Raw genomic sequence first — 54706 nt, forward strand, 5'->3', positions numbered from 1 at the left:
CCCGCGGAGCGGGTCCCTACGGGCCTTCGGCCCTTCGGTTCGCCACCGCGCTTCGCGCGGTGGGCCCGGCCGTCGGCCGGGCTGGACCCGCTCCGCGTGTCCGGCACCCCCGCTTCGCGGTGGTGCGGCCGGCGCTTCGCGCTCGGCCTGGGCCGCTCCGCTTCGCTCCGGCGGCCCGGGGTGGCTGAGGCTAGGTCAACTCGTTGAGCTGGATTTTTGGCTGACGGAGGGGCGGCCTTCGGCCGGGCTGACTAGGGGAGGGGGTCCGGCTCGGTGCTCGGGTGCGGGCCCGTGGGCAGCGGGGTCGAGGGGCGGGTGGGGTGGCCGAGCAGAGGCCGGCCTTTGCGGGTCGGCGGTCGGCGCGGTGGACCAGGTGGCCGCGCCCCCGCGCGCATGCATCACTTCTGGATGCCAGGGGATCCCGCCTGATGTGGCCTGCCTCCTGAGGGAACGGGCCGCTCCGGGCGGCTCGGAAACCGGGCGCTAAAGGGACTGGCTTTCCCGCCAGAATTCTGGCCGCCCGGTGCATCAGAATCCGGTGCGGGGCGATCCCGCCGAATGCGCTGTGTGGATTCTGGGGAATCGGTTCTCTTTCGGGTTCCTTTTGGGGTGCTCTTTCAGGTCCCTTTTCTGGTTCTCTTTCGGGTTCTCTTGGACGGGTGCGGCCGGGGCGGCGGGCGGGGCGCTGGCCTGGTGGTCAAGGGGTGGGCGGGCGGGGCGCGGGCGCGCCGACTTCTTCCCTGGGAGCCCTTGCGCGGCCGGGTCCGGGAAGTGGGCTGTCTCGGAGGTGCTGTCGCGCCCGGGCGGGGGGTGGGGGGGTGGAGGGGTGTTCGTGCAGGTCACAGGGCGCGACAGCACGCCCTGTCGCGGCCTTCTCGGCGGGGGCGTGACAGGGGGTTGTGACAGCTCTGTTCAGGCGGTCGAGGTGGTGGCCGCGAGCCGTTTGCGGTCGCGGTACGCCTCCAGGGAGATGGTGCCGGGCGGGGCCGGGTCGTCCGGGCGCGGCGCGCGGTGGCGGCCGGGCCGGGCGGAGCCGCCGGTGTGCCGCGGCGGGCGGATGGGCTCCGGCGTCCGGCAGGTCGGGAGCCACTCGGGATCGCAGGTGCCGCAGGTGCACTCGGGCTCCGGGACCGGCGGCGGCGTTGGCCGTCGGTGCCGGCCGGTGCCGGGCGGAGTCAGGGCGGTCATGCCCGGACCAACGAGGCGGGCCCAGCCCGGTCACCAGCCCCGGCCGCCCTGGCCGCCCCGGCCGGAGAGAGGGGAACAGCACAGCGCAGCGCCCCCGAACCCCACGGTGCCGCCGCCCACCACCCTCCCCCTCCTCCTTCGTCGGCCGGGTCGGGGGCTCCCAGGGGTAAGTCGGCACTGGGCCGGGCGAACTTGCCGGGTCTGACCTGCGGAAACAGGCCGGGCACGGCGGCATGGGGTGCTTGGAAACGAAACCAGAGACGAAACCGCGTGCGAAACCAGAGACGCCACCAGAGACGAAACCAGAGACGAAACCGACCCGGCAGGGCCTCCGGCCGCGCCGCCCGCCCCTGCTCGATCGCGGCCGCCACCAGGCGGGCGCGAAGAAGAAGGCCGAGCGCCGGTGAGCGGACCCGCCCCGGAACCGAACGCGCCCCACCCCGGCCACCACCACCCATCACCACCAGGACCAGGCGCACAGAAGTAAGTCGGCCCGGTGAGAACGCCCGAATCCCGGGCCTGGCCTGCGGGAACGACCCGGCGGCGGGTCGAGGTGCCGAACCCTAAACGAGCAGCCAAACGAGCAGCTGTACGAGCACCTAAGCGAGCAGGTAGACCAGCAGCTAAACGAGACCCGGGCGCGGGTGCTCGGCGGCCTGGTCGACGTCGTGCTCCGGCCCGGCCCGGCCCGGGCGCCGGGGAGGGCCAGCGCAGCGCCGCTGATCCCGTCCGGCACCACCGCCCACCCACCACCACAGCAGGAAGAGGGGCCAGGGACAGGGATGTCGGAATTTCCGGACGCCTCGGCGGGGCTCTGAGCTGCGCGTTCGCCCGGCTTCCGCCAGAGCGGGGGGACCCACGTCAGGACCCACGCCAGGACCCACGCCAGGACCCACGTCAGGACCCACGCCAGGACCCACGCCAGGACCTACGCCAGGACCCGCGTCCGGTGGCCGCCGAGCCCGGGCCGGGGGCCGATGTGCCTGTGCACGCTAGTTGGCCAAACGGTGCAACCTACTTGGCCAGCGCGTCTCCGCCTCGGATGGCCCCGGTCTGCCACCTGCTGCTCCGAAGGTGATCAACCCGCTTCGTTCGTAGCGTGGAACTCATGGAGCCGAACAGCTGGTTGCAACAACTCTTCGCCTCGAAGCAGGCCCGTGAGGAAGGGGTGGTCCGACGGAACCGAGGAACGATCGACAGCCACGGAGGCGGACTGGACGCCTTGATCGACTACGCCCGTGAGCAACGCTGGCATGTGATCGAGACCGGGGACCAGGTCGTGGTGCTGTGCCACGAAGGTGACCTGCGCATTCACTGCTGACCGCTTCGTGCTGACCGGCGGCAGCTGGCCAACTGGGCTGAACAGATTGGCCACCTAGCCTGCAAAGTTGGCCATCTAGCGTGCACAGGCACATTGCTCCGGGGGTTGCTCCGGGGGTTGTCCATCGAGTTGCGCGGGAGGTTGCCCGTCGGGTTGCTTCGGAGGTTGCTCCGGGATGGTGGGCGGCGGGCGGTGTCTGCGCTGGTGGGAGGGCGGGACAAGCGGGGCCGGCGGATGCCGACTACTTCCGTACGCGGTGGTTCGCGGTCGGCAGCAGCACCCGGGTGTCCGTACCGCCAGAGGGGTGAGGGAGGGGGTGCTGCGCGGGCCGGGGCGGGGCCTGGAGGGCCGCTGCGCGGGCCCGTGGCGGGGCCGGGCCGCCCAGGGGGCGGGCAGGGGCCGGGGGCGTCCTGACGGGCCGTTGGCCCGGCTCCCGGCCGCCGGGCCTAGGTGGTGGCGGTCGGCGGGGCTGGACATCGAGGAGCTGGTCGGCCCCGCAGGGCGGGACTGCCGCGGAGCGGGGCCGGTCCGGCGGTTGGACACAGACTTCCCAATGGTGCTTGTCAAGGAGCAGAGCTTCCTGTCTCACCGAAGTCCGACTGTTCGGAACTCGTCTCACTCGGGTGCTTGAATTCGCTACATGACGGACTGGTCCCAACTCAGCCATGCGTACGGCACCGCCCAGGACATCCCCGCCCTCCTGGACGCCATGAGCCCGGACCCGGACGACTCCTGCTGGGGCGAGCTGTGGTCGGCGCTGTGCCACCAGGGTGCGGTCTTCTCGGCCAGCTATGCGGCGCTCCCGGCCCTGGCCGACACGGCCCGGCTCTGGTCGCCGGTGGAACGGCGGCAGCCGCTCTACCTGGCCGGTGCCATCGTCGCCGGCACCGACCGGCCCGACAACGGGGAAGACCCCTACGTGTCCCGCGCCGCGGAGATCGCCGTGATGCGGGAGCTCACCGAAGAAGCCCTGCGGGTCCCCGGGCTGGCCGAGGATCCCCGCAACTACATCTCGCTCCTGGGGACGCTGCTCAGCTTCGAGGGGGTCGAGGTCTGGGGTGAGCAGATCGACGGCCTCAACGGCGAGGAGTACGAACTGCCCTGCCCCGCATGCGAGGCCGAGAACTCGATCGTCTTCGGCGAGCACGGCTACTTCTCGACCACCGACTACCTGTACATGCGCCGTACCCCCGCCAAGCAGTTCCCCCTCCAGCCACGTGACCCTTCGGCGCTGCAGGGCCTGGCCGGCCGACTGCACGAACGCATCCTCGCCGACGGCCACCCCGACCTCGCGCACAAGCTGACCTACGTCTTCGGCACGGCCCAATGCGCGGACTGCCGCACTCCCTTCGACATCGCGGAAGCCGTCGTCGCCCGCTGGGGCAACTGACCGACCGGGACAACGACGACCCCGACCGGAGAGCGCCGTGAAACCACGACTGCCCATGACCTCGGCCGCGAAAAAACAGGCCGCGCGGTCAAGCTTCGACGAGATGACTCATGAAGCGGCTGGTGGTGCGGGCTGGTAGCACCGGCCGTCGCGCAGCAGTGCCCACAGCACGTTGACGCGCCGTCGTGCCAGCGCCAGCACGGCCTGGTTGTGTCGTTTGCCCTCGGCTCTCTTGCGGTCGTAGTAGCGCCGGGAGTCGGGGCAGCAGGTCAGGCTGCTCATGGCCGACATGTAGAAGACCCGTTGGAGTCCGCGGTGGTAGCGGGTGGGGCGGTGCCGATTGCCGCTGATCCTGCCGGAGTCGCGTGGTACCGGGGCCAGGCCGGCATAGGTGGCCAGGCGATCTGGGCTGGTGAACAGTGCCATGTCGCTGCCGGTTGCGGCGAGGAACTCCGCCCCGAGCAGCGGCCCGATCCCGGGGACGCTGGTGACGATCTCGGCGTGCGGTTGGTTCTGGAAGGCGTCCTGGATCGCCTTGTCCGCCTCGGCGATCTTCTCGTTCAGGTCCATGACCTCGCGGGCCAGGGTCTGCACCATGCGGCCGATGGCCTTCTCCCCGGCGACCGAGGTCTGCTGGCGCTCGGCGGCCTCGACGGCCAGGCGCGCGAGGTTCGCGCAGCCGCGGACCTTCCGGTTGCGCAGCCAGGTCTCCAGCCTGCCGACGCCCATGCGGCGGATCGCCGCCGGACTCTGGTAGCCCTTCAGCAGGACGAGCGGGCCGGTGTTGGACAGGTCCAACTCCCGTTCCAGCGCAGGGAACAGGCCGGTCAGCAGGCCGCGGAGCCGGTTCACGGCGCGGGTGCGGTCGCGGACCAGGTCGGTGCGGCGAGCGGTGGCGAGCCGGAGCTCGGTCAGTTCCTCGTCGGCGACGTTGACCGGCATCAGGTCGCGGCGCATGCGGGCCTGATCGGCGATGACCACGGCGTCGCGGGCGTCGGTCTTGCCTTCACCCCGGTAGCCGGCGCTGGCCCGGTTGACGGTCCGGCCGGGGATGTAGAGGACGCGCTGCCCGTGGCTGACCAGGATCGCGATCACCAGCGCGGCGCCGCCGTCGGTGAGGTCGATGGCCCACGTCACCTCCTCGCCCAGGGCGAGGACGTCGGCGACGAGCTGCAACAGCTCGGGTTCGTCGTTGGCGACGCGCCGCGAGAGCAGTTTGCCGCCCTCTGCGTTCAGCGCCACGCAGTGGTGGTGCCCCTTGCCCGCGTCGATCCCCGCCCATATCGCGCTCATCGTGCTCCAGGTGCCGTCGATGTGGTCCATGCTCGGACGACCGCGCCGACGTTGTCCTACTCAGCGATCTGCTCGCAACTCCCAATGAGCGGCCGGGTCGTCGTCGGGACACCGGGCGGCCAAGTCTGTCGAGCCACGGTCGGCAACATCTCAGAAGCCACACCCGGTGTCCCTGGGCGACCGGACCGGACGAATGGCCCGCTCATCCCGCTCAGAAGGTAGGACATCTCAGCACGCGAAGACGTCAAGTTGGCTGAGGTTGGGCGGGGGTCGGGAGCCGCGGTCACGTAGGCATCCCGTTCGGGGTGTTGTGGGTACGGCAGGACCCCGGCGAGGTGTCTCGCCGGGGTCCGTCTTCGTGGTGCGGCGCTCTGGTTCACGGCTCGCGTCGTGGCGGTCGTCTGCTCAGGCCGTGTACGGGCCTTGGCCGGCCGCTGGGCTCATGCCGTAGTGGCGGTCAGGGGGAGGTGACGGTGCGCGGCTGGTAGCCGCTCTGCTGGCCGGTGATGCGGACGGTGTAGGTGTGTCCGGCGGGGTTGGCCGGGACGGTGAAGGTGTTGGCGCGGGCGTCGGTGATGGCGGTGCCGTTGTCGAGCCACTGGTAGCGGTAGCAGGAGCCGCTGGTCCAGCCGGTGGGGTTGGCGGTGAGGGTGGCGCCGGCGGTGGGGGTGCCGGTGACGGTGGCGGTGCCCGTCTGGGTGGGCAGGGTGGTGTTGGTGCCCGACGGGTTGGTGAGGGTGACGGTGACCTGCGCGGTGCCGCCCAGGGCGCCGGTGGCGTCCACGTGGAAGGACAGGCCGCCTTGGGTGTAGGTGTTGCCGGTGGTGGCGGCGAACTGGCGCGGGGAGGTGGCCTGGGTGATCGGCTGCAGGACGGACTGGGTGCCGCCGCCGGACACGGCCTTGGCCTTCTCGACGGTGATGCCCGAGATGTAGCCGGAGGCGGAGGCGGGCCAGGGGCCGTAGTAGGCGGCGGCGTCCCGGCCGGACTTGTTGCGCCAGTCGATGAAGTAGGTGTCGCCGTTGGTCGGGTCGGTGACCTTCAGGCCGCGGGTGCCGCTCTTGGTGCCGCGTCCGAACAGGTCGTAGGTGGCGGTGACGTCGTGCTGGCCTGTGCCGAGTGCGAGCGCGGGGACCTCGCAGGTCTGGGCGATTCCGGACTTGCTGCGGTCGTAGGAGCTCAGCGCCGGGGGCAGGAACGCGGGGTTCGTCCCGCTGTTGGCGACAGCCAGGCCCATGACCGCGTACTTGTTCTGGTACTCGGTCTCGGGGCAGGTGGTCACCCCGCCGGTGGTGGTGCAGACCAGGGCGTTGGCGTGGTTCAAGTTGAAGTTGTGGCCGAGTTCGTGCGCGAGGCTGTGGTCGATGGTCATCGCGCTGTCGTAGACCCACACGTCGCCGCCGGCGCTGAGTCCGATCGCGGCCGTGCTGCCGGTGGCGACGCTGAGGCCGCCGCATCCGTTGGGGCCGAGCACGATCAGGTGGTTGCCGGAGGTGCCGGTGAAGGACACCCCGGGGAACAGGGCGTGCCCGGCGGTCCACGCGTCGCCCTTGACGCTCGAACTCCCGCAGTCGCCGTTGATGGTCTGCAGGGTGCCGGTGCGGGTGAAGGAGGAGATCGCCTGGTCGCTCTGGTCGACCCAGTAGTCCAGTGCCCCGTCCACGTGTGCCAGGAGCTGGGCGTCGGTCTCCGGGAACGTCTTGGGCGTGGCGTTGGTGTCGATCAGCTTCACCACGTAGGCGTGGTGGACGGGCGTCGTGATCGTCACGGCCGCGTTCGCGGGCCCGGCGGCGGCGGTCAGCGAGCCGCCGAGCGCGAGCGCGCACGCCGCTGCGGCGGCCGCCAGCCGGCGGCCGGAGGGACGCCGGGGCGCGGTGGGAGGGGTGGTGGCGGAGTACATGTGTGTCTCCTTGCCGCACGACGCTTCTGCGGGCGTCCTGCGAACGATGTGAAGGGCACGTGCCGGTGCGGCCACACAACGCTGGGGGCCGCACCGGAATCTTCCCTTCCGTGCACTCTCCGTGTCTGCTTGATCACTAATAATGGCCGAAGTGAACCTGTCATGCCTGAAAGCACGCTCTTGCGGCACACGCCGAAGGCATATTCCACGCCTTCAAATCCCGCCACGGAGCACTGGCTGGCCCACGACCACGACAACACGATCACCGGCAGGCGTCGCGGCGGCCCCGCAAGCGCCGATCGGCGCTGGCCTGTATCAAGACCTCACGGATCGGTAGACACAAAGGCGTCCAGCTCAGCACCGGCCAGGACACCGCGACACCCACTCCGGTCGTGATGGCACCGCTCTGTCGCAAGACCTCACGGGCCAGGGGAGAGACCAGGCGTCCACCACGGCAAGCACCCCCAGAACAGCCCTCCTACTGAGCGTTCCGGAGCTACCTACACATCGGATTAGGTGGGGACAGGTAGCCGGCCCGGCTGCGGCGCTGTGGTCGGGGCGTGGGTCAGCGGGCGTTTTGGCGGAGGTGGGCGGCGATGGCGCGGGCGGCGAGGTGCGGGCTGGTGTGCCACAGCGGGGCGTCGCTGTCGGGGACGGAGAGGTAGTCGTTGGGGTTGAGCACCGCGATCCAGCGTTTGGAGCCGTTGACGCCGTACTCGACCCAGCCGACGCCCTGGCCGTCCTTGGCGACGAGGTACAGGGTGTCGGCGTCTTCCCAGCCGTACAGGCGCCAGCCGGGGCCGACGGCTTCCAGTTCCTCGTAGAGGTCGGGGTCGGGCAGGGGCGGGGTGCGGTGCCTGGGCGGCACCAGGACCAGCGGTGCGGCCGGCGCCGCAGGGGCGGGCAGCACGGGCGCGGATGATGCGTCGCGGGAGGCATCACCCCGTCCTGGCGATGCGTCGCGGGAGGCATTGAATCCCGGGCGCGATGCGACGCGGGAGGCATCGCGTTCCCCCTTCGATGCGTCGCGGGAGGCATCAAGGAGTCGGGGCGGGATGGCCGCCGCGGCGGCCTGGGCGAGCGAGCGGGCCGCTTCGGCCGGCGCCCGCTCCACCCCCTGGGCAGGCGCCTGGACAGCCTGGCCTGATGCCTCCCGGGAGGCATCGAGTTCCTGCTCGAAGGCGGCCTGCGCCTGCCGCACGGCGGTGCGCGCGCGGGCCAGCAGCTCCTCCACCGCGCGCTCCAGGGCGGTCAGGGGCAGGCGCAGCAGCATCCGGCCGGTCTGCGCGCCGACGTCCGGGTCGACTCCGTTGTCCAGGGTCTGGGCGAGGCCGTGGGCGGCGCGTTCGACGAGTGCGCCGAGGTCGGCGATCTGCTGCGCCGCCTCGGTGCCCAGTGGCTCGCGCGAGGCACCAAGGTTGGTGGCGGTCAGCGCGGCGGCCTGCTTGTCCTTGGTGCGGGCCCGGTACGCCTTGGAGGAGCAGGAGCGGCCGCAGTAGGCGGGGCGCTGTCCGGGGCCGTCCCCGCGGATCGGCGTGCCGCACACCTTGCAGCGCGGCACGTCCTGCTCCCGGGCGGCCTCTTCCATGCCTCGCGCGTCGATTCCCATGATCGGCATCGTAGACGCGGGGCGGGACGGCGCCGCCCGGCGGGCCCCGGGCACCGCCCGCCGCACCGCGTCCCGCTGCTGCGCTTCCCGCTGCGCGTGCGCCGCCGGCTGCCGCGCTTCGCGCCGCACCGGTTGCACGGCGCGCTGCACCAGGGCGGCCAGGGCGGCGTCGTCGTCCACCAGGGCGGCGCCGTCGGTGGTGGCGAGCAGGCTCCCGCACCAGCGCCCGCTCCCGCGCGGTGGCACCGCTCCAAGGGGCGGCGACGCCGACGAGGGCGGCCCGCGCGCATTCGATGAGCCCGCCCCCAGGAGCGCGCCGCCGGCCGGCCGGGCCTGCGCCGCGCGCAGCGCGCCCAGGACGAGCACGCGGCTGCCGCAGTCGCGGGCGCAGCGCAGCCTGTCGGCGGGCAGGCCGGGGACGTCGGCGGCCAGGTGCTCGCAGACGCCGGCGGCCAGGTGCTCGCGGACGCCGGCTTCGGTGGGGCCGCCCAGTCAGGTGATCAGCCAGGTGGCGCCACGCTCCTTGTGGGCGCGCAGCACGCTGCTGTGCTCCTGGCTCAGAGCCGCGGCCGTCGCCGCCACCGATCTTCCGGTCTGGTGGCCGGCGCCCTGCCTGCTGCTGCTCACGTCCGCTCCGTCTCGCTGTGCCACCCGGCTACCGGGCTCCCCTCCACCGCGGCTGCGCCCTGTCCGGGAGTACCCCCGCGCCGCCTCCCGGCCACGGCCACCGCCGCGTCCCGCCTAGCCGGTCCGGCAGGCAGGGGTTCCAGGCGGGCGAACGCGACGACGTCCTCGGGGCACGGCCCGGACCACACCGCGCGGGCTCGGAAGTCCGCCAGGCGGCCGTCCGCCCCGCGCGGGGCCCAGGGCCATGTCCCGCTCGTCCACCGCCTCCGCGACATCCCGCAGGGCCAGGACCCGATCAACTCCCGCGTCCTCCACTTCTCGCTCCTGCCACCGCGAAACCCCATCCGAACAAACATGGGCGACTCCAGGGAAAACTCTTCCGGCGCCCCCTACCGTGGCACCGGATAAATGCGGTCCACCAAAATTTCGGCGCTTCTGATTCAAATAGAAATGCGGGAGAACGCCGCACGAAATGCGCTGCATCTCCGCGCGGCATATCGGGGCGCTCCCGGGCGCGGCCGCACGAAGGTGGCGCGGACCCGGGGCGGGGCAGACCCGGCGGTTGCTGGTGGCGTGCACAAGGCGGGCCTCCCGCGCGGCGCGGTCGGCGGGCGGGCACTTCTTCGGGATCCACCGACCGCGCCGTACCCGGCCGGCGGCCACTCCCGGGCCGCCGGGCGGCAGACGACGACTCACACGCCCGGACGGCGCGCCCACCACGCCCACCGCGAGGGGATCGGTGTCCCCTCTCAGGCTTTGGTCCCCCTCAGCCCGGCGGGAGGCCCCGCCCGCCCGACACCGGCCGCCTTCGCCAAGGGGATTTCAGGCGATCAGCTTGTGCAGAGCGACGGTGGCCGCGCCGAAGGCCGTCAGACCGGCCAGCACCGCGGCGGCGACGGGGCCGCCGCCGAAGAACGTCAGCGCGCCGACGACGATGCCGACGACTACGGCGGCGACGAACACGAGCGCGGCGTGCGCGCTCACCAGCGGCCCGGAGCCGGTGGGCGGGGTGGGCATGCTCTTCCTCCAGGAAGGTCCGGGACCGCGGCAGGCGGGCCCTGTCCGGTGCCCGTGGCCGGCGGCCGCCGACCGGGCATGGAAGGAGCGTGGGTCACGTTCCGGTAGTCCCGAAGCCAAAAGAGCGTCACCGCAGGTAGGTTCCGGACTACGGCGGGTTGTCCCGGGACGGTCCGGGACGACGACACCGCCGAGGAACGGAAGTGGGCGGGTATGACCGGGCGGGGCAGGGGAGGACGGCCCTGGGGGCCGCTGCGTACCGAGAGCCGCGAGGCCGAGGCACTCGCGGTGTTCCTGCGGGAGCGGATCGACATAAGCGGGCTGACGGTCAGGGCCCTCGCGGAGCTGATCCCCTACTCCAAGACCCAGATCGGCGAGAATCTCGCCGGCCGAATCCCCGAGCAGCGGTTCGTGGCCGCGCTGGTGAAGGCGACCGTGCCCGAACCACGCCAGCGCGCGGTGCGCCTGGCCGAGGCCGAACGCCTCCTGCACGCCGCCCTCAACCCCAAGCCCCCGCAGCACGGGCCCGAGGAGGGCCTCTCCGCCAAGCTCGCGGCCGAGCTCGAACAGGCACGCCGCCAACAGGTGGAGACCTACGACCGCCTCACCCGCGCCCTCGAACAGCGCGCCGACCTCCAGCAGGCCGCCCAGAACTCCACCCAGCTCGTCATGGTCCTGCTCGGCATGATCAACACCCTCACCGAGCGGGTCCGCGAACTCACCGCCGAACAGGACACCCTCCAACAGCACACCGCCGACCCGCGGGTCCTCGACGACACCCGCCGCCGCCTCGCCCGCGCCCTCGACCAGGAACAGCGCGCCCGAGACGAACTCACCCGCGCCCGCGCCAAACAGCGCCAGGCCGAAGACCTCGCCGCCCGCGTCCAACAACGCGTCGACGACCTCACCGACGAACTCGACCGCCTACGCGCCGCACAAGCCGAGTACGGGACACACGACGCCGCAGGCGCACCGCACGGGCCCGCCGACGGCACTACCGGCGGCCAGCCGGCGGCCGACCCGGTCGCCGACGACATCGACCACGCCCTGGCCCGCGCCAGCGCCGTCAACGACGCCGACGACCACACCCTGCAGCGCATCACCGACGAACTCCACCACACCGGCGAAAACCCGCGCACCGACCCCGCTGAAGACGCCGCACGGAGCCTGCCCGCCGTTGTCCCGGACAACCCGGACAACCCCCCGACCGGCACCGCGGTGTCCGAGCGGGCCGACAGCGCTGGAATGCCCACCACGGCGGCCGACACCCGCCCCGCGCGGGAAGTCAAGAACCTCACCGACCGCCACCGTCATGCCATCGACCTCTCGGAAGCCGGCCGACACGCCGAAGCCACCCACCTCCTCGCCGAACTCGTCGACGACAGCATCAGCGCTCTGGGCACCACCCACCCCGACACCCTCACCGCCCGCCACAACCACGCCTACAGCCTCGGCGCAACCGGCCAGTACACCGAAGCCGTACGCCTGCTCTCCGACCTGGTGAAGGACCGCACCCGCATCCTGGGCCCCGACCACCCCAACACCCTCACCACCGGCGGCCTGCACGCGCACTACCTGGGCCAAACCGGCCGGCACACCGAAGCCGTACGCCTCCTCGCCGACCTGGCCGGCCACCTCACCCGCGTCCTGGGCCCCGACCACCCCCACACCCTCACCACCCGCCACAACCACACCCACCACCTCAGCGAAGCCGGCCAGTACAACGAAGCCGCACGCCTGCTCACCGACCTGGTGAAGGACCGCACCCGCGTCCTGGGCCCCGACCACCCCCACACCCTCACCACCCGCCACAACCACGCCTACAACCTCGGCACGGCCGGCCAGCACACCGAAGCCGCACGCCTGCTCACCGACCTGGTGAAGGACCGCACCCGCATCCTGGGCCCCGACCACCCCCACACCCTCACCACCCGCCACGAACACGCCTACAACCTCGGCGAAGCCGGCCAGCGCACCGAAGCAGCCCGGCTGTTCGCCGACCTGATGAAGGACCGCACCCGCATCCAGGGCCCCGACCACCCCAACACTCTCGCCACCCGCCACCGGCAGCTCACCAACCTCGGCGCGGCCGGACAGCACACCGAAGCCGCACGGCTGTTCGCCGACCTGGTGAAGGACCGCACCCGCGTCCTAGGCCCGGACCACCCCGGCGCCCTCGACACCCGCCACGAACACGCCTACAACCTCGGCGAAGCCGGCCAGCACACCGAAGCAGCACGCCTGCTCACCGACCTACTCTCCGACCGCACCCGCATCCTGGGCCCCGACCACCACGACACCCTCAACACCCACCGCCTGCACGCCGCCTACACGAGGCGGTAGACCAGCCGCCCCGCACCTCGGACACTCGAAACGGCCCGGACAACCCGGCCCCCTCACAGCCCGCACCACTGCGCCCGATCCGGCAGCAGCAACCCGGCCAACGGACGCCCCCGGGCCGCGCCCCCGGCCCGCTCCCCCTCCCGGAGACGGACTGGGCCGCGTACAAGCCCCCCGGCGACACCGTGCCGGCGGTGAGGACCGCCGGCACCGACAGATCACCAGGTGCCGCCGCCCACCACGCCCCAGTCCCGGACGACCGGGCGCCGGCTACGCGGGTCCGCCGAAGCTCAGCCGCCCCCAGGACCGGCGCAGCCAGGGCACCTCGGATAGCACCCTCGTCCAGGCAGTGCCTGCTCAGCGGGCGAGAGTGACGGTCAGCGGCTCGTTCGGGCAGCCCGCGGCGAGCCGGTGCAGCGTGTCCGCCTCGACCTGGTCCACCGCCAGGCCCCAGCGGGTCTTCACCGCTGTCCAGTCGGCCAGGTAGGTGCAGCGGTAGTCCTCCGCCGGCGGCAGCCACTCCGCGACGTCCTTGTCCGCCTTCGACCGGTTCGACTTCGCGGACACCGCGATCAGCGCCCTGGGCTCGTCCAGGTCGTTGGCGTAGGCCTGCCGCTGCTCCGCCGACCATTCCGAGGCGCCGGAGTCCCAGGCCTCGGCGAGGGGCACCACGTGGTCCACATCCAGCGCCTTGGCGTCCTGCAGCACCACGTCGTCGTAGCGGCTCACCCATACCCCGCCCGACAGGGAGCACTTCGCGCCCACGAACGGCGCGCTCGCCGCCTCCGCGACCAGCACCTCCGCCCGGGTCGAGCAGCCGTTCTTGTCCGCGTCGATCCAGTGCCGGAACGCCGTACGGACGTAGCCGGTGCGGTCCTCCCCCACCACCGGCAGCGCATCGATCGCCTCCCACAGCGTCGTGGAGACCCGCTCCCCCGCCCCACGCTGGTACCCGGCCACCGCCGGAACGGCAGCGGCGGTGCCGGGGGCGGAGGCGGCATCGGCCGGAACGGTGAGCAGCGCGGCCGCGCCGGCGGCGGACAGGACGGCGGCGAGGACGGGACGGATGCGCACGGGCGGGCTCCACACGGGGTTGGGACGGGTGGCGATACCCGGCTCAACCCCCGCGGCGGGCACGGGTTGCGGCCGCCTGCCCGACCTCACCCCAACGGGGTGTGGCGCGCTCGCGGGTGGACGGGGGACCTGCCTGGGGCGCAGGCGCAGGCGCGCAGGTGGACGTGGACGGTGGCGGGAACGGCAGCGGCGCGTGGGGGAACTGCGGTTTTTGACCACGCTGCCAGACGGTGGCGGCACCGGCCCTCGTAGGTGGTGCGCAGCGGCAGGACGGGCAGGTCGTTCTGGTCGTGGCGCGGAAGCAGCCACGTTGGTCGGCGGGCTCGTCGTGGTGCGGATGGTTCACTGGGTGCCCTGCCGGGTGAGCGGCTCGGCGTCGGCGGCCAGGTCCACGGCGGCGGGTCCCTGGTCGGCCTGGCGGTCGGCAGAGAGCCGGGGCAATTCCAGTGGCGACCTCTGCCGGGCCATCGGTCCGCGCAGCGCCGTCGATTGCGTTGCGCACCACGCCGCCCACACGTATGCCTTCAGCTGCTCGCCCGCGGCAGGGGGATCACGTGGTCTGGTCGGCCCCAACTCCCTTTTCTTGCATGGTTTCTGGGTCGATGTCTGGACGGGCGGTACGCTGCCGTGAGCAGGCCGGGCTGTCGCCGACGCGGGGGGGCACACATGTCGTACCTCATTCTCCTGGTCCTCATCGTCGGCCCACTCGTCCTGGCCTTGGTGGCGTTCGCCGACCGGCGGAGAAGGTCGTTCAACGACTCCTACGCCGGGGAGATCACCGGCCGGTGGACCACGACCGGATACAGCACCACCGGCCCGGTCGAGAGCTTCTGGTTGCGGATCCGCACCGACGACGGAGACGAGCTCACCGTCGACGTGGACGGCGTGTCGTACGAGAAACTCAAAATCGGCGACCGGGTCATGAGAACCCCCGCCACCCGTCGGCCCGTACGACTGAAGCGGGCACCCTGAACACCCGCACTCGGCCGGACCCGGTGCGTAGCGGCCCGGTCGCCAGCCGGCCCCCAGGCGCCAACCACCACCCTGCGCGCCGCCGCCCCCACACGACCCCACCCGCCACAGCCGGAGCACAGGCACAGACAGGGGTTTCGGATCCATCCGCTCACCGCATCGACGACGCGATCGCAACCGTCCTGCCCCAACAGCCCTGGGCCGCCCACACGCGCTGAAGCACCACGTCCCACCGCTCGCCCGGCGCAGCCGCGGTGGAGGCAGGTCAGCCCCCGCCCGAGAAGGTGGCGGAGCTGGCGGAGGCCGAACCGCCGCCGCCGCTCCAGCCGCTTCCAGGCCCCGGGCTGGGCCGGACGGCGCGTTCGGTGACCAGCTCGACCAGTACCCCGGCGGGGCCGAGCAGCGCGGTGAGGTCCTCGCACAGCCGCTGCGGCGAGGTGAGGGCGGGCGGGGTCCACTGCAGTTCGTCGCCGGCGAGGTTGAACCAGACGGTGAGCTGTTCGGTCTGCGGCTCCTGGTCCCCCGGATAGGGCTCGGTGATTCGGTGCTTCAGCCGGATCCTGCGCAGCTGGGCGATCGGCCGCCAGGGGCCGGGACGGGCGGCGCTGACCGTCCGGAACCGGGTGGGGGCCTGGGCCGGGGCGAATTGCAGCCGGCGGACGGCGGTGAGTGCCATCCACACGTACAGGGGTGCTGCCAGCACGCCCTCGACGGCGGTGATGGCGAGGGCCATCTGGCCGAGGGTCGCGGCGTCGGGGCCGATCGCCGACGCGACGGCGATGACCGCCAACACGGTGAGGGGGCTGAGCACCAGCGGCGCCAGCAGCAACATCGCGGCCCCGGCCAGGACGGTGCGCACCATCCACGCGCGGGAGTCGCCGCCCTCGTGGAGGACGATGTCGGTGGTGGAGTCAGGTCCGGGGCGAAGCCACGCACGATCAGCCATACCGCCACGGTAGAGCCGGACACAACCGACCGGAAGGCGGCGGCCGGCCGACAAATCCAGCTGTCGGCAAGTGATGTGACGGGGCATCAGCTCACGACGGCCCCCCGCCGGCAGCGCGTCGATCGCCTGCAACAGCGTGGTGGCGACCCGCTCCCCCGCCCCGCGCTGGTACCCGACCACCGCCGGAACGACAGCGGCGGAGCCGGGAGCGGATGCGCACGGGCGGGCTCCACACGGAGGTTGGGACGGGTGGCGATACCCGGCTCAACCCCCGCGGCGGGCACGGGTTGCGGCCGCCTGCCCGACCTCACCCCAACGGGGTGTGGCGCGCTCGCGGGTGGACGGGGGGCCTGCCCGGGGCGCAGGCGCGCAGGTGGACGTGGACGGTGGCGGCTTCGGCGCCGGTGAGGTCCGCGATGACGTCGACGGGCAGAGCGAGGACGGTGTGGAGCAGGAGGGCGTCCTGCTGGCCCGGGTCGAGGTGGTCGGTGGGTCGCAGGTGGGCGGGATCGGCCAGGGCGCGGACCTGGTCGCGGACCGCCTGCCAGGCGCAGGCGGCGGGGCTGGAGGTGGAGAGGATCTGCGGCCAGGTCTCGGCGAGGGTGTCGAAGGCCGCGTCGACGGCGTGGCGGGCGGTGTCGGCGCGCAGCAGCAGTTCGGCGTAGTTGAGGTAGTGGCGGCGGTAGAGGTCGTAGAGGGCGGTCAGGGCGATACGGCGGTGGGCGGGCATGGCGGCGCCTCGGATCGGGCAGACCGAGCCGCACGCACAAGCACTGCTGAACGCCGCCGAGGTGGTGGAGGAGGCCACGGGGCCGGCGATGGTGCCGGGCGGGGACGGGGAGGTGCTGGATGACCTGTACCGCTCCTGGCTGCTGCCGCAGATGCTGGTCGGCCCGGCCTACGACTACGACTACGACGCCGGCCAGGACCGACACACGCTCCCGGAGCTTACCGACGCGGAACGGGTGGCGGTGGTGGCGGTGTGCGCGCTGGCCGCCGCGATGCCGGGCACGGTCGTGCGCTGCCCACCGGGGCTGGAGGCCCTCAGCGGCGCCCTGGAGGCCGCTGTGCGCCTGGGGCGCAGAGCGGCCTGACGGCCCGTCGGCGCGAAGGCGCGGGAGGGCCCGCCGGAGGCTTCGGCGGGCCCTCCCATGTCGGCGGGTCAGCCCTGCCCGGTGTCGACGGTCTCCCCCTCGCGGGGCGGGACCGCGCCGGGGTGGTGGTGGTCGGTGGTCACGGGGTCTCCGATCGGCCGGCGGGGGCCCGGCGCAGTCGGGCGGCGCGTTCCTGGGCGGACTGGCGGGAGACGCCGAGGACGGTGCCGATGTCGGCCCAGGAGGCGCCGGCGGCGCGGGCGGCGTCGATCGCGGCGCGCCGGGAGGCCGCGAGGGTGAGGGCGGCCAAGGCCTGCTCGCGGCCGGGGGCGGGGTCGGTGGTGGCGGCGGTCCAGGCCGCGTCGGCCGGCATCGCCCGGGCGCCCCGTTCCCAGGTCCGCCGGTCGTCGCCGGTGGCGTAGTGGGCGGTGAGCGTCTCCAGCGGACTCAGCGCGACCGCCTCCACCGGTGCGTCAGGGACGTCCTGACGGCCTGTCGCGGTGGCCGTGGCGGAGGGCCGGACCGTGGTCGGGGCGGCCAGCAGGTCATTGAGCAGCCAGCCGATCCCGCGGCGGCGCACCAGCTCTTCCTGGGCGCGGTACGCGTCCTCGTAGGGCTCGCCGCTGCTGGTGCCGGCGGTCCGGGCGAGCAGCCGTTCGACCATCGCCGTCTCCCTGGGCATGGCCGTCGTCCACGGGTCGGCGACCGCGTCCAGCTCGTCGCGGGACAGGGCGTCCAGGCGGTGGGCGTCCAGGCGTGGGTAGGTGTCGAAGTCCTCGTCCGCGGCGGCGGCCATGGCCCGCAGCGCGCCCAGCACCTGGGCCCGGATGCCGTAGTACCGCCGGATCCGGATCCGGGCGGCCAGGTCCGGGAGCTCCCGCGCGACCGCCGCCCGGATCACCGCCGCCGACGGCCCGTCCTCCCACTCCACCAACCACTGCCCCCGCCCCTCGGACGACGGCCGCATCATCGGCACCCCGTAGACCCGCCCCAGCCCGAACACCAGGTCCCGCACCCGCTGGCCGTCGCTCTTCGCCATCCTCGACTCCCTCCTCCCGACTGTCAGGACAGTCCTGACAGCCCGGAGGGGGAGGCAAAATGCCGTCAGGGCCCGCCGGAGACCGGCGGGCCCTGACTGAGATTTACACGCCCTCGCCGACGAGGGCCCTGCGTCCCTGGACCACCCGGTCGCTCCGGTGGATTTCCGCCAGAACGCCGAGGGGAACACTTGGGTACAGGGCGATGTACCACTGCCTGTAGGTACCGATGTGCAGGTCGGCATCGGAGGCCAGGCGGATCTCGATGCGGTTGGTCTCCTCGTCCACACGCCGAAGTACCAACTCCCGAGGAAGGCCGAGTATGGCCTCGTACTTCAGCCCCGCTTTGTTCAGGGTTGTCCACTGGTAGGAGATCTTGTTGAGGGCGCGCCACATCGTCGCGGAGATCGCGTACCGGAAGAACCGGTCGAGGCGGCTGGAGAGACTGCCGATCTGCCTCGCCTGGTAGTTGTTGTTGCGCTCGGTGTGCCGCAGGGCCAGCTCGCGGCGGCTCTCGTCGATCTCGTACATCGCGGTGAGGACTTCGCGGTCCGCCCTCAGCATCCGCCGGCGCTCGACCGCGAGGGCCACCGCCAGAACTCTCGCCACACTGGACGGGGACCGCGCAACCAGCCCCGCGAACTCCCTGACCAGGGCATCGCCCGCCGCGGGAGGGCTCCAGGGCCGGGCATCCACCACATGTCGGGCCCTCAGATCCCTGAGCGCATCGCCCATCCTCTCGACGCGGCCGATCACCTCCGGGGATCTCCTGAGGGCCTGGTCGATCCTGGCGTGGCTGACTCCCAGGACCGAGGCGACCTCGTAGATGAGCGTGCACCGCCTGGCGGGGGTGAGCCCCTCGGTCTCGAAGCGTCGGTAGACCTTCGGCGACACCGCGAGCCGCTGCACGATCTCGCTCGCACGGAACCCGCACCCTCGCCGCAAGTCCGGCAGGGACCCGCTCGCGATCGCGGCATCGGCCAGTTCCAAGGGGTGGACATCGAGAGCCAGGGCGAGTCGGCGAATCCGCTGGGGCTCGGGAATCCGCTCTCCGCGCTCGTAGGCGAGGATCTGCGCCTTGGTCGCACCGACCGCCGCCGCCAGTTCCGCGGCGCTCAGCCCGGGAGGCCGGCCATCCGATCGCTTCGCGGTGGCACGCAGGCCCTGCAACGCCTCACCGCTGAACTCGGCCATGCCCCTTGCCATGACGCTTCCCCCTCGCAGACCCGAAAAGGTGCCTTTTAGAGGTACGATACTGGAGAGGAGTGCGGCTCCGTCTCCTCCCAACCAGTCGGTCTAACTGCGACTTTGGGTAATTTAGAGGTCCTGCGGCTAGGTGCACAACTTGGTTGTGGGGGAATCTGGACCCCGCTGCGGGGAACCTCTAAGGATAAGGCCTGCGACCCTCCGGGTCCGGGGCGGCCAGCAGCATCGTGACCGATCACATAGTGAAGGCCCCGCACCCAGGGCGATCAATCCACAGGGTGCAGGGCCTCGGCGAGGAGCTCCGGCCCCGGAGCTCTCCTAGCGGGTCCACTTGCGTCAACAGGTGGGCCCGTTAGTCGTCCCACCAGCTCGTCAGGTAGTGGCGGATCACGATCGCGAGGATCTGCATCGCCAGCCAACCTCCGAACCGGCGGAATCTCTTCCGGGGCTTCGGGTTCCCCCTGCCGTCTTCCTCAGGGGATGGAGCCATCTCGTCACCTCCTCATCCCGGGCCAGGTAGACCCGATCGGAGCCCGCCGGACCCGACACCGGTGAGGAGACGCACCCAGCCTACCCGGTTCGGACGCCGTACCAGTCACTCGAAAGGCCTAAGGGTGTCGCCCTGCCTGCCTTGAAATGAAAGGGTTCTGACCCTTAGTCACCTGACCTGGGAAAACGTGCCCGCCGGACGCGCCCACACCCCTACTCCCCTCGGGCCTCCACCCGTACTACGCCTTCGATTCACGGCCTGAAATCACCGACGAGGACCGGCCCCGCCGCAGCGCCCCACAAGTTACCGAATGGTAGATACCGGGGATGCACCGAAACTGCCGCTTCCTGAACACTTCTTGACCGGCAGCCAAACGTTCAGCCGACCTTCGACCCTCCGCCCGGATCCGACAGATCCAGCCAACACCGCCCCTCGGCAGGGTTTCCCGTTGCCAACGCGCCGGTCAGTCCGTCGCGGCGGCGAGCACGCGGCGGCCCAGGTCGGTGACGGTCACCAGGCGGCCCCGCTCCGGGACCACGGGGCCGAGGACGACCAGGCCGTCGGCGAGCAGGCGTTCCAGGGCGGGGAGGCTGACGCCCGCGCCGGGCCGCTGCGGGGTGCGGTAGACGTGGACGGCGCCGGCGGCGAACTTTCCTCAGGTAGAGGCGGCCGACCTTGGTGGTCGCGGGCAGCGCGGTGGTGTCGAGCATGGTGGCCTCCTTCGGGGTCGGGTCAGGGGTGGGTGGTGGCCCCGGGCCGGTTGCCCGGCCCGGGGCCGGCGGTCAGTGCTCGGCGCGGGCGGCGGTGAACTGCGCGCGGGCTGCTTCCAGGGCGCGGTCGGCCTGGTCGTACAGGGCCCGGTAGTGCTCGGCCGGCTCCTCGGCGGCGTCGGCGGCGAGCTTGTCGCCGTGCTCGTCGTGGGCGTGGACCAGCGACCACGCGGCGTCGGAGAGGTCGCCCAGGATCGAGCGGCGCACCGACAGCCAGCCGAAACGGCCCATCGCATCGTCGGTCGGGCAGCCGCCGGCCTCGATGCCGGCCAGGCGCTGCTCGTGGGCGTGCAGGTCCCCCTTGGCCCGGGCGGGGGTGGGGTAGTCGGCCGCGAACTCGCCGGCGCTCTCGGTCTCGGACACGGTGGCGGCCTGAAGGGGGCGGTCGGCGGTGGCGGGCAGGGTGGTGCGCAGCGCGTGGTCGGCGGCCTCAAGGAGGGCGCGGGCGGGGGCGGCGTGGGGCTCCAGGGCGGCGCCGGTCAGGAGGGCGAGGACGTCCTCCAGGTCCTCGGCCTCGCCGTGGCGGCCGACCCGGTGCAGCGCCTCGACGGCCTCGAAGACGTACGCGGCGAACAGCGCGGGGGTGACGGTGGCTGCCTGGACGCCCAGCAGGCGGGCCAGGGCGGGGCCGTGGGCGGCGGTCAGGGCGGCCGGGTGGGGGGAGGTTCCGGTCGGGTCGGTCGCGGAGGGCTCGTTCACCTATGCCTCCCCGGCCAGGTCCGGAACGGTACCGCGCGGCCGCCCTTGGGGGCGGCGGCGCTCTGCTACCGGCCTCGTGGGCACGGAGAGGGCTCGCAGGAATCTGGCGGGTGCGGGGTGAGGGTTGATCATCGGGGGTTCCTTTGGGTCACGCTGGGCCGTTCGGGGTGGGGCCCGTTCGTGCTTGCGAATCCCATCTGATCGTGCGAACCCTCATTTTGTTCACGCGTGGCACGCACAAATATGCGGAGCGTGATCATCCGGCTGATGTGCGCCCCCTGCAACCCTCCAGGACGGGCGGCGGCTGTGGCTACGTCGAGTCGCCCTCCCAGTCCCAGCGGAGGGGGTCTCCGGGGCGCGGCTCGTAGCGGGCCCGGCCTCCGCCGCCGTAGTGGCCCAGCGGAGTGATCAGCGCGGCCCCGCACTCCAGCATGCCGGCGTCCCAGCCGGTGACGTCGACCAGCTGGCCGTCCAGGGGGCCGCCGACCAGCTCGCGGTACTCGTGTCCCGGCTCGGGGCCGGGATCCTCGCCGGGTTCGGCGCCGTAGACCCGGCCGCGCAGCAGCTGCTCGTCGTGCTCGTCCATCGGGTCAGCGTGGCACCGCCGGCCGACAGCGCGCAGGCGATCAGCGCCAGCAGAAGGTGGCGTCCGTCATCGCGGGCAGCAGCACAGGGGCGGCGGCCGCAGGCGGGGCCTGGGCGGTGACGGCGTCGACCAGGTGCTCGCCGACGTCCGGGTAGAGGTGGCTGCCTGCCAGGTCGACCGTGGCCAGCCAGAGCACTTCGGTGGTGTCCTCCGCGTCGAGCTCGGCCAGGGCGACATCCTCGGCAAGCATCCGTACACCGCTGGTGTACCAGCGGTGTACGATCGCGGTATGGTTGATGCGACGATCAAGGTTTCCCCTGACACACGTGACCGGCTGGCTGCTCTCGCGGCGGCCCGCGGCACCACGATCGGCGCCCAGGTGGCCCTGCTGGTGGAGCAGCAGCCCACCGCGGAGCAGATCGCCGAGCGCGTCGCCGAGGGCCGTCGGCTGCTGCGGGAGCACTTCGGGATGACCCTCACAGACCCGGAGTTGGACCGGGGTCCGGACCTGCTGCAACGGGTCTACAACATTGCCGCGGCCGACACCCGCGCCAAGCTCGCCCCGAGGCGCAGCGCGTGATCATTCTGGATTCGAGCGCCTTGGCGGCGCTCGCCGCCGGTCATGAGCGCCTTCACCGGATCGTGGACGCCGCGCTGCACAGTCCGTTCCAGCACCTGCTGGTGCCGGTGCTATGCCTGATCGAGGCGGAGATCAAGGATGAGGGTGCCGCGCACGCGGTCCTGGCGCTGCCCTCGCTGGAGTTCGAGGCGCTGGACGCGGGCACGGCCGTGGTGGTGGCGTCCATGGTCCGGGACGGCTACGGGGGGCCTGATCTGGCCCACGCCATCGCGGCGAGCCTGCCGACCCCGGCGCGGCCGATGCAGCATCTGATCCTGACGGCCCGCCAGGAGCTGTACCCGCCCGGTGTCGCCACCGTCGACATCGACGACCCCCGCCTGGAGGCGTAGGTGCCGCCCGCAGACGGACCGGGGGACCGGCTTTCCACCGAATGCGGTGCGCGCATCCTCGCCGAGGAGATCCTGCCCACCGTGCTGCGTACGGCGGTGCCGCAGGAGCGGCCGGTGGTGGTGTTCGTGGCCGGGCAGGCCGGCAGCGGCAAGACGCTCGTCGTGGATCTGGTGCACGCGGCGCTCGCCCACCGGGGCGGTGCGGTGCGGGTGGACCGCGACGCCTACAAGGCCGTCCACCCCGATTACCCGCGGTTCCTCACCGAGGATGTGCGCACCGCCGGGGTGCGGGTGCGCGCCGACACCTACGGGTGGAAGGAACGGGTGGAGAAGCGGCTGCGGCGTGATGGCCTAGACGCGGTGGTGGAGGCGCCGATGGGCCGCCCGGAGGAGTTCCTGGCCGAGATCGCCGCGTACCGGCGGGCCGGGTACCGCGTCGAGATCGTGGCCCTGGCCGTTCCGGAGGCACTCAGCCAGCTCGGCGTGCTGGAGCGCTACGTGGACCTGGCCGTGGATGGCCGAGCCCGCTACGTAGGCTGGGACAACCACGACAACTGCGCCGCCGCGCTGGTGACGACGCTCCTCGCGGTGGAGAGCGGGCACTTGGCCGACATGGTGTTCGTGGTGCGCCGCGGCACCGGCACGGCGTTGGAGAGCGTGTACGCCAACGAGCTCGGCTCCGATGGGAGCTGGGTCCGCCCCGCGCGGGCGGCCCGGGCCGTGGTGGCCGAGCGTACCCGTCCGTGGGACGCCGCAGCCACCGGCCGCTTCCGGCGCCAGCTGGCCGCCTGCGAGCGCCGCGCCCACGACCCCCGCCTCCCCGCGGACTGGGCGCTGGCCGTTGGCCGGGACGCCGAGCGGGCCGCCGCGCTGGCCGAACGGGTGCGCCGCACTGCCCAGCCGCTCACCCGGGCGCCCGGAGTCGACTACCACCGGCTCTCCGCCGACGAGCACGAGTTCGTCTTCGAGGCGATGGTCGTGCCGGTCCTGCTGAACACGGTCACCGCGCAGGACCGCCCGGTCGTGGTCTACGTCGTCGGCCAGCCTGGCGCGGGCAAGACGAGAGCCGCCCACCTGGTCCGCCGCAGCATGAACCGGCCGGTGCACCTGGCAGGCGACGACTTCAAGGTCCTGCACCCCGACTACCTCCAGCTCCTGAGCTCCGACCCGCGCCGCGCATCCGAGCCGATCCGCGCCGACTACCGGGCCTGGCAGGCGCGGGCCGAGGCGTACGTGCGCGAGCGCCGCGGGAACCTCGTCATCGAGACCACCCCCTCCGACCCCGCCGGGTTCGCCGCCCAGGCGCAGACGTTCCGGCAGGCCGGCTACCGGGTGGAGCTGCTAGTCCTGGCCGTACGTGCCTCCGACTCCCGCCAGGGCACCGCCCACCGCTACGCCCAAGTGACCCGGCTCGGCGTCCCCGGCCGGTTCACCACCGCTTACGGCCACGACGCGCACTACAGGGTGCTGCCCGACGTCGTCGCGGCCGCCGAGGAGCTGGCGCTGGTCGACCAGATCACGGTGATGCGGCGCGACACCAGTGCCCTCTACAGCAGCCGACCCACGAGCGGCGGGAGGCCGTCAGAGCGCGGGTCCGGGGCGCTGGCGCTGCTCGCAGAACAGCAGCGCCGGTACACCGAGCAGGAAGCCGCCCAGTTCTGGGCTGTCCAGCGGGAACTGCATGCCGCGATGCCCCAGTACCGCGACGACCTGGTCGCCATCGGCTCCTTGGCCCTGCCGCTCATGCCTGCCGCACGGCGGCCGCGGCAGCTAGAGCGACCTACGGCAGCGCTCGCCCTGCCGGCCCGTCCGGGAAGCTGAGAAGCGCCTGGTCGCCGGGCACCGGCCCACGGCCGCCGTATGTGGAAAGTCGGTGCCAAACTCAGGTAGCTGGGTGCCACAATCGGCTATGGCTGCTCACCGCTCCCGGCGCCTGGAAGGCCTCTTCGGCGCCCGGCTCGACAACGTCTCCCACCAGCAGGTCGCCGCACTCGAAACCGCGAAGGCGACCGAGCACTTCGACCTCGATTTCAAAGCAACGCTCTACGGCGGCAAGGACGAAGACCGGCGCAGCCTGGCCGGGGACGTCGCCGCGATGGCGAACACCGCAGGTGGCGTGATCGTCCTCGGCGTCGAGGAGGACGATCAGGCCCGGGCCAGCGGCACGCCTGGGGTGACGTTGAGTGACAACGAGGTCGGCCGGATGCGCCAGATCGTCGCGGGTCTCGTCTCGCCGCTGCCGACCTTCGACATCTACCCCGTAGCCGCACCCGAACGCGAAGACCACGGCTTCTACCTCATCTCAGTGCCGCCCAGCCCGATAGCTCCCCACGCCGTGCTGGTCAACAACGGATTGCGCTATCCGCGGAGGAACGGCGCCACCACGGCGTACATGTCGGAGCCGGAGGTCGCCACCGCCTACCGCAACCGGGGCCTGGGGGCCCAGAGCCGGCACGACGTCGCGGCCGCCAGCGCGGAGCAGCTGACAGGCTGGCTCGACACGGACAAGCACCGCTACGTGGTGCTCTCCCTCGTGCCAGACGTCCCCGGAGGCTTCACCCTCGACACGAAGGCGTTCAAAGCCTTCGAGAAGAGCGTTCTTCACACCGATCCGTACGGCATCCCGTTCGGCGTCTCGTGGCTGCGCGCCTCCGTCGGCACCGGTCACCTGCGCGCCGCCGGCAACCACCGGGGCACCCGTGCAAGTCACCTGGCCTGTCACCTCTACGAGAGCGGAGCGGGCACCTTCGCGGCCACCACCACCCCACGCACCACCATCCAGCTTGATCCGCACGACACTGCCGGCAGCGTCGATGCAGCCCAGGTCAACGACGAGACCTTGGTCAACGCCGTCTGGGGCGGCCTGCGACTCCTGGCTCGCCATGCCCGCGACCGCGCGGCCGCCGGCGGCAACGCCACAGTTCAGGCCACCCTCTTCCCCATCGGGCCCGACCACCCGACGATCCTGGTCCAGGACCGCGGCTGGCCCGGCCCGATCAGCGAGCAGCAGCCCGAACGGCAACCGCGCACGGGTGCCGTCTTCTCGATCGACGACCTGGCCGAGGACGGACCCGAACTCCTCGCGGCAACCGCAATCCTCGCTGGCGGCCTCGTCCAGGCCTTCGGCCTGCCAGAGGCGTACCAGGTCACCAACGACGGCACGCTGCGCCTGCGCTACTGGATGCACCGGAAGCCGCTCGAGGCCATCGCGGAGAAGGCCGGGCTCGAGACCACCCTAGACGCCGTCGACTGACCGGGCGGGCAGCACGGTCTCGGCCGAGATCTCAGCTGCTGTCGGCCTGCAGGGCCAGCAGACGCTCGGTGTACAGCTCTGCGATCCGGGTGATCTCTCCGGTCCCGGCCTCGCCAAGCCGCTCCCGGTCCTCGCCGCACACCTGCAGCTGCTCCGCCAGCTCCGCCAGGCGCTGCTGGTCACCGGCGCGCCGGGCGGTCATCATCTCGCGGCCGTACCAGGCGATGACAGCGCCGACGGCCGCCTGGGCCGCCTCGATGGATGCGCTGTCGCCCTCAGGGGAGGAGGGCGTTGCGGAGGGAGGAGTGTGCACGGTGGACCACCTCGATGGCTTGGAACGGTCTCGGCCCGGGGCGGTGCCGCCGACCGCCCGGGCGGGCCCGTCAGTGGCCCGTTCCCGGCCCTTTCCGCTCGATCCTGCCCCTTGACCTGGTCCATCACCTAAATTGGCCTCAAGTGACATGTCCTGGGGGGACTTCCGTGGCCGACCTTCGCGCGCTGTTCAGCTCCAACGACCCGGTCGACAGCGCCGAGGCGTTCACCAACCGCCAGCAGCAGTGGGCCCTGGTGGCCACAGCTGTCGAAGAACACCTGCGCACCGTCGCGGCTCCCGGCTTCGACGTCGAGGACCTGGAGGCGCCGCGGACCAACGTGATCGCCTTCCACGGCGTCGGCGGTGTCGGGAAGACCACCCTGCTGCGCAAGCTCGAAGCCTCCCTCGCCGCCGCCGATGAGCGGCCCCGGCAGTGGGGCGCCGGCCTGGGGGCGGGCGAGCGGCTGTTGCCGGTGCGCATCGACCTGTCCCGCTCCGCGAGCACCGGCTCCGACTTCGAGCGGGTCGTGCTGACCGTCCGCCTCGCCCTCGCCGGCGCCGTCGGCCTGCCGATGCCCGGCTTCGACCTGGCGCTACGCCGCTACTGGGATGCACAGCACCCCGGCGAGCCGCTGGAGGAGTACATCCGCCGCACCGGGCTGATGGGGAAGGTCGGGCAGTTGCTGCCCGGCCAGCTCGGCGAGGCGGTCGGCCAGATCGCCGGGGCTCTGCAGCTGCCCGGCCTGGTCGGCTCGGCCGCCGGGCAGGTCGCCACCGCACTGGTGAACGCGCTGCGCGAGCGCCGCGAGCTGGCGCGCGCCCTGGCCGGGGCCGCCCGCACCGCGGCCCTGCTGGAAGCTGAACCCGACCTGGAGTCGCTCTCCTACTACCCGCACCTGCTGGCGTGGGAGATCAGCCGACTGCCTGCGAAGAAGGCGGTGGTGCCCGTCGTCCTGCTGGACACCTTCGAGGACACCGCCGACCGGCACCGCGACCTGGAGCGGCTGCTGCAGCGCTTGGTGTGGCTGATGCCGAACTGCTTCTTCGTCATCGCCGGCCGTAATCGCCTCGCCTGGGGCGAGAACGCCCTAGAAGGGCAGCTCGACCACACCGGTCCCGCGGCGTGGCCTCACCTCGCACCGCGCGGGCAGCAGCCGGCCCGAACGGCGGGCGGCGTCCGGCAGCACCTGCTCGGCGACTTCTCCCCCGCTGACTGCGACCACTACCTCGCCATCCGCCTGACCCGCGACGGCGCACCGCTTATCCCCGCGGAAATCCGCGCCGTCATCACCGAGCGCTCGCACGGCCTTCCCCTGCACCTGGACCTGGCCGTCGCCCGCTTCCTGGAGATCCGGCGCACCCACCGCACCCCCGTACCGGCCGACTTCGACCACACCTTCCCCGCGCTGATCGCCCGTACCCTGTCCGACCTCACCCCCGACGAACGCCACGTCTTGCGCTCCGCCTCCCTGTTGGACGCCTTCGACGTCGATCTCGCCACCCAGGCCGCAGGCCTGGCCCACCAGGCGCCCGCCCGCCGGCTCGTGGAGCGGCCCATGATCAGCGAAGATCCCTACGCGATCTGGCCCTACCATCTGCACGGCGCCATCCGCGCCGCCCTGCGCACCGACGACACCGCCACCCCCGACCGCTGGACCGATGCCGACTGGCACCGGGCCGCGGTGCGGGCGCTGGCCGCCCTCGGTGAGCAGTGGCGTCATACCCGCGCCCCCGCCCAGGACCGGGCCTGGCTGGTGGCCTGTCTGCGCCAGGGCCTGCGGCTGGCCCGCGACCACCGCCTCGACGACCTCGGCTGGCTCACCGACGCCGCCTTCGCCTACACCAACGACTCCGTGTGGGAGCCGATCGCGCCCCCCGCCCGGGCCCGGGACGCCGCTGCGGGCGAAGGGGCCGATACGCCCGCCGACGCCCTGACCGACCTGCTGACCGCCATCAGCCGGCGCCAACACGAACACCGCGCCCACACCGCCCGCCGCCTGGCCGCCGTCCTGGAGGGCGGCCTGCTCTCCGACGAACTTGCCCAGCTCGCCCGCTACTACCTCGCCAAGGCCGACAAGGACCTCGGCCGCACCGCGGCCTCCCTCGAGGGCATGCAGCAGGTCGCCGCAGCGGGCGGCCGTCTCGCCGGCCAGGCCCAGCGCGGGATCGCCAACCTCGCCCGCATCGCTGGTGACTTCCCCGCCGCTCTCGCCGCCGCCTCCACCTTGACCTGGAAGAGCCGCCGCCACCGGGTGCGCGGCGACATCCTGTGGCCGCAAGGCGACTTCGCCGCGGCCACCCAGGCCCTGCTGGACGGGCGGGCCGAAGCCGAACAGCACGCGGCGCCAGGTGAGAGGGCCATCGCCCAGGTCCGCCTCACCGTCGTCACCGCCTTCACCGACCCGGACCGGGCCGCCGAGGAGATCGCCCTGGCCCGCCAGTACCTGGAGCCGCTCGACCAGCGCGCCACCGTGCTGCACGTCCACGTCGCCGCCCTGATCGCCGACGCCGGCACCACCGGCCGCAGCCTCAACGACCGCGCCGCCGTCCTGCGCACCCAGATCGACGTCGCCGGCCTCCCGTGGCTCATCCCCCTGCTGGAAACCGCGCTCGCCTTCCACCACGCCGCCCGCGACGACCAGGACGAGCTGACCGCCACCCTGACCCGCCTCGACCAGGCCACCGCAGGCGGCGACTTCGCCTACTACCTCGACATCGCCCACTTCATGGCCGGCCGCCCCCTGCCCCGCCCCTCCCGCACACAGTGGCTCGTCCCGGAGGAGACCGTCCGCGAACGCTGGCACGACCTCGTCACCGAGCGGCGCCGGCAACGGGGCAGTGGCCGCTGACAGCGGGGAAGAGGGACGCCGGGACCCGGTCGGATCCCGGCTCTTTCGCACCGGTCAGTAGCCCTGCGGCGTCGGCGTCATCCTGGCGTGCAACAGCGCGGCCCGGCCGAGCTCCGTGCCCGGGCCGGACTTCGGCTGCGCGTTGAACAAGGCGGTCAGGCCGGGCGGGGCGTCCTGCCAGTGGCGGTGGGCGGGAATCCGCGCCGAGAGGTCGTCCAGCAGCAGGTGGACGACGTGCGCGAGTTCGGTGGCGCGGTCCCCCCAGCCGTCGCCCCACCACAGGTGCTCGCCGGGAAGGCATGGGGCGGGGTGGACCAGGCCGTCGGTAGTGGTGATCCACACCGCCCCGTCGAGAACGACGGACGCCAGTTCACCCCGGCCGGCCGGAAGGGACCACGGGGCGTAGAACAGCCACTGGGCGCGGCTGGGGTTGTCGTCGTCCTTGGTGCGGACGACCGGCATGTCGGTGAGGGGGTCGGTGAAGAAGGCCTCGACCTGCTTGCCCTCGGCAAGAGTGGCGTGGCCGGCTGTGGGGTCGCACAGGGCGAGCCGCCGCACCCACCGCTCGACGGTGGGGCTGCCGCTCACCCGCAGGTCGGTGAAGCTGCCGTAGGGCAGCAGGTCGGCATTGCGGCCGAGAGCCACGTGCAGGGCCGCCACGGCGTCCGGCTGGTTGCTGTGGGCGACCTCGGCCCAGCCGGGCCGCAGCGGGCCGTCCTCCACGGCGGTGCCGAGGGGGTGTCCCTGGGTGTCGGGCTCGGCGGCGATCACCAGCGGAGACGAGGTGTGCCAGGGACGGACCTCGCCGAAGATCATAATCTCCGACCGGACTGCGTCGATGCGGTCGTTGCGGATGGAGCGGGCCATGTCGGTCAGCACCGCGCGGGCGCGCGGTGAAGGCGGGGTTGCGCACTGCTCGCTGCAGCGCGACCTCGCGGTCGTCGGCTGGCAGCTGGACGGTGAGGACCTCGGCTCCCGGGGACCACTGCCAGATGACGTCGGGGCGGCGCAGGGCGCCGGGCCACCAGGGCAGGGGCTGGCCGGCGAGCTGCACCACAACGGACCAGTCGGCTTCGTACTCGATGCGGGGCCGGGCGGTGTCGGCGGCGACCAGGGCGGGGCCGCCGTGGGCGATGTCGCCGAACAGAGAACAAACCACGGTGATGCCGTGGCCGCGTTCGGCGGCCAGGTCGCCGGCCATGCCCGCTGCCGCTCCGCGTTCGGTGGTGTGGAGCAAGCGGACGACGCCGACGACCGTGTCCCAGTCGGTGGCGGGTCCGTGGGCGGTGTCGCGGTGGCCGAGGAATCGTCCCGTCCCGGGCCGGTCGGGCAGCGGGCGCTCCAAGAGGGCGCCGCGCTGGCGGAACTGGGACGTCGTGGCAGCCCATACGTAGACGGCGGTGGCGTCCCAGTGCTGCGCGTCGGGGTCGTCGACGGAGCGGTGGTGCACGTTCTTCGCGGGCGCGGGGAAGTCCGGGTGCTGGCGGGGCAGGCGCCACATGCCAAAGGAGGTGATACCGAGGAGGTCCTGCACTTCCGCCTTGGTGAGGTACGTGGTGGCGAAGCCCATTCAACTACTCCTCGTGTCACGGGGATTGCCCTGCGCTGTAGTCAAACACCGGGCGCGGAAATCCGACGGGGGAACGGGAGAACTGCCCCGGCGGATCGGCTGTACCCGGACAGTGCGCCCTACGCAGGGGGCGGAGTTCGGTGAACGCCGTACGTCGGCGGCTCGGCCCGGGCATGATCCGTGCCATGGGAGACGAGGCGTCCGTGTCTTGGGTGTTCGACAAGGCGACCCGCGACTGGGTCGACCTGACATGCGGCACCATCGGGCTGGCGCCGGGCCTGGCCGGAGGCCGGTACGTGTGCTGGGCGTGCCGGGAGAACCTGATGCTCAAAGGGGCGCGCCCCGACTCCAAGGTCTCCCCCTATTTCTCCCACACCAGCGGCGCGGACTGCGCGGCCGCGCCTGCGGTACGCGAGCAGTTGGAGGCGGACGGCCGGATCGTCATCGAGTTCCAGCAGCGGATCACGCGGGCCTGGCCCGGGGTGCGCTGCGTCCTGGAGGCGCCGTTCGACGCGGGCGCCGGTGTTCCGGCTGGCCGCGGCGTACTCCCGCCCGCCGTGGTGGTGAGCGGAGACGGCAACGAAGTCCTGGTCGTGGAGCGGCCGAGGCGTCCCGTGGGCGCGGGCGAGGTCGAGCAGCGGATCCAGGCGGTGAAGGCCCGCTACGGTGGCGGAGCCCGGCACGTCTGGTTCTGGGCCAAGGACTCGCTGCAGGCCGCGCGCCTGGCCGACCTGGACGTGTTGCCGCGCGGCCTGGCCAAGGCCCGGCACGCGACGATCGCCCCGACCGAGCAGCAGCTCGCGATCCTCGCCGCAGCCGGCCGCGTCTACTTCCTCGACGGCCAGCAGGTCCTGGTTCCATACGGCGTCCACGACTTCGACCACGAGCAGCGCTCCGAAGAGGACTGGAACTTCCCCGACTGGCGCCGCGGCTTCCGCCGGGACTGGCGCATCAGCCACCCCGTCCCCGCGCCGGACGCCACCCGCTGGGGTCTCGCACCGGTCGCCTTCGCCGAGCTCACCCGCACCCGCGGCCTGTTCTCCCTGGCCACCGCGAACGACCTGATGAACCGCCTGGAGCAGTCCCAGCGCGGCCGGTGGCGCTCCCGGCGCTCCCAGGCCGCCGCTCTCTACCAGGAGCGCCACCGGCCGACGCCGCCTGCGGAACCTACGGCGCCCCTCCCCATGCCAGCAGCGGAAGCGCCGCCGGAGCCGCCAGCGCCGCCCGCCGCCCCGCCGGATCCCCCGGCATCTGCCGCGGCCGTACCCGGGTCGCGGCCGCACCGGCCACCCTTGCCGGAGGAACGCCCCGAGCCGGAGGCGCAGGAGACGAGCCAGTCGGACGGCGAGCAGCTGCCGGAGGACTCCGTCTACCTGCCCGCCGCAGCTGTTTCCCCCGGGCCGATGCCGCCGCCGCCCGCGTACCCGCCCGCTCCCGGGCAGCCTCCCCTGGTTCCTTCGCCAACGCAGGGCCAGCGGCGCGGGTGGCGCTCTCTCTTCGGGTTGCGCCCCTGACCGCTCCAGGGCCGGGTCACCTCCAGAGGTGGGTGGCGCCCGTCATCGGAGCCAGCAGCACTGGCGCGGCGGCCGCGGACACGGCCTGGGTGGTGACGGCGTCGACCAGGTATTCGCCGACGTCCGGGTAGAGGTGCGCTCCGGCCAGATCGGCCGGGGCCAGCCAGAGCACTTCGGTGGTGTCGGCGGCGTCGAGTTCGACCAGGGCAACGTCCTCGGCGAGCGGTCGCGGGATGTGGAGGACGTGGACCAGGTGACGGCGGAGGAACAGCCGGCTGTCTCCCGGGCGGGTGGTGGCCTGGTGCTGCTCAAACCGCGGGACTGGGTCGACGTCGACGGCGGCCAGGTCCAGGCCGAGCTCCTCGCACAGCTCCCGGCACAGCGCGTCGGTCGGCTGCTCGCCGTCCGCGGCGAGACCGCCGGGCAGCGAGTACTGGACGCCGTCAGGGCGGTGACGGCGGATTACGCACACCCGGCCGTCGGGGTCGACCAGCAGCGCGCACACCCGCACCGGGATGGTGTTCCCGGTCACCACGGCTCAGTCCTGGTTGGGGCGGCCGAGGGTCCAGCCGGAGACTGCGGCAAGGGGGCCGCGCCAGGATGGCAGGGTGTGGACGGTGCGGCCGTCCCGGACGGTGACGTCGCGCAGGTGCAGGTGTCGGCGGTCCGGTGGGCGCTTCTTGCCGTCGTCGGCGTCGTCGGCGATCCGGCCGTGAGCGGTGCGGATCGCGCGGGCGAGGTCGTAGTCGTCCAGCTCCTTCATGAACAGCTTCCGCCACACCTCAGGCGAGATCACGGTGCCGGTGACCAGGGCGCCAGGGACGGCGAGTGTGACCTCCAGGCGCTGGGCCTCGATGTCCTCGTGCTCCGCGCCCAAGCGCAGCAGCTCCAGGTATGGGTCGGGGTGGGTGTCACGGTCTCCGGCCAGCACCCGGAACACGGCCTGCGCCGCCTCTTTGAACGCCATCTGATCCGCCCCTGCCCTCGTGGGTGACGCCCAGCCAGTTGGCGTGCCGGGCCAGAATTAACCGCGGTTAATTCTGGCCCGGCACGCCGCGCCTGTGGGGTGGTTCGGCGTCCTCGGTGGTGTCTGACATGCTGGGCCGGTCCGAAGTACCGGCACCCGCCGGGAAGTCGACGGACTCCGAAGTACCAGGGTGACCTGGGAAGTCAACGGATCAAGGAACTGAATCCATGGCAACAGTGATCGTCGTCCTCAATCGCAAGGGCGGCATCGGGAAATCCACGATCACGGTGAACCTGGCCGCGACCACCGCAGCGGTCCTCGCCCCGGACAAGGGGGCTGCCCAGGACGGTGTGCTGGCGCCGGTCGCGGCTGTCTCTCTCGACCCTCAGGGCTCCAGCGCGTGGTGGGCGGAGCGGGTCGGCGACGATCTCCCCTTCATCTTCGCCGAGGCGTACAACGACCTGGACGACTTGAAGCGGCTGCGCGAGGCGACCGCGGTGGACATCGTCATCGTGGACACGCCGGGCTGGACTCCGCCGGAGGCCCGCGATGAGAACTCTGGAGACCCGCTCGGCGAGGGGCGTGTCGCGGACTCGATCCGAGCCGCGTTGGACAACGCCGACCACGTGATAGTCCCTATCGAGACCGAATCGCTCGGCTGGAAACCCACGGCCGAGACGATCGAAGAAGTCATCAAGCCCCGCGGCATCCCGTTCACCGTGGTGGTCTCGAACTGGGACCCGCGCGACGGCGAAGGCGACCGGGACGATACGAAGCAGTTCGTGCGAGACAACGGCTGGCCGCTCGCGAACACCGTGATCCGACACTACAAGCTGCACTCCAAGGCCGCCGCGCTCGGTCAGGTCGTCACGCAGTATGCCAAGAGCCGCACCGCGCAGGAGTGCCAGGCGGACTTCAGCAACCTGGCGTTGGAGATGCAGCTGCGGATCGCCCGGGCCCGTGACGGGAGGAACTCCTGATGGCCGGCCGTCGTGTGAACGTCGCGGATCTGCTAGGCAAGCCGCCCGTTGCCGCCAAGGAGCAGGAGGCGCAGGGGGCCGTCGACAACGGCGCCCCGGATCGGCTGATCTACGTCAAGACCGCTCGGCTGGCACCTAACCCGCACAACCCGCGAGACGGGGTCGGCGACCTGTCCGACCTGAGCTCGATCGCCGAGATTCAGCGGCAGAGCCTGCTCGTGGTGACCCGCGCGGCGTACCTGCTGCTCTACCCGGACGAGGCGGAGCAGCTACGCGGTAGCGACTTCATCGTGGTGAACGGCTGTCGACGGCACGCCGCTGCGGTGGAGTTCGGGCGCGCGGAGTTGGCGTGTGCGGTGAACGACACCGTCGCCCGGTCCCGGGCTGCGCTGCTGCGAGCTGCTCTCGACGAGAACGTCGAACGCAAGGACCTCGACCCGATCGAGGAGGCCAAGGCGGTCATGGCGATCGTCGCCGAGTATCCGACCGCGAAGGCCGCCGCCGAGGCGGAGGGCTGGACCGGCGCATGGATCTCGCAACGCAAGAGCCTACTGAAGCTGCATCCCGACCTGCAGGCGATGGTGCGGGCCCACGCGGCCGGTGACGAGTCCGGCCTCTCGATCCGACGGGCCCGACGCCTCGGTGCGGTCAAGGACATCGAGGAGCTGACGGCCGAGCAGCAGCTGATGCGTCTGGCCGACATCGAACGCGGGGACTCGGCGAAGAAGGCCGCAGGCCGGCAGAGCGCGGCCGTCGATCAGGCGGCCGACGCAAACGGCACGTCCGAGGGCCAGGTGCAGGAGGCTGCGGAATTTACCGCGGTTAATTCCGGTGCCCGGCCGTCGGCCGCCGGGATGTCAGCTCCGGCAGCCCTCGGAATGCAGGAAGACCGAGCGCCGGGGACAACCGCAGAATTTACCGCGGTTAACCCGGCCTCCACAGCTGACCGTCCTGTTCCTAAGCGGTCCGCCGGGGCCACTGGTACGCCCGCGCCAACGCTCGTCGATCTGGCCGCTCTGACCATAGACGAACTCGCTCAGGCCATCTTCTCTGCACTCAGCATCGACGATGCCTACAGGCTTGCTGACGCGCTCGCCACGAAGGTTCTTGAGTCATCTGGCGAAGGCTAGCCCCGACATGACGAAGGCCCGCGTCCCACTCGGTGAATCCGAGTGGGACGCGGGCCTTCGTCATGTCGGGGCGTCAGACGGCGGCGGTGATGAGGGCGGCTGCGGCGAGCGCGACCAGGGCGGCGATGGAGGTGTCGGAGGCCCACCGCAAGAGGATCATCTTGCGGTTGCAGATGGCGGAGAGGTCGCTGAGGCGGTGCAGGCGTCGGTCCGGGCGGAGGGCGGCGCGCAGCTGCTCGTGGGTGAGGCCGGACCAGTAGACGGGGGAGGAACGCTCTTGGTCGCCGACGGGGCGGACTTCGCTCCGGGGGCGGACGACGAGCACGGCGAGGATCGTGGCGACCAGGAGCAGTGCGGCGGCCGGGGCGATGACGGCCAGGCTGGCGCCGTGGGCCTGGGCGAGGATGGCGACGGCGGCCGCGAGGACGCCGTCCAGGCCGAGGAGGACGCCGGCCTTCTGGTCGGTGCGGCCGACGTCGCCCGCGGTGTGGTTGAGCGCCTCGATCAGGTTCTGGTCGAGGCGCTCGTCGGGGTCGGTGTCGGTGGTGGCTTCGGTGGTCACGGGCGCTCTCCCTGAGCGGGGTCGGTGGTGAGGGCCATGCGGTGGAGGGCGGTGGCGAGGGCCTCGGACCAGTCGCCGGAGAAGGTGACGGCGCGGTCGTCGATGTAGCAGGCCGCGCCGAGCTTCTTGTTGGTGACGAGCAGGATGTGGCGGGTGGTCCAGTGGGAGCGGTCGGGGTCGTTGTCGACCTCGGCGTCGAAGCCGTGGCCGGTCAGCCAGGCGGCGATGTTGGCGTGGTGTTCACGGCCCCTGGCCGTCACGACGAAGACCGCGCGCAGCTCGAGGAGGGCGCGAAGGGCTTCCAGTGCCCCGGGGATCGGCTCCCCGTAGATGCGGCCATCCTGCCAGCCCCTGTCGTGCGCGATCAGCGTCAAGTCGAAGTCAATGCCCACGGCCTGGGTGGCGGCGGACTCGGAGCAGTAGGGGACAACGGTGCCGGACAAGAGCGGTGATCCTCCATCGGGTTCGGGTTCGGGTTCAGGTGTGGGTGTAGGCCGGGGCCGGATCGCGCTCGGGCGGTCCGGCTCCGGTGGCTGGCGGGTGGTCAGGTGCGGTCTGCTCGGCGGGCTCCGTCGCGCAGGCCGGTGATGCGGTGGGCCTGGCGGGAGAGTCGGGCGGCGACGTCGGCCAAGCGGTCGGCGTCGTGGGGGCGGGCGGGTCCGCGGTGCAGGTCGTCCCGGTAGCGCCGGGCGTCGGCCAGGAGCTGGTCCAGGTCGAGGAGGTGCGCCTGCAGCTCGCGGTCGACCTCGGGGTCCGGGTCGCGGTAGCGGTCGCGGTCGCTCTGGTCGGTCACTCGGTGGTCCTGGTGGTGGTGTCGGGCGACCAGGCGCCGGTGGGGTCGTCGCCCCAGTCCTCCGGGTCCGGGTCGGCGGGCTCCCGGCGGCCGGGGCGCAGCCGGTGGAGGAGGATGCGCAGCGCGGCGGCTAGGCCGCGGCGCTCGGTGGGGTAGGTCACCGGCGGCGGGTGTCGGCCGGGGCGGCGGGCAGGGCGAGGAGGGCGGCGGCGGGCAGGGCGGCGCCGGTGGAGGCGTGGGCGACGGCGGTGATGAGGCCGGTGACGGTGAGCGGTTCGGCGTCCAGGTCGATGTTGGAGGCGGTGACGTTGGTGGCGTCCACGCGCAGGCCCAGGACGGTGGCGCGGGTGCCGGTCAGGTGGGCCTGGCCGTTGTTGACGACTAGGCCGCCGGCGGCGTGGCTGGAGACCGTGACGGTGATGGAGCCGCTCTCGTCGCTGATCGTCAGGGTGCGCGGGTAGCTGTTGTTGGAGGCGTGGGTGATGACGCCGTGGACGGCGACGAGCGACTCGGAGGGGGCGGCGGCCAGGCGGGGCAGGTTGTCCATGGGGTGGTGTCCTTCCAGTTGGGTGGGCTGCGGTCGGGGTGACCGGGCAGCCGCGCCGAGTCCCGGCGACGCCCGCCCGGGTGGGCGGGTGGTCCGGGGCCGGCGGCGGCGGTCCGCTCGCGGCAGGGCCGTCCTGGCTCTTGAGGGGTGGTCAGCCGGAGAGGCGGACGGGCATCAGCAGGTGTTGGTAGGGCGTCTGGGCGCCCTCGCCGAGGCGGGGCAGCAGCAGGACGGGCTTGTCGGCCTTGCGGATGTACAGCTCGGCCTCGGGGGCGTCCAGCGCCTTGAGCGCGTCCGCGAGGTAGCCCGGGTTGAAGCCGATGGCGAAGCCGTCGCCGAGCTCCCCGGCCGCGTTGACGGAGACACGGTCGCTGCCCTGGGCGTCGTCGCCGGAGCCCGCCTCGATGCGCACGGTGGCGCCGTCCAGGACGAGCAGCACGGGGGTGTTGCGGGTGGCGACCAGGGCGACGCGCTGTAGGGCGGCGGCGGTCTCGGCGACGGGCAGCGTCCACGTCGCCACCGCGCCGATGTCCTCCAGGAGGACGTCGGTCTTGGGGTAGGCGTAGCCGGACAGGATGCGGGTGGTGTAGCTGCGCCCGCCGGGGGTGGAGAGGCCGAACAGGCCCTCCGACCAGTGCAGGGTGAGGGCGTGCTCGCCGTCCAGCGACCGCGCGGCCTCGGAGAGGGCGCGGGCGGGCACCAGTGCCTGCGGGGCGGCGTCCTTGGCGGCCGGGTCCGGGCCTTCGCTCGGCTCGGGCTTGCGGCGCTTCGCCGCGCCCTTCTTCGGCACCGGGCCGGTGATGGTCAGGGCGAGTGCGTGGCGGGCGATGCGGTAGCGGTCGGTCGCGGACAGCAGCAGCCGCTCGCCCTCCAGGCGCAGCTGGATGCCGGTGAGGGCGGGCAGGGTCTGGTCGGTGGAGGCGGCGATGGCGACCTGGGCGACGGTGTGGGCGAGGGCCTCGGCGGGGACGGTGGCGACGGCGCCGGGGAGGGCGGGCAGCGCCGGGTACTCGTTCAGCGGCAGCACCGGCAGGGTGAAGCGGGCGGCGCGGGAGGCGACGGACAGGCGGGTGCCCTTGTCCACCAGCTCCAGGTCGACGTCGGCGCCCTTGGGCAAGCGCGAGCAGATGTCGGCGAGCAGGCGGCCGGGGACGACGGCCTGGCCCTCGTCGGCTACCTCGGCGGAGGTGGTGTCGGCGGTGTAGACCTCGGTGTCGGAGGCGGCCAGGTGCAGGGTGCCGGTGGTGGCGGTCAGCAGCATGCCGGACAGGACCGGGACCGGGGGGCGGGCGGGCAGGGCGCGGGCGGTGTAGGAGACGGAGTCGGTCAGGGCGGCGACGGACAGGCGGAGCTTCACGGTGGGTTCCGTTCGGGGTGAAGGGTCGGCCCGGCCGCGGGGTGCGGCCGGGCCGGTGATGCGGGGTCAGGTGACGCGGGTGCGGGGCGGGGTCAGGCGTGCAGGTCGAGGACGCCGCCGCTGTACTCGGCGTGGCTGAGCGGGTAGCCGGCCATCTCCACCACGGCGTGGCCGGGGACGTCGGCCAGGACCGTGAGCAGGTCCTCGGCGGTGAGCCGGTTGGTGCGCTCGGAGATCTGGGTGAGGTAGCCGGTGCCGCTGTCCGGCGCGGCGGCCGCGGGCGCGGGCGTGGCGGCCGGGGCGGCGGGGGCGCGGTTCAGGCGGGCGCCGATCAGGTAGCGGCCGACCGGGTACTCCTCGCCGGCCTCGCTGCTGGCCCGGGCGGGGGCCGGGGCGGTGGGCAGGTCGAGCGTGTCCTGCCCCTTGATGGCGGGGGCGGTGGTGCGGGTGGCGAGGGTGTGCTCGGCGGTGAGGTGGGCGGGGTCGGTCTGGGGGCAGATCAACTCGCCTCCGGGCAGGGTCTTCCAGTCGCGGTCCCGGGCGACGGCGACGACGTCCTTGGGGGACTCGTAGTAGCCGTACTCGTCGTCCAGCGGCTCGTCGCAGATCGCGCACCACGCGGAGTGGACGACGTGCGGGCGGACGCTGGCGGTGCGGGCCTGGCGCGGGCGGCGCCACGCCTTGCCGTGGTGCAGCACCACGGCGTGCACGACCGCGTTGAACGGGCTGCCGTCGTCCAGGTCGGTGGCGACCGCGTTGTGCTCGGCGGCCTCCATCAGGGCCTCGCCGAGGCTGGGCATCGGGATGACCTCGTCCATGGCGGTCAGCCACAGCGCCCACTCCTGGGACTTGTCGCCGACGACGAGGGGCTGCTCGGCGAACAGGCCCCGGCGGGCGATGGACTGGGTGGCGGAGGCGAGCACCGGGGCGGGCGCGGCCGGGACGGTGGAGGCGGGGGTGGTGGTGTTCATCGTGCTGTCCTTCCTGGAGATGGCGAGTACGAGCGGGACGGGGCGGGGCGGGTCAGCGGCCGGCGCGGGCCGGTTCGAGGCAGGCCGGGCTGGAGACGGTGACGCGGTCGACGGAGGTGAAGCCCTCGGCGCGCAGCTGCTCCGCGGTGGGCAGCAGGCGCTCCTGGTCGAGCAGGACGTGGTCCGGGACGACCCGCTCCCGGGACCCGTTCAGTCGGCGGCGGCGCTCGAGGGGAACGTCGAACAGCACCGCGCAGGCCGGGCGCTGCCAGTAGCGGGCGCGGGCGAGCAGGTGCGCCCTGACGTGCGGCATCAGGGCCGTGGAGTCGACCACGGTCAGCAGGCGGCGGGCGAGCCGGGCGTCCAGGAGCAGGTCCTGGATCTGCGCGGCGACGGGGGTGGCGGACTGGTCGGCCGCGGAGTCGGTCGCCATGGCGCGGTACTCGTCCAGACACAGGCGCGAGGTGGCCGGCCAGCGGGCGGCGGCGAAGGTCGACTTCCCGGCGCCGGAGCCGCCGACGAGAACGATCAGCGAGCCGGGGGCGAAGTCGGGCGAGCCGGTGGGGTGCACGGGCGGGTGGTCCTTCCGGGGTTGTGGCGGCGGATGGTGGGCGGTGCGCGATGATGGGAGGCGTCGGCCCGGGGTGCTTTCTTCATCCCGGGCCGGCGCTTTTGTGTGATCGGTTACGCAGAGCGCACGGCGGGGCGGAGCGAGGGCTCGGCGTCCTCGACCGCGTCGCGCACGCGCTGGCAGGTGCTGCGCGTCTGCTCGGGCGTGCCGGTCAGCAGCCGGGCTTCGGTGAGCGCGGCGTGGATGTCGGCCGCGCGCGGGCGGCGCGACAGGGTGTCGTACAGCGCGCGGACGACGGCCCGCCGGGCGAGGGCGAGCGCGGCGTCACTCAGGGCCGGGGCGTGCTGAGCGCTCGGGCGCGCACCGGTGCCCGGGGGCAGTGCCGGGTGAGCGCTGGTGGTCCAGCCACCTGCGGAGATCGGCTGTGCGGATGAGCGCTCGCCCTGCGCGGGCTGGGTGGGCAGCAGTGCGCCGTGGGCGGTGGGCAGCGGCTGGCCGCCGTGCGGCGGGCGCGGGCCGTTTCCGTCCGTGCCGCCGTGAGCGCTCGCCGTGTCGTCGGCGGGCGCGGCAGCCGGGGCGGCGGTGTCCTCGTGGGCGGCGGGGCCGTGGCCCATGAGGGCGTGCACCCGCCAGATGACCACGGGGACGACCATGGCGAGCGGGACCGCCAGGCCCCACTGCACCCGCCACTCTCCGTCACGGACCTCGACACCGGCGACGTGCAGCTCGGCGAGCAGCGCGGCGATCTGGCAGGCCATCATCACCAGCAGCGCGACGACGACCTCCCCGGCGATCCGCTTGCGCTCGTCCGACTTGGGGAGGGTCTTGGCCAGGGCCCGGGTCCCGGTGACGACCCAGGTGTCGACCGCGACGGGCAGCAGCCACGCCAGCACCGGGTTCGCGCCGGCCATCACCGCGAGGCGGTGCTCACCGGCGGCGGTGTAGGCAACGCCCGCCCACAGCGCGATCCGGGGCAGCAGCTTCGGGACGCCGGTGTTGCCCCACCAGGCCCAGGCCAGGCGCGCCTTGCTGCGCTTGCGGGCGGCCTCGGCCTCCCGGATCTGCTGCGCCTCGGCCCGCAGCGCCTCGACCTCGGCGCGGATCTCCGTGACGTCGGCCTCCGCCTCGGCCAGCGTCTCCTGGGCGACGAACACGAGCTTCTGCGCGTCACTTCGGGCCCCGTTGAGCAGGCGGTCGGCGTCGGCCTTGGCCTTGCCCTCCAAGGCCGCGGCCAGGCGGCGCTTCTCCGTGGCGTCGGCGGTGGCGGCGGCGATGGCCTCCTCCGCCGCCGTCCGGATCCGCTCCACGTGCTCCTGGCCGCGCTCGCGCAGCTCAGCGGCGTCCTTCGCGCCCTGCTCGCGCAGCTCGGCGGCCTCCGCGACGGCCTGCTCGACCTCGGCCTGGGCGGCCTGGTCGGCGTCCTCGCGGATCTGGTCGGCCTCGGCGTGGGCCTGCTCGGTGAGCCGGGCGGCCCGGCTCTCCGCGTCCTCCCGGATCTGGCCGGCCTCCTCCTCGGCCGCCGCGACGAGCTGGCGGGCGGTCTCGGCGGCCCGGGTGCGGACCTCGGCGGCGCCGGTGGCGGCCTCGGTGAGGACCTGGTCGGCGGCCATCTGCGCGGTGCGCTGCACGGTGGCGGCCAGGGTCCGGGTGTCGGCCAGCTCCTCCTCCACCTGCGCCCGCTCCCCGGCGGCGCGGGCCTGCACCCGGGCCAGCTCGTCGCGGGCCCGGTCGAGCTGCTCGCGGACCTGGGCGACGTCGGCGGCGGCCTGGCGGCGCAGCTCGGCGCCCTGGCGCTCGGCCTGCTCGGTAAGGTCGGCCGCGCCGCGCTTGGCGGTGGTGAGGATGTTCTCGGCGCGGACGGCGGCGGACTGCTCGGCCCGGGCTGCGAGGGCGCGGGCCTGCTCCTCGGCCCGGTCGAGGATCTGCCGGGCCTCCCCGTCGGCCGTCGCGCGCACTGTGGCGGCCTGCTGCTCGGCCTCGGCGAGAAGGCCGGCGGCCCGCTCGGTGGCCTCTTCGATCAGCCGGTCGGCGTGCGCGTGGGCGACCGCGTCGGCCTCCTCGCGCAGCTCCGCGGCGTCCTCGGTGGCGGCCTGGCGGATCAGCCCGGCCTGGTCGGTGGCCATCGCGAGGAGCTCTCGGACCTCCGATTCGACACGCTGAGTGATGGCCTCGACCTCGACGGCGGCCTGCTCGCGCAGCGCCTCGGCCTCCTCGGTCCACTGCTGGGCGGTGACCAGCTCGGCGTCGGCGGCGCGGCGGGCGCGGCGCAGCAGGGCGTCGGCGTCGGCCTGGGCGAGGTCGCGGATGTCGGCGGCGCGGTCGGCGGCGTCGGCCAGCACCGGGTCTGCGGACGGCCGGGTGAAGGTCGCCGGAACGGCCCCGGTCGGGGTCTTCGGCGCGGCGGCCGCGGGCGGCTTGGCGGCGGTCTTCGCGGGGGGCCTGGCGGCGCCTCCGCGGGGCTTTCGGGGGGTGGTGGTGCGGGCCGGGGTCATGGCCGGTCTCCTCCGATCGGTCACGATGGGTGAGTATCTGGGCGGTGCGGCGGGGCGAGGGGGCGGGTGGGCCTGCAGGGGGCTCCTCAGGCCCCCGGATGCGGGTTCCGGGGGCGTTGCAGGGGGGTGCGGGCGTCGGATCGGTTTGATCGGTTTCCGCAGGTCACGATCGGTTTGTGGATCGGCGGCAGATCGGCGGCCGATCGGCGGGGAATCCGTTTCCCCGCCGATCCGCATCCGATCTGCCGCCGATCCGGGCGCCGATCGAGTCGGTTACTCTTTGTGCTGGCTGGTGGCGGTGAGGACGTCGGCGCGGCGGATGCCGCGGGGGCTGCCGTCCACCTCCTCCAGGCGCTCGGTGGACAGCTCGACGTCGGCCTTGCGGAGCTCCTGGGCGAGGGTCCGGCCGATCTCCATCACGCGCCCGCGCTCGTCCTTCTCGTGCCAGCGGTCCCAGCGCTTGGGGTCGTGGGCGATCAGGTACGGGTGGAGCTGCAGGAGCGTCAGGGCGTCGGCCTGCTCCTCGTCCAGGGCGTTCAGGAGCGTCTGGACGATCTCCGGGAGAGGCTGCTCGTCGTCTTGGTCGTCGGCGCTGTGCGGGCCGAAGTCGTCGTCGTCCTCGGCGCACATGGCCAGCAGGTCCGGCCACGGAACGTAGTGGAGGTACTCGTCCTCGTCGTCGCCGAACTTGAGGCCCGGCGGGCTGGGCGACCCCAGGGCCGCGTCGATGGACGCCTGGTCGACGTCGAGGAGGCCGGCGGCGAGGCGTTCGGCGGCGCGGCGACCTCCTTCGTCGTCGGGGATGTGGTGCCACTTGTGGAGCATCGGGTCCTCGGAGACACCGGGCGCGCCGACGATGTAGGTCTTGGCGACGTCGTTGAGGGTGTCGCCGGACTTGGGCTGGAGCCGGTGCGGCAGGTAGCCCCAGTCGATCGCGCCGCCGCCCAGGGCCTGCGTGGTGTCGACGTCCCGGCACGCGCCGAGGATCTTCAGCGCGGGGTGCTGGGCGATGTTGGAGCCGAGCAGGGTGCTGGTGGCGCCCTGGGCGGCGAAGATCAGCCAGACGCCTTCCTTGCGCCCGACCAGCATCAGCTCGGCGATGATCAGCTTGCTGCGCTTGGTGAGCTTGGGGAACTCGTCGACGAAGACGAAGACCGCCGGGTGCTCGCGGCTGCACTTCCAGGTGTCGCCCATGCCGAGCTTGCGGCGGATGCGGGCGCGGCCGGCGGCGAGCCGGTAGAGGGACAGCAGCGCGAACTCGATCTGGATCGGGTCCGTGCTGGTGAGCTTGACCGCGTCCTCGAACTTGCCCGGCCCGTCGCCGGACGGGTCGAGGAACACGGTGACCGCGTTGTACGCGGCGGTGGTCCAGTCGAGCAGCGCCCGGATCAGCGTGGACTTGCCGCCGCCGGAGCGGGCGATGACCTCGCCCATCAGCTCGGCGAGGGAGAAGGTGAGGTCGGTGCCGTCCGCGCTCATGCCGAAGGTGCCCGCGGTGGTGATGTCCACCGAGTGCGGGGCCCGGTAGGGGGCGGGCTTCATCGCGCCGAACAGGTCGCCGGTGACCACGCGCAGGACGGCCTCGGAGGTGCGCTTGCGGTTGGGCTGGAGGATCACGTCGCCGTCGCCCACGTCGAACTTGGTCTCCAAGGCGCCGAGCTTGCCGCCGATGTCGCCGGAGGTGCCCTCGGAGACCCGGACCACCACCTCCCAGCCCCACGGGTACTGGACGGGCTCGCCAACGTGGGCGAGCGGGACGCCCTCGGCGAGCAGCGCCCGGCGCACGCACTCCGCGGCCACGGCCGACGTGGTGACGTCGTGGATGTGGAAGGGCTTGCCGGTGTCGCCGGGGAACAGCGCGCCGTCGAACGGGGCCGCGGCGACCTGCTCCTTGCTGTCCTTGTCCTTCTTGTCCTTGGCGGGCTTGCCGGTGGCGATCTCGTAGGCGAGGGCGGGCACGTCGGGCAGCTCCCGGCGCCAGCCGCTGATACGGCCCTTGGCCCAGGCGGTGAGCAGCAGCCCGCCGACGGTGATGGTCGGCAGGATCAGGTTGCCGACGGCGAGCTCGAGGCCGCCGAGGGCGATGGTCAGGACCGCCAGGCCGGTGCGGCGCTTGTTGGCAGTGCGGCGGCGGTGGCGCTCCAGCTCGGCGTCGGTGGGGTCGATGTGGCCGGTGTAGGGCTGGCGCTGGATCTCGCGGGCCCGCTCGCGCCAGTCGGCGGCCTCCTCGTTCAGCGCGGCGGCGACGGTGGTGGCCTGCTTGTGGTCGGCGGTGCTGGCCTCGTCGGTCTGTCCGGCGGCGAGGGCGCGGCGGGCCTTCTTCTCCAGCTCGCCGGCCTTCTCCTCCAGGTTCTCAACCTCCGCGTTCTGCTTGGCGGTCCAGGTGGCGTAGCGGCGATTCAGCAGGGAGGCGCGCAGGTGCGCCGGGGTCTCGCGGGAGGCGGCGGCCCAGGTGCCGGTCTCGGTCTTCAGGACGGTCAGGCCCTCGCGCAGGGCCGCGTACTCGCGGCGGCCCTGGCGGGCCAGGGCGGCCGCGAGGCGGGCGCCGAGGGCCGGGCCGTCGGTGGCCACGGCGGTGCCGTCGGCGGCCGGGCTGTCGGTGGTCGCCCCGCTGGCGGAGGTCTTGCCGCCGCGAGCGGTCCTGGTGTTGCGGGTGGCGCCGCCGTCGGCGGCGGCCTGGCGCTCGTCGTCGACGAGCTCGGCGTCGATGATGACGCGTTCGGGCAGGTGGGTGGTCACCGTTGTCTCCTTCACAAGGTGGTGGGCCGGGGCCGGGCGGTTGCGGCCGTCCGCACACGCCGCGCCGCCGGGCACCGCGGGTGCGGGCCGGGGCGTGTGCGGGTGCGGGCGACCGGTGGCGTCCGGAGTCAGGCGATGGTGCCGACGAGGGCGGAGCCCGCGGAGTTGGCCAGCGGGATGACGGTGGCCATGAACAGGCCGCCGAGGGTCGCGGACAGGCCGAGCAGGACGCCGGAGATGATCCCCAGGCGCATCTTCGGCTTGGCCTTCTTCGGGATCGCCTTCCAGGCACCGAGGATGGCGACGGTCAGCAGCAGCAGGACCAGGTTGCCCATGTCGCTGAGCTCCTGGTCGGTGGCGCGGGCGGCCAGGGTGGTGTGGCCGCCGGTCGCGCCCCACATCGCCAGGCTGCCGGCGCCGTTGCCGAACCAGGTGATCGCGCCGGTGAAGAAGCCGATCAGGCCGGAGGTGGTGGCGGTGGCGACGGCGCCGTAGGTCATGCCCGCGGCCAGCGGGACCAGGTCCAGGGCCTGCTTGCCGGCGGCCGCGCCGCCGCCCTTGATGTTGGCGACGGCGAACCTGGAGATGTGCCAGGTCGGCAGCGCCATGCCGATGAACAGGCCGCCGACGGTGAGTGCGGTGGCGGGGACGAACACGGTTTCCTCCTGAGGGAAAGGGGTGGTTGAGCGGGTCAGTGGAGAGCGGCCAGGACCTGGTCGCCGAGGTTGTTGATCGCGGGCACGAGCGTGGCGGCGGCGAGGCCGGAGACTCCGGCGGCCAGGCCGAGCGCGGAGCCGGACAGCACGCCGGTGCCGATCTGGGCGCGCAGCCGCGCGTCGCAGCAGCGCCACAGCAGGACGGTGGCGGCGGCGAGGAGCAGGGTGGCGACGCCGCCGGGGCCGGTCAGTCCGGCCGGGCCGGGGTGGGCGAGCAGGTGGGTGTCGCTGCCGAGGACCTTGTCGCCGAGCGGGTTGGTCACCTGGCCGACGAGCAGGTGGGTGGCCAGGCCGAGCAGGCCGCCGGAGCACAGCGCGGACAGCAGGCCGGAGGCCAGGCCCCCGGCGAGCGCCAGCGCGTCGGGCAGCGGGAAGCCTCTGCGCCACCAGCGCAGGGCGGTGGCCAGCAGGAGCACCAGGGCGAGGGCGAGGCCGCCGACGGACAGCTGAGTCGGCGTCACCCTCGCCTCCGGCAGGGGCGGGTACGGGCGGGCGGGGCGGGCACGGCGGGTGCCTCCTGTCAGTAGGCGAGGATCAGGTGGACGAACAGCGGCACCAGGTGCACCCCGATCAGCGCGGAGACGGCGGGCGGGGTCAGCAGGACGAGCAGGTCGCCGGCGGCGGCGCGGGTGTGGGCGGAGCCTCGGCGGGCCAGGCGCCACAGCCGCACCGCGGCGAGCAGGTAGACGGCTCCGGCGGCGGCGCGGCCGGGCCACCAGGGCAGCGACAGCGCCAGCCCGGCGACGTCGGCGACGACCGCGACGGGGCGGCGGCCCGCTTCAGCGAAGCGGCCCTCCTGGCGGGTGCGCAGGTAGGGGATCCCGGCGGCGGCGACCACCAGGTCACGAATGATGATCACGAGGTCTCCCGGGTCGGGATCAGCGAAGGAACGGGGTCAGGTGAGCAGGCGGGCCAGGCCCTGAACGGCAGCGGCCGCGGCGTACAGCGCGGCCAGGCCGACCACCAGCCAGGCCAGCGGGGCCTGTCGGCGGCGCAGCTCGTCTGCGGTCCACGGCTGTCCGCGCCAGGCGGCGAAGGCGTTCGCCAGCACGACCAGGAGCGCGTAGGGGACGGCGAGGAGCGCGAAGGCGCCCAGCAGCAGGTGCGACACCGGCATCAGGCCGCCCCCGTCCCGATGAACGCGAGGCCGAGCAGCCCGGCCGGGGTGACGATCCCGGCGGCGGCCCACGAGCAGGTGTGCACCCGCACCAGCCATCGGATCTTGAGCTTGTCGTGGTACGCCCACTCCAGGAGCAGCGCCCCGGTCAAGCCGAGCAGGACCACGCCGTACGCGTCACCGAACACGTGCAGGACCGGGTTCCACACGGCGCGGGCGATGACCGTGCCGATGGCCAAGGCCAGGCCGTTGCGCACCGGGCGGATCCGGCGGACGTCGAAGCGCCGCTCCAGCGGCGCGGCCGGCGCGGCCTGGACGATGTGGTTGTAGGTGTAGGTGACCGGGGCAGGCGGGAGGTAGACGGGGGCAACCATCGTGGCCGTCCCACCGCCACCGCCGCTCCTGCCGGAGCCGCCGCCCGCGTGCACCGGAACCGGCGCGGCCGCGGGAGCGGCGGAAGAGGCGGGCCCTGGGGTGTCGGCGTCGCGCCACCAGTTGCCCGGCCCGGACGGCGCGCCCGCACCGGCGGAGCCGGAAGTGGTGCCCGCGGTCGGGGGCTCGGACGGCCGGGGCGGCGGCACCGGCGCCGAGGCGGTGGGCGGCTGCACCGTGGCGTCCACCACGGGCATGTCGTCGCTGTCGCCATCGGTGCGCTCGCCGGCCTTGCGCACCGAGGCGGGCTGGATCGGCTCAGACATCGGCCCGCTCCCGCTGCGCCTCGGTGCTGGCGGCGATGGTGACGCTGACGACCAGGGACGGCTGGGGCTCGGCGGCGCGGCGCCGGTCGGCGCGGGCGGTGAGGGCCTCGGCCGCCAGGACCATCGCGGAGGTGACCGCGCTGCCGGCGAAGAAGACGCCGAAGACGGTGTCGGTGTTGAAGTCCATGGTGCGCGGCCCTTTCTCGGGCGAGGAGTGCGGAGGGGGCTGTGCAGGTGGGCCGGTGGCTCCCCGGACCGGCCGTCCCCAGGGGGGTGGGGGACGGCCGGTCGGGGCAGCGCACCGGACCGGCCGCCGCCGTGCCCGGCGTGGTGCGTGCCGGGTCGGCGGCTGGCGGTCGAGCTGCTGGCGGTGGGTCAGTCGGCGGGGCGCAGGCAGATGTGGTCCACCCGGCGGCCCGCGTTCGCGGTCAGCGCGGCGAGGGTCTTCGGTCCGGCGATGCCGTCCATCTCCAAGCCGGTGCAGGTCTGGAACCAGACGACGGCCGCCTTGGTGAGCGGGCCGAACTTGCCGTCGGCCTCCAGCTGGTAGGCGGTGCCGAGCTCGGAGTTGAGCTGGCGCTGCAGCTGCTCGACCGACGAGCCGGTGGAGCCGGTGGACAGCAGCGCCGGGGCGGCGGAGGCCGGGGCGATGGCGCCCACGGTGACGGCCGCGGCCAGGACGACGGCGGCGACAGCGGCGCGGGCGGCGTAGGGGTTGGTGCGCACGGGTTCTCCTCGGTGGTGATCGTGGAGGGGACCGGGTTGGTCCCGGAGCTCCCCGCCCGGCCCGACGGATCGGGGCGGGTGGGGAACCACGGGGCGGTGCGCAGCAGCGGGTGTTCGGCGGGGCCCGGGTCGGGCGACGGGGTCGAGCTGGCAGCGGCGGCCGGGGCCGGCGGGCCTAGTCCGCGAGCGAGCCGTCCGGGTAGCGGCGGATGCCGTCGCGGCAGCGGATGACGTAGCGACCGCGGGGGTCCTGGCCCGAGCGGTCCTTGCGGACGGGCGACCAGCGCTGGAGGTACTCCTCCCCCGAGCTGGTGACGTCGGGGTTCGCGGCGGCCGCAGCGACGTGCTGGCCCGGGACGGGCAGGACGGTGGAGCGCTCGATCACCGTGGCGGTGGCCTCGGCGGCGATCTGCTCGGCGGCGTCGACCAGGTCGAGGCCGAACTCGCCGTCCGCGTCGGTGGCGGCCTGGGCGAGGAGGGCGTCCGCGCCAGCCGACAGGACGGTCTGCCAGTCCGCGTCGCTGATCTCGCCGTCCCAGCGGACCGGCTCGGTGCCGGTCATCTGGGCGATGCGCCGGGTGGCGCGGCGGCGGGTGCGCTCGCGGCCGGTGGCCTCGTTGACCCAGTGCCAGGTGCTGGTGGCGCGGGCGACGGTGGCGGCTTGGCGGCGGCCGGTGGTGGCGGTGGCGTTCACGGTGTCCTCCTGGATGGTGGTGGCGGTGGCGGGTTCCGGGTGGAACCCGCCGCCCGCTTCCGGCGCCCGTCCCGGCATGTGCATGCCAGGACGGTTCCGAGAGTGCAGGCGGCGGGGGCCGAACTGCGGTGATGGAGAGGGGAGAGGGTCAGCGGCGCTGCGGCTGGGCGGGCACCGGCGGTGCGGCGGGCGCGGCCGGGGCCGGCTGCTGCATCGCGGGCGGGGCGTCCGCGCTGACGGTGATCTGCGGGGGGCTACCGGCGGTGATCCGGCCTACCGCTACCAGACGGGCCATCAGCTCGACCTCCTGAACGGGCGGCCGAAGTTCCGGCGGGTGTCACCGGCGTTGGGGCCTGTGTACGGGTCGGGCGAGTGGACTCGGCGCCCGTACTGGTCGGTCGCGGCCCCCGCCACCGGGGCCTGCGCGGTGCGGTGGCGCTGCAGCGCGGTGGCCGGGTCGTAGGTGTGGAAGCCGCCGGAGCTGCTGGAGCCGGAGGTGGTGGTGCGGGTGCCGGCCGAGCCGGAGCTGGAGCCGTTGCTGCTGCCGAAGCCGAGGTAGGAACGGAGACCCATGCTCACTTCCCTCCCTGCTGCGGAGCGGGGGAGCTGGGGGTGCCGGTCGGAGCCGGGGTGATCGTCCTGTCGCCGCCCTGGAGGCTCATCGGGCACCGCCGGCCTGCTGCTGGCGCAGCTGCTCGGCCTGCTGACGGGCGGCCTCGGCCGCCTGCGCGGCCTGGTTGGCGGACTCGATGCGGCGGGCGACCTCCTGGTCGCCGAGGTTCTGGCTGGTCATTCAGCACCCCGCCGTCTGCGGCAGCAGGCCGCTGACGAAGTTGCTGACGGCGTTCTGGACGAACCACGAGAGGTGCGCCCAGCTGGTGCGGGCGGTCTTCGCGTGTTGCTCGGCCTGCTTCCAGACCTGGGCGACGATCGTCATCACCGCAGTCTCGTCGGCGGCCGGGGCGACCACCGAGAGGTCGCGGACGACGAGCGCCAGGACCCGGCCCTCGAACTGCTCCTGCAGCACGACGCTGGCGTGCTGCTTGATGCCAGGGACGCCGTGCGTCGTCCCCGCCGAATCGGTCATGATGTACATGCGGATCACTCCCACGAGAGTCGATTCGAAGTGGTCCCAGGCCGGTGTAGCGAGCACCGGCCTGGGGCCCTTTGCGTTCTTGGCCCTTCGGGCCTTGTCGGCTTAGCCAACTTAGCTGATACAGTTCTGCTGTGTCAACTAGGTCAATGAAGCTAGTCATGCCAGGGAGGCGGGCCTACGATGTGGCTCATGACAGATCAGTTCGCCCAGCCCTACCAGCGGATCGTCCAGGATGTGCTGGACCAGATCCGCCTAGGGCGGCTCAAGACAGGAGACAAGCTGCCCAGCACCCGCGAGCTTGCTGCTCACTACGACGTAGCACCGGGCACTGTGCAACGCGCACTCTCTGAGCTCCGCAGCGGGAAGGCGATCTACTCTCAACAGGGGCTTGGGTCGTTCGTGCGCCAGCCGGAATCCGGCGCTGCTCCGGCTCCCGCGACCATCGAGGCACTGGCCCAGCAGCTTGCTGAGCTGACCAACCGCGTCGAGATGCTTGAGCGGCAGAAGTCGCAGGATGACTGACCCGGAGGCCATCCGCTTCACCACTGCGCCCACCCCCTGTGTCGAGTCCGTCCTGGCGCGACTAATCACAGCTGGTGGAGCGTCAGGTCGACATCGCATCCGCGTCATGAGATCCGTGAATCTGCAGCTCAACGCGTTTTCAACATCTGCATCAACATGGGATTCGGTGCCGTACTCATAGGCTCCGAGCATGGCAAATACACAGGCGGGGGACATGGCAAAGAACCGGCTCGGGTGGCGTCCAGAGAAGCTGCGGGAGCAGCGAGAGGCCCATGGCCTGACGTTGGAGCAAGCTGGCGAACGACTCCGCGACGTCGCGGAGAAGGCCGGCTTGAAGGGGATCCCAGCTGCATACCCGCAGACCCTTAGCCAGCACGAACAAGGCGACGTGTACCCGGGCCCGCACTATCGACGGGCGTACTGCCTGCTGTACCGAGCGACCGAACCTCAGCTGGGCTTCCGCAGCGCCTTGCCGGGTGAGAACAGCCAGTTCGAACTGACGCCGCTGGACGACACGCTCGCCGGAAACCACGTCCTCGCCGTCGAGCGAGCGCTACTCCAGATCTCGGCAGGATCGGCCGAAGCGGACAGCTACGGGCTTCAGCGGCGGATCATGGATGCATGGAAGCGTCGTCACACAGGAGGAGATCCGCACCGTCCAGTCGTCATCCTGGTCGGGGGATTCGCTGGTAGTGGCAAGACGGAGTTCGCCCGCTTTCTGACCCAGCTGACCGGCTGGCCTCTTCTGGACAAGGACCCGCTCACCCGACCGCTCGTCGAACAGCTCTTGGTCGCCCTCGGCGGAGATCGCAACGATCGCCACACCTCGCTGTATCGCGAGCAAGTACGCGCCGTCGAATACGACTGCCTGATGCAGGCGGCCTACGCCAACATCAGCTGCGGAATCTCCAGCGTGCTGTCCGCCCCGTTCATCGCGGAGATGACCTCCGAGGAGTGGATGACCCGGCTTAGCAACCGGTGCCGCGCTCAGGGGGTGGATGTCTTCCCCATTTGGGTTCAGTGCGATCCGGAGTCGATGCGCGAATACATTAGCTTCCGATCTGCGGCACGCGACGCCTGGAAGCTTTCCCGGTGGGAGGAGTACATGGCAACGGTCGATGTTGACCTACGCCCGGTGGTGCCGCACCTGCTGGTGGACAACCGGATGGGTTCGGCAATTTCGCTGGCAGACCAGGCACGACACGCTCTCGCGGCGGTGCGCGCATGAACAACCAACACGGGGTCATCCTCTACGGGCCGCCCGCCACGGGCAAGGACACCATCACCACCGCGCTGAACCAGATGGACCCGGAGTTCGCGCTGTTCTCGCGGGTGAAGGTCGGCCCGGGTCGGTCCGCCGGCTACCGGATGGGCACCCCGGAGCTGCTGGAACAGCTGCGCGCGAACGACGAAGTGGTGTACGAGAACTCGCGCTACGAGAGCACCTACGTGACGGACCGTCCGGGCCTGGACGCCGCGTTCACGGCCGGGGTTCCGGTGATGCACCTGGGCCAGGTCGACGGGGTGCGGGCCGTAATTGACGGCTACCCGGCGCGGTGGCTGACCGTGCTGCTGTGGTGCGAGCGAGAGGTGACCGAGGCCCGCTCGGTCGGCCGCGGTGACGCGGACACCGCCGCGAGGCTGGCGGCGTGGGACGCTACCCGGGCCGACCTCGACGCCAACGCGGACTTCCGGTTCGACCTGGCGATCCGGACGGACGAGGTCGAACCAGCCGCGGCCGCCGAGCTGATCCGCCGGGCACTGCCTGGCCGCGGTGTCGCTGGCGAGCTGGTGATGGTCGACCTCGACGACACCCTGGTCGACCGGCTCGCCGCCGTGACGGCCTGGATCTCCGGGTACTGTGCCGGTCACGGCCTTGCAGCGGATGTCGAGCAGCGGATGCTGGAGGCGATGCGGCTGCGGGCGGACCGGGGCGAGATGGACCGGCTGCGTGCTGAGCTTGCCCTTCCGGAATCTGCCGACGAGCTCTGGGCCCGCTACCGGCCCGAACTTGCTGAGCTCGTCCAGCCGTTCCCCGGGGTCCTCGACGCCGTGGCCGCGGTGCGCCGGGCTGGGCACCAGGTCGTGGTCGTCACCAACGGCGGCGGGGACATCCAGCGGACCAAGCTCGCCGCCGCTGGTATCACCGGCGTGGTGGACGCGGTGGTCGTCTCCGGCGAGATCGGCGCCCGCAAGCCTGACCGGCTGCCCTTCGCGGCCGCCGCAGCGGCGGTCGGCCGCGACCTCGCCGACGGCGGCTGGATGATCGGCGACAACGCCGAACTGGACGTCGCTGGCGGCCGCGCCGCCGGGCTGCGCACGGTCTGGATTTCGCACGGACGGCCGTGGCCGGGCGGCCCCATGCCGGACTTCGTCGCGCAGAGCGCGGTCGAGGCGCTGGCGCTCGTCGGCGGAGGTGCCCAGTGACGGCCGCTCAGGTTCTCGGTGTGCTGCACCCGGGCAGCATGGGCGCCGCGGTGGCCGCGTGCGCGACGTCGACCGGCACCCGGGTTCTGTGGTGCCCGGTTGGGCGCAGCGAAGCATCGGTCCGACGTGCAGAGCAGGCCAGGCTGGAGCCGGTGCCCGGTCTGGAGGAGCTGCTGGCGCAGTGCGACGTGGTGCTGAGCCTGTGCCCGCCAGCGGCCGCGGAGGATGTCGCAGACCAGATCGCGACGGCTGCGTTCTCCGGCGTGTTCGTGGAGGGCAACGCGATCAACCCCGAGCGGATAAGCAGGATCGCGGAGAAGGTCGGCCGCAGCGCCGTGGTCGTCGACGGCGCGGTGATCGGCTCCCCGCCAGCCGGCACCAAGCGCTGCAAGCTGTTCCTGTCCGGACCGGCCGAGGCGACGACCGTAGTGGAGGAACTATTCACCGGCACCGCAGTCTCGGTTCCGGTCCTCGGTGGCGAGTTGGGGAAGGCCTCGGCGCTGAAGCTCTCCTACACCGCCTACCAGAAGGCCAGCCGCGTCCTGGCCGCGCTGGCGTACGGGCTCGCCGAGCACCACGGCGTCGACCAGGAACTGCTCGATGTCGCGGGCAAGCGCGCCGGAAGCTACCTGGTCGAGACCGATTACATCGCCAAGACCGCAGGCCGGGCCTGGCGCTGGGCTCCGGAGCTCGAGGAGGCGGCCGACGCACTCGGTGGAGCTGGCCTGCCGGACGAGCTGCTGCGCGCGGCGGCCGCGACCCTCGATCTCTGGAGGGACGCGAAGGACCGGAAGGACCTCACAGCTCAGGACACAATCGCGATGCTGAAGAAGGCTCAGAGACTGGAGGTGGGAGACACACCGTCGAATCGGTAGACACGCTCCGCAACAGCAGTACTAGGCTCCATACCTGGTGCCCGTTAGCGGAGCACCAAGAACAGATGTCCAGAAATAGCGAAGCGGCCCCCAGTCGCCAAACTTGGGCCGCTCGCTGTGTATCCAGTCGTTGCCGACGGTACCAGGTGTACCCAGGTCGGGGCGAGAGACACCCGTCTCTCGCCTGGCCGGGCTACGCCAGTCGGTACCTGCGGTAGCGGCGCGTACCCCGAGAGGCAGCGCCCCCGTGCTCCAGGCCGACTCGCCGGCCGACTCCACCGCAGCATCGCTCGGTGCGGGTTTCGCTCAGTTCCACCGCCGCTTCCGCGAGCTCTTTCCACAGAGCAGCCGTGAGACGACTGGCGATGTGAAGACCACCCAGCCGAAGTCCAGCGTGCGCACGTGTCACACCGTGCCCCGGAATCCGGCCTGTAGGGGCGTGCATATCCACACCCCTGTCCTGACCTGTTCCATTTCCCGCCCGACCGTCCAGGCCGGGCCGCTCCTGGCGCTCGCCGCCGGATCGGAGGTGAAGTGATGAGTTCCTCGGTTCCCTTGGACGCAGCCGACCTCGATGAGGAACTCGAGGTCGCCCTTGGCCGGCGCGCGCCGTTCAGCCAGGTCGGCGACTGGGTGCTCCTGTCCGGCGCCGACAACGACGCCCGCACGCTCTACTGGGCGTTCGTCGCGCACGTCAAC

At 72.7% G+C, this 54706-nt stretch carries 60 protein-coding genes (1 of these 60 cut by a window edge); 20 read left to right on the forward strand and 40 right to left on the reverse strand.

Going from position 1 to position 54706, the window contains the following annotated elements:
• Positions 1-912: 912 nt before the first annotated feature.
• The gene (locus ACZ3J7_RS33295; RefSeq protein ID WP_465627116.1) at positions 913-1188 is read right to left on the reverse strand and encodes a hypothetical protein; all 276 of its coding nucleotides are present in this window, start codon (positions 1186-1188) and stop codon (positions 913-915) included.
• A gap of 1108 nt (positions 1189-2296) precedes the next feature.
• On the opposite strand from ACZ3J7_RS33295, the gene ACZ3J7_RS33300 reads away from it, so the two are divergent.
• Together ACZ3J7_RS33300 and ACZ3J7_RS33305 are read left to right on the forward strand one after the other, a co-directional pair.
• Entirely contained in the window at positions 2297-2509 is a 213-nt protein-coding gene (locus tag ACZ3J7_RS33300; protein ID WP_465627117.1) for a hypothetical protein, read from the forward strand.
• 640 nt (positions 2510-3149) lie between these two features.
• On the forward strand, positions 3150-3899 hold the full coding sequence (locus ACZ3J7_RS33305; RefSeq protein WP_465627118.1) for a hypothetical protein: 750 nt from the start codon (positions 3150-3152) through the stop codon (positions 3897-3899).
• A 108-nt stretch (positions 3900-4007) separates the two neighbouring features.
• Here the strand turns inward: ACZ3J7_RS33305 and ACZ3J7_RS33310 are convergent, their stop codons facing one another.
• The 5 genes from ACZ3J7_RS33310 to ACZ3J7_RS33330 form a co-directional block, all read right to left on the reverse strand.
• Entirely contained in the window at positions 4008-5192 is a 1185-nt protein-coding gene (locus tag ACZ3J7_RS33310; RefSeq protein WP_465627196.1) for an IS110 family RNA-guided transposase, read from the reverse strand.
• Positions 5193-5649: 457 nt separating this feature from the next.
• The gene (locus tag ACZ3J7_RS33315; RefSeq protein WP_465627119.1) at positions 5650-7092 is read right to left on the reverse strand and encodes a hypothetical protein; all 1443 of its coding nucleotides are present in this window, start codon (positions 7090-7092) and stop codon (positions 5650-5652) included.
• 565 nt (positions 7093-7657) lie between these two features.
• A complete protein-coding gene (locus ACZ3J7_RS33320) occupies positions 7658-8947 on the reverse strand; it encodes a hypothetical protein (RefSeq protein ID WP_465627120.1) in 1290 nt (429 codons plus the stop codon).
• A gap of 246 nt (positions 8948-9193) precedes the next feature.
• Positions 9194-9328, reverse strand: coding sequence for a hypothetical protein (locus ACZ3J7_RS33325; protein WP_465627121.1), 135 nt, complete (start codon positions 9326-9328; stop codon positions 9194-9196).
• A gap of 822 nt (positions 9329-10150) precedes the next feature.
• Positions 10151-10345, reverse strand: coding sequence for a hypothetical protein (locus ACZ3J7_RS33330; RefSeq protein ID WP_465627122.1), 195 nt, complete (start codon positions 10343-10345; stop codon positions 10151-10153).
• A 213-nt stretch (positions 10346-10558) separates the two neighbouring features.
• Here ACZ3J7_RS33330 and ACZ3J7_RS33335 point away from each other — a divergent pair, with 213 nt between their 5' ends.
• Positions 10559-12688 carry a tetratricopeptide repeat protein gene (locus tag ACZ3J7_RS33335; RefSeq protein ID WP_465627123.1) on the forward strand — a complete coding sequence of 710 codons (2130 nt, stop codon included), beginning with the start codon at positions 10559-10561 and terminating at the stop codon, positions 12686-12688.
• Between the two features lie 354 nt (positions 12689-13042).
• Here the strand turns inward: ACZ3J7_RS33335 and ACZ3J7_RS33340 are convergent, their stop codons facing one another.
• Positions 13043-13759: an HNH endonuclease family protein gene (locus ACZ3J7_RS33340; protein WP_465627124.1), complete on the reverse strand. Its 717-nt coding sequence runs from the start codon at positions 13757-13759 to the stop codon at positions 13043-13045.
• 666 nt (positions 13760-14425) lie between these two features.
• On the opposite strand from ACZ3J7_RS33340, the gene ACZ3J7_RS33345 reads away from it, so the two are divergent.
• Entirely contained in the window at positions 14426-14731 is a 306-nt protein-coding gene (locus tag ACZ3J7_RS33345) for a DUF7489 domain-containing protein (protein WP_465627125.1), read from the forward strand.
• Positions 14732-14996: 265 nt separating this feature from the next.
• Here ACZ3J7_RS33345 and ACZ3J7_RS33350 read toward each other — a convergent pair whose 3' ends face one another.
• Both ACZ3J7_RS33350 and ACZ3J7_RS33355 read right to left on the reverse strand, forming a co-directional pair.
• Positions 14997-15677, reverse strand: a complete 681-nt coding sequence (locus tag ACZ3J7_RS33350; RefSeq protein ID WP_465627126.1) for a hypothetical protein — start codon at positions 15675-15677, stop codon at positions 14997-14999.
• A 307-nt stretch (positions 15678-15984) separates the two neighbouring features.
• The gene (locus ACZ3J7_RS33355) at positions 15985-16407 is read right to left on the reverse strand and encodes a hypothetical protein (RefSeq protein WP_465627127.1); all 423 of its coding nucleotides are present in this window, start codon (positions 16405-16407) and stop codon (positions 15985-15987) included.
• Between ACZ3J7_RS33355 and ACZ3J7_RS33360 the strand changes: the two genes are divergently transcribed.
• Positions 16406-16771: a hypothetical protein gene (locus ACZ3J7_RS33360; RefSeq protein ID WP_465627128.1), complete on the forward strand. Its 366-nt coding sequence runs from the start codon at positions 16406-16408 to the stop codon at positions 16769-16771. The two genes, ACZ3J7_RS33355 and ACZ3J7_RS33360, sit on opposite strands and share 2 nt — an antisense overlap.
• Positions 16772-16910: 139 nt before the next feature.
• Here ACZ3J7_RS33360 and ACZ3J7_RS33365 read toward each other — a convergent pair whose 3' ends face one another.
• The 5 genes from ACZ3J7_RS33365 to ACZ3J7_RS33385 form a co-directional block, all read right to left on the reverse strand.
• On the reverse strand, positions 16911-17810 hold the full coding sequence (locus ACZ3J7_RS33365) for a hypothetical protein (RefSeq protein WP_465627129.1): 900 nt from the start codon (positions 17808-17810) through the stop codon (positions 16911-16913).
• A 103-nt stretch (positions 17811-17913) separates the two neighbouring features.
• Entirely contained in the window at positions 17914-19002 is a 1089-nt protein-coding gene (locus ACZ3J7_RS33370; RefSeq protein WP_465627130.1) for a helix-turn-helix domain-containing protein, read from the reverse strand.
• Positions 19003-20286: 1284 nt separating this feature from the next.
• Positions 20287-20973: a hypothetical protein gene (locus tag ACZ3J7_RS33375; protein ID WP_465627131.1), complete on the reverse strand. Its 687-nt coding sequence runs from the start codon at positions 20971-20973 to the stop codon at positions 20287-20289.
• Between the two features lie 310 nt (positions 20974-21283).
• Complete coding sequence (locus tag ACZ3J7_RS33380; protein WP_465627132.1) at positions 21284-21559, reverse strand: hypothetical protein; 276 nt, start codon at positions 21557-21559, stop codon at positions 21284-21286.
• A gap of 40 nt (positions 21560-21599) precedes the next feature.
• Complete coding sequence (locus tag ACZ3J7_RS33385) at positions 21600-21809, reverse strand: hypothetical protein (protein WP_465627133.1); 210 nt, start codon at positions 21807-21809, stop codon at positions 21600-21602.
• A gap of 39 nt (positions 21810-21848) precedes the next feature.
• Here ACZ3J7_RS33385 and ACZ3J7_RS33390 point away from each other — a divergent pair, with 39 nt between their 5' ends.
• From ACZ3J7_RS33390 to ACZ3J7_RS33405, 4 genes are all read left to right on the forward strand, one after another.
• Positions 21849-22139: a hypothetical protein gene (locus tag ACZ3J7_RS33390; RefSeq protein ID WP_465627134.1), complete on the forward strand. Its 291-nt coding sequence runs from the start codon at positions 21849-21851 to the stop codon at positions 22137-22139.
• The gene (locus ACZ3J7_RS33395; RefSeq protein ID WP_465627135.1) at positions 22136-22528 is read left to right on the forward strand and encodes a hypothetical protein; all 393 of its coding nucleotides are present in this window, start codon (positions 22136-22138) and stop codon (positions 22526-22528) included. The genes ACZ3J7_RS33390 and ACZ3J7_RS33395 overlap by 4 nt, the downstream gene beginning before the upstream one ends.
• Positions 22529-24349: a zeta toxin family protein gene (locus tag ACZ3J7_RS33400; protein ID WP_465627136.1), complete on the forward strand. Its 1821-nt coding sequence runs from the start codon at positions 22529-22531 to the stop codon at positions 24347-24349.
• A gap of 88 nt (positions 24350-24437) precedes the next feature.
• Complete coding sequence (locus ACZ3J7_RS33405; protein WP_465627137.1) at positions 24438-25781, forward strand: AlbA family DNA-binding domain-containing protein; 1344 nt, start codon at positions 24438-24440, stop codon at positions 25779-25781.
• A 31-nt stretch (positions 25782-25812) separates the two neighbouring features.
• Here the strand turns inward: ACZ3J7_RS33405 and ACZ3J7_RS33410 are convergent, their stop codons facing one another.
• Positions 25813-26094, reverse strand: coding sequence for a hypothetical protein (locus tag ACZ3J7_RS33410; RefSeq protein ID WP_465627138.1), 282 nt, complete (start codon positions 26092-26094; stop codon positions 25813-25815).
• Positions 26095-26261: 167 nt separating this feature from the next.
• On the opposite strand from ACZ3J7_RS33410, the gene ACZ3J7_RS33415 reads away from it, so the two are divergent.
• Positions 26262-28943 carry an ATP/GTP-binding protein gene (locus ACZ3J7_RS33415; RefSeq protein ID WP_465627139.1) on the forward strand — a complete coding sequence of 894 codons (2682 nt, stop codon included), beginning with the start codon at positions 26262-26264 and terminating at the stop codon, positions 28941-28943.
• Positions 28944-28997: 54 nt separating this feature from the next.
• Here ACZ3J7_RS33415 and ACZ3J7_RS33420 read toward each other — a convergent pair whose 3' ends face one another.
• Positions 28998-29810: a hypothetical protein gene (locus ACZ3J7_RS33420; RefSeq protein WP_465627140.1), complete on the reverse strand. Its 813-nt coding sequence runs from the start codon at positions 29808-29810 to the stop codon at positions 28998-29000.
• Between ACZ3J7_RS33420 and ACZ3J7_RS33425 the strand changes: the two genes are divergently transcribed.
• Together ACZ3J7_RS33425 and ACZ3J7_RS33430 are read left to right on the forward strand one after the other, a co-directional pair.
• Entirely contained in the window at positions 29809-30657 is an 849-nt protein-coding gene (locus ACZ3J7_RS33425; protein WP_465627141.1) for a hypothetical protein, read from the forward strand. The two genes, ACZ3J7_RS33420 and ACZ3J7_RS33425, sit on opposite strands and share 2 nt — an antisense overlap.
• A gap of 41 nt (positions 30658-30698) precedes the next feature.
• Entirely contained in the window at positions 30699-32027 is a 1329-nt protein-coding gene (locus tag ACZ3J7_RS33430) for a hypothetical protein (protein ID WP_465627142.1), read from the forward strand.
• Between the two features lie 16 nt (positions 32028-32043).
• On the opposite strand, the gene ACZ3J7_RS33435 is transcribed toward ACZ3J7_RS33430, so the two are convergent.
• Both ACZ3J7_RS33435 and ACZ3J7_RS33440 read right to left on the reverse strand, forming a co-directional pair.
• Positions 32044-32559: an NUDIX hydrolase gene (locus tag ACZ3J7_RS33435; RefSeq protein WP_465627143.1), complete on the reverse strand. Its 516-nt coding sequence runs from the start codon at positions 32557-32559 to the stop codon at positions 32044-32046.
• Positions 32560-32565: 6 nt separating this feature from the next.
• Positions 32566-32994 carry a hypothetical protein gene (locus ACZ3J7_RS33440; protein ID WP_465627144.1) on the reverse strand — a complete coding sequence of 143 codons (429 nt, stop codon included), beginning with the start codon at positions 32992-32994 and terminating at the stop codon, positions 32566-32568.
• 227 nt (positions 32995-33221) lie between these two features.
• Between ACZ3J7_RS33440 and ACZ3J7_RS33445 the strand changes: the two genes are divergently transcribed.
• Together ACZ3J7_RS33445 and ACZ3J7_RS33450 are read left to right on the forward strand one after the other, a co-directional pair.
• Positions 33222-33974 carry a ParA family protein gene (locus ACZ3J7_RS33445; protein WP_465627145.1) on the forward strand — a complete coding sequence of 251 codons (753 nt, stop codon included), beginning with the start codon at positions 33222-33224 and terminating at the stop codon, positions 33972-33974.
• A complete protein-coding gene (locus ACZ3J7_RS33450) occupies positions 33974-35104 on the forward strand; it encodes a ParB/RepB/Spo0J family partition protein (protein ID WP_465627146.1) in 1131 nt (376 codons plus the stop codon). The genes ACZ3J7_RS33445 and ACZ3J7_RS33450 overlap by 1 nt, the downstream gene beginning before the upstream one ends.
• A 73-nt stretch (positions 35105-35177) precedes the next feature.
• Here ACZ3J7_RS33450 and ACZ3J7_RS33455 read toward each other — a convergent pair whose 3' ends face one another.
• The 22 genes from ACZ3J7_RS33455 to ACZ3J7_RS33560 form a co-directional block, all read right to left on the reverse strand.
• Positions 35178-35666: a Pycsar system effector family protein gene (locus ACZ3J7_RS33455; RefSeq protein ID WP_465627147.1), complete on the reverse strand. Its 489-nt coding sequence runs from the start codon at positions 35664-35666 to the stop codon at positions 35178-35180.
• Positions 35663-36109, reverse strand: a complete 447-nt coding sequence (locus tag ACZ3J7_RS33460; RefSeq protein ID WP_465627148.1) for a hypothetical protein — start codon at positions 36107-36109, stop codon at positions 35663-35665. Before ACZ3J7_RS33460 ends, ACZ3J7_RS33455 begins: the two co-directional genes overlap by 4 nt.
• 101 nt (positions 36110-36210) lie before the next feature.
• Positions 36211-36459, reverse strand: coding sequence for a hypothetical protein (locus tag ACZ3J7_RS33465; RefSeq protein WP_465627149.1), 249 nt, complete (start codon positions 36457-36459; stop codon positions 36211-36213).
• The gene (locus tag ACZ3J7_RS33470) at positions 36456-36620 is read right to left on the reverse strand and encodes a hypothetical protein (RefSeq protein WP_465627150.1); all 165 of its coding nucleotides are present in this window, start codon (positions 36618-36620) and stop codon (positions 36456-36458) included. The genes ACZ3J7_RS33465 and ACZ3J7_RS33470 overlap by 4 nt, the downstream gene beginning before the upstream one ends.
• Positions 36617-37006, reverse strand: a complete 390-nt coding sequence (locus ACZ3J7_RS33475; RefSeq protein WP_465627151.1) for a hypothetical protein — start codon at positions 37004-37006, stop codon at positions 36617-36619. The genes ACZ3J7_RS33470 and ACZ3J7_RS33475 overlap by 4 nt, the downstream gene beginning before the upstream one ends.
• Positions 37007-37157: 151 nt before the next feature.
• A complete protein-coding gene (dnaN, locus tag ACZ3J7_RS33480; RefSeq protein ID WP_465627152.1) occupies positions 37158-38363 on the reverse strand; it encodes a DNA polymerase III subunit beta in 1206 nt (401 codons plus the stop codon).
• Between the two features lie 92 nt (positions 38364-38455).
• Entirely contained in the window at positions 38456-39334 is an 879-nt protein-coding gene (locus ACZ3J7_RS33485) for a hypothetical protein (protein WP_465627153.1), read from the reverse strand.
• A gap of 52 nt (positions 39335-39386) precedes the next feature.
• A complete protein-coding gene (locus tag ACZ3J7_RS33490) occupies positions 39387-39905 on the reverse strand; it encodes an AAA family ATPase (protein ID WP_465627154.1) in 519 nt (172 codons plus the stop codon).
• Between the two features lie 113 nt (positions 39906-40018).
• Positions 40019-42397, reverse strand: a complete 2379-nt coding sequence (locus ACZ3J7_RS33495; RefSeq protein ID WP_465627155.1) for a coiled-coil domain-containing protein — start codon at positions 42395-42397, stop codon at positions 40019-40021.
• Between the two features lie 273 nt (positions 42398-42670).
• The gene (locus ACZ3J7_RS33500; RefSeq protein WP_465627156.1) at positions 42671-45136 is read right to left on the reverse strand and encodes a hypothetical protein; all 2466 of its coding nucleotides are present in this window, start codon (positions 45134-45136) and stop codon (positions 42671-42673) included.
• A gap of 128 nt (positions 45137-45264) precedes the next feature.
• On the reverse strand, positions 45265-45792 hold the full coding sequence (locus ACZ3J7_RS33505) for a hypothetical protein (protein WP_465627157.1): 528 nt from the start codon (positions 45790-45792) through the stop codon (positions 45265-45267).
• A gap of 35 nt (positions 45793-45827) precedes the next feature.
• A complete protein-coding gene (locus ACZ3J7_RS33510; protein WP_465627158.1) occupies positions 45828-46313 on the reverse strand; it encodes a hypothetical protein in 486 nt (161 codons plus the stop codon).
• A 59-nt stretch (positions 46314-46372) separates the two neighbouring features.
• Positions 46373-46711 carry a hypothetical protein gene (locus ACZ3J7_RS33515; RefSeq protein WP_465627159.1) on the reverse strand — a complete coding sequence of 113 codons (339 nt, stop codon included), beginning with the start codon at positions 46709-46711 and terminating at the stop codon, positions 46373-46375.
• A 36-nt stretch (positions 46712-46747) separates the two neighbouring features.
• A complete protein-coding gene (locus tag ACZ3J7_RS33520; protein WP_465627160.1) occupies positions 46748-46969 on the reverse strand; it encodes a hypothetical protein in 222 nt (73 codons plus the stop codon).
• Entirely contained in the window at positions 46969-47667 is a 699-nt protein-coding gene (locus tag ACZ3J7_RS33525) for a hypothetical protein (RefSeq protein WP_465627161.1), read from the reverse strand. The genes ACZ3J7_RS33520 and ACZ3J7_RS33525 overlap by 1 nt, the downstream gene beginning before the upstream one ends.
• On the reverse strand, positions 47660-47854 hold the full coding sequence (locus ACZ3J7_RS33530; protein ID WP_465627162.1) for a hypothetical protein: 195 nt from the start codon (positions 47852-47854) through the stop codon (positions 47660-47662). The genes ACZ3J7_RS33525 and ACZ3J7_RS33530 overlap by 8 nt, the downstream gene beginning before the upstream one ends.
• Before the next feature lie 188 nt (positions 47855-48042).
• Complete coding sequence (locus tag ACZ3J7_RS33535) at positions 48043-48393, reverse strand: peptidoglycan-binding domain-containing protein (protein ID WP_465627163.1); 351 nt, start codon at positions 48391-48393, stop codon at positions 48043-48045.
• A 175-nt stretch (positions 48394-48568) separates the two neighbouring features.
• Positions 48569-49171 (reverse strand): hypothetical protein, encoded by a 603-nt coding sequence (locus ACZ3J7_RS33540; protein WP_465627164.1) that lies wholly within the window; start codon positions 49169-49171, stop codon positions 48569-48571.
• A 64-nt stretch (positions 49172-49235) separates the two neighbouring features.
• A complete protein-coding gene (locus ACZ3J7_RS33545; protein WP_465627165.1) occupies positions 49236-49382 on the reverse strand; it encodes a hypothetical protein in 147 nt (48 codons plus the stop codon).
• Positions 49382-49660 carry a hypothetical protein gene (locus ACZ3J7_RS33550; protein ID WP_465627166.1) on the reverse strand — a complete coding sequence of 93 codons (279 nt, stop codon included), beginning with the start codon at positions 49658-49660 and terminating at the stop codon, positions 49382-49384. Before ACZ3J7_RS33550 ends, ACZ3J7_RS33545 begins: the two co-directional genes overlap by 1 nt.
• An 85-nt stretch (positions 49661-49745) precedes the next feature.
• The gene (locus ACZ3J7_RS33555) at positions 49746-49880 is read right to left on the reverse strand and encodes a hypothetical protein (RefSeq protein ID WP_465627167.1); all 135 of its coding nucleotides are present in this window, start codon (positions 49878-49880) and stop codon (positions 49746-49748) included.
• Positions 49881-50183 carry a hypothetical protein gene (locus ACZ3J7_RS33560; RefSeq protein WP_465627168.1) on the reverse strand — a complete coding sequence of 101 codons (303 nt, stop codon included), beginning with the start codon at positions 50181-50183 and terminating at the stop codon, positions 49881-49883. It lies immediately after the preceding gene.
• Positions 50184-50372: 189 nt separating this feature from the next.
• On the opposite strand from ACZ3J7_RS33560, the gene ACZ3J7_RS33565 reads away from it, so the two are divergent.
• The 6 genes from ACZ3J7_RS33565 to ACZ3J7_RS33590 all read left to right on the forward strand — a co-directional run.
• Positions 50373-50705 (forward strand): GntR family transcriptional regulator, encoded by a 333-nt coding sequence (locus ACZ3J7_RS33565; RefSeq protein WP_465627169.1) that lies wholly within the window; start codon positions 50373-50375, stop codon positions 50703-50705.
• A gap of 190 nt (positions 50706-50895) precedes the next feature.
• A complete protein-coding gene (locus ACZ3J7_RS33570; protein WP_465627170.1) occupies positions 50896-51933 on the forward strand; it encodes an AAA family ATPase in 1038 nt (345 codons plus the stop codon).
• Positions 51930-53132: an HAD family hydrolase gene (locus ACZ3J7_RS33575; protein ID WP_465627171.1), complete on the forward strand. Its 1203-nt coding sequence runs from the start codon at positions 51930-51932 to the stop codon at positions 53130-53132. The genes ACZ3J7_RS33570 and ACZ3J7_RS33575 overlap by 4 nt, the downstream gene beginning before the upstream one ends.
• The gene (locus tag ACZ3J7_RS33580; RefSeq protein WP_465627172.1) at positions 53129-54007 is read left to right on the forward strand and encodes an NAD(P)-dependent oxidoreductase; all 879 of its coding nucleotides are present in this window, start codon (positions 53129-53131) and stop codon (positions 54005-54007) included. The genes ACZ3J7_RS33575 and ACZ3J7_RS33580 overlap by 4 nt, the downstream gene beginning before the upstream one ends.
• A gap of 247 nt (positions 54008-54254) precedes the next feature.
• Positions 54255-54545: a hypothetical protein gene (locus tag ACZ3J7_RS33585; protein WP_465627173.1), complete on the forward strand. Its 291-nt coding sequence runs from the start codon at positions 54255-54257 to the stop codon at positions 54543-54545.
• Positions 54545-54706: the 5' portion of a hypothetical protein gene (locus ACZ3J7_RS33590; RefSeq protein WP_465627174.1), read on the forward strand. The gene runs 1317 nt beyond the window's last position; the window shows 162 of its 1479 coding nt (coding positions 1-162); it begins with the start codon at positions 54545-54547; its stop codon lies off the right edge, out of view. The genes ACZ3J7_RS33585 and ACZ3J7_RS33590 overlap by 1 nt, the downstream gene beginning before the upstream one ends.

The organism is Kitasatospora sp. NPDC015121, assembly GCF_055562955.1.

Bases quoted from the DNA above. Each gene is read 5' to 3' on its own strand.
- ACZ3J7_RS33295 (WP_465627116.1), bottom strand. From the start codon at position 1,188: ATGACCGCCCTGACTCCGCCCGGCACCGGCCGGCACCGACGGCCAACG.
- ACZ3J7_RS33300 (WP_465627117.1), top strand. From the start codon at position 2,297: ATGGAGCCGAACAGCTGGTTGCAACAACTCTTCGCCTCGAAGCAGGCC.
- ACZ3J7_RS33305 (WP_465627118.1), top strand. From the start codon at position 3,150: ATGACGGACTGGTCCCAACTCAGCCATGCGTACGGCACCGCCCAGGAC.
- ACZ3J7_RS33310 (WP_465627196.1), bottom strand. From the start codon at position 5,192: ATGAGCGCGATATGGGCGGGGATCGACGCGGGCAAGGGGCACCACCAC.
- ACZ3J7_RS33315 (WP_465627119.1), bottom strand. From the start codon at position 7,092: ATGTACTCCGCCACCACCCCTCCCACCGCGCCCCGGCGTCCCTCCGGC.
- ACZ3J7_RS33330 (WP_465627122.1), bottom strand. From the start codon at position 10,345: ATGCCCACCCCGCCCACCGGCTCCGGGCCGCTGGTGAGCGCGCACGCC.
- ACZ3J7_RS33335 (WP_465627123.1), top strand. From the start codon at position 10,559: ATGACCGGGCGGGGCAGGGGAGGACGGCCCTGGGGGCCGCTGCGTACC.
- ACZ3J7_RS33345 (WP_465627125.1), top strand. From the start codon at position 14,426: ATGTCGTACCTCATTCTCCTGGTCCTCATCGTCGGCCCACTCGTCCTG.
- ACZ3J7_RS33350 (WP_465627126.1), bottom strand. From the start codon at position 15,677: ATGGCTGATCGTGCGTGGCTTCGCCCCGGACCTGACTCCACCACCGAC.
- ACZ3J7_RS33360 (WP_465627128.1), top strand. From the start codon at position 16,406: ATGGCGGCGCCTCGGATCGGGCAGACCGAGCCGCACGCACAAGCACTG.
- ACZ3J7_RS33355 (WP_465627127.1), bottom strand. From the start codon at position 16,407: ATGCCCGCCCACCGCCGTATCGCCCTGACCGCCCTCTACGACCTCTAC.
- ACZ3J7_RS33365 (WP_465627129.1), bottom strand. From the start codon at position 17,810: ATGGCGAAGAGCGACGGCCAGCGGGTGCGGGACCTGGTGTTCGGGCTG.
- ACZ3J7_RS33370 (WP_465627130.1), bottom strand. From the start codon at position 19,002: ATGGCCGAGTTCAGCGGTGAGGCGTTGCAGGGCCTGCGTGCCACCGCG.
- ACZ3J7_RS33380 (WP_465627132.1), bottom strand. From the start codon at position 21,559: ATGGACGAGCACGACGAGCAGCTGCTGCGCGGCCGGGTCTACGGCGCC.
- ACZ3J7_RS33385 (WP_465627133.1), bottom strand. From the start codon at position 21,809: ATGCTTGCCGAGGATGTCGCCCTGGCCGAGCTCGACGCGGAGGACACC.
- ACZ3J7_RS33390 (WP_465627134.1), top strand. From the start codon at position 21,849: ATGGTTGATGCGACGATCAAGGTTTCCCCTGACACACGTGACCGGCTG.
- ACZ3J7_RS33405 (WP_465627137.1), top strand. From the start codon at position 24,438: ATGGCTGCTCACCGCTCCCGGCGCCTGGAAGGCCTCTTCGGCGCCCGG.
- ACZ3J7_RS33425 (WP_465627141.1), top strand. From the start codon at position 29,809: ATGTCGGTCAGCACCGCGCGGGCGCGCGGTGAAGGCGGGGTTGCGCAC.
- ACZ3J7_RS33420 (WP_465627140.1), bottom strand. From the start codon at position 29,810: ATGGCCCGCTCCATCCGCAACGACCGCATCGACGCAGTCCGGTCGGAG.
- ACZ3J7_RS33430 (WP_465627142.1), top strand. From the start codon at position 30,699: ATGGGAGACGAGGCGTCCGTGTCTTGGGTGTTCGACAAGGCGACCCGC.
- ACZ3J7_RS33440 (WP_465627144.1), bottom strand. From the start codon at position 32,994: ATGGCGTTCAAAGAGGCGGCGCAGGCCGTGTTCCGGGTGCTGGCCGGA.
- ACZ3J7_RS33445 (WP_465627145.1), top strand. From the start codon at position 33,222: ATGGCAACAGTGATCGTCGTCCTCAATCGCAAGGGCGGCATCGGGAAA.
- ACZ3J7_RS33450 (WP_465627146.1), top strand. From the start codon at position 33,974: ATGGCCGGCCGTCGTGTGAACGTCGCGGATCTGCTAGGCAAGCCGCCC.
- ACZ3J7_RS33475 (WP_465627151.1), bottom strand. From the start codon at position 37,006: ATGGACAACCTGCCCCGCCTGGCCGCCGCCCCCTCCGAGTCGCTCGTC.
- ACZ3J7_RS33485 (WP_465627153.1), bottom strand. From the start codon at position 39,334: ATGAACACCACCACCCCCGCCTCCACCGTCCCGGCCGCGCCCGCCCCG.
- ACZ3J7_RS33495 (WP_465627155.1), bottom strand. From the start codon at position 42,397: ATGACCCCGGCCCGCACCACCACCCCCCGAAAGCCCCGCGGAGGCGCC.
- ACZ3J7_RS33520 (WP_465627160.1), bottom strand. From the start codon at position 46,969: ATGCCGGTGTCGCACCTGCTGCTGGGCGCCTTCGCGCTCCTCGCCGTC.
- ACZ3J7_RS33525 (WP_465627161.1), bottom strand. From the start codon at position 47,667: ATGTCTGAGCCGATCCAGCCCGCCTCGGTGCGCAAGGCCGGCGAGCGC.
- ACZ3J7_RS33530 (WP_465627162.1), bottom strand. From the start codon at position 47,854: ATGGACTTCAACACCGACACCGTCTTCGGCGTCTTCTTCGCCGGCAGC.
- ACZ3J7_RS33540 (WP_465627164.1), bottom strand. From the start codon at position 49,171: ATGCACATGCCGGGACGGGCGCCGGAAGCGGGCGGCGGGTTCCACCCG.
- ACZ3J7_RS33545 (WP_465627165.1), bottom strand. From the start codon at position 49,382: ATGGCCCGTCTGGTAGCGGTAGGCCGGATCACCGCCGGTAGCCCCCCG.
- ACZ3J7_RS33550 (WP_465627166.1), bottom strand. From the start codon at position 49,660: ATGGGTCTCCGTTCCTACCTCGGCTTCGGCAGCAGCAACGGCTCCAGC.
- ACZ3J7_RS33555 (WP_465627167.1), bottom strand. From the start codon at position 49,880: ATGACCAGCCAGAACCTCGGCGACCAGGAGGTCGCCCGCCGCATCGAG.
- ACZ3J7_RS33560 (WP_465627168.1), bottom strand. From the start codon at position 50,183: ATGTACATCATGACCGATTCGGCGGGGACGACGCACGGCGTCCCTGGC.
- ACZ3J7_RS33565 (WP_465627169.1), top strand. From the start codon at position 50,373: ATGACAGATCAGTTCGCCCAGCCCTACCAGCGGATCGTCCAGGATGTG.
- ACZ3J7_RS33570 (WP_465627170.1), top strand. From the start codon at position 50,896: ATGGCAAATACACAGGCGGGGGACATGGCAAAGAACCGGCTCGGGTGG.
- ACZ3J7_RS33575 (WP_465627171.1), top strand. From the start codon at position 51,930: ATGAACAACCAACACGGGGTCATCCTCTACGGGCCGCCCGCCACGGGC.